Annotated in this window: 52 protein-coding genes and 1 pseudogene (2 of these 53 only partly in view); 37 read left to right on the forward strand and 16 right to left on the reverse strand. The window is 57.3% G+C overall.

Annotated features, from left to right (window positions below):
- The 4 genes in view from ACIQYF_RS09375 to ACIQYF_RS09390 are tightly spaced (at most 56 nt apart) and all read left to right on the forward strand, a layout consistent with a single transcriptional unit that may run on beyond the window.
- Window positions 1-1,233, forward strand: the 3' portion of a protein-coding gene (locus tag ACIQYF_RS09375; protein ID WP_402859936.1) for a CynX/NimT family MFS transporter. The gene continues 78 nt to the left of window position 1, outside the view; only the last 1,233 of its 1,311 coding nucleotides appear in the window; its start codon lies beyond the left edge, outside the window; the stop codon is at window positions 1,231-1,233.
- Window positions 1,234-1,289: 56 nt separating this feature from the next.
- Window positions 1,290-1,760: a nuclear transport factor 2 family protein gene (locus ACIQYF_RS09380; protein WP_402859939.1), complete on the forward strand. Its 471-nt coding sequence runs from the start codon at window positions 1,290-1,292 to the stop codon at window positions 1,758-1,760.
- A gap of 9 nt (window positions 1,761-1,769) precedes the next feature.
- Window positions 1,770-2,084, forward strand: a complete 315-nt coding sequence (locus ACIQYF_RS09385; RefSeq protein ID WP_402859942.1) for a GIY-YIG nuclease family protein — start codon at window positions 1,770-1,772, stop codon at window positions 2,082-2,084.
- A 55-nt stretch (window positions 2,085-2,139) separates the two neighbouring features.
- The gene (locus ACIQYF_RS09390) at window positions 2,140-3,075 is read left to right on the forward strand and encodes a glutathione S-transferase family protein (protein ID WP_402859945.1); all 936 of its coding nucleotides are present in this window, start codon (window positions 2,140-2,142) and stop codon (window positions 3,073-3,075) included.
- A gap of 26 nt (window positions 3,076-3,101) precedes the next feature.
- Here the strand turns inward: ACIQYF_RS09390 and ACIQYF_RS09395 are convergent, their stop codons facing one another.
- Together ACIQYF_RS09395 and yejK are read right to left on the reverse strand one after the other, a co-directional pair.
- Window positions 3,102-3,452: a glutaredoxin family protein gene (locus ACIQYF_RS09395; protein WP_402859948.1), complete on the reverse strand. Its 351-nt coding sequence runs from the start codon at window positions 3,450-3,452 to the stop codon at window positions 3,102-3,104.
- Entirely contained in the window at window positions 3,452-4,456 is a 1,005-nt protein-coding gene (yejK, locus tag ACIQYF_RS09400) for a nucleoid-associated protein YejK (protein ID WP_402859951.1), read from the reverse strand. The genes ACIQYF_RS09395 and yejK overlap by 1 nt, the downstream gene beginning before the upstream one ends.
- A 396-nt stretch (window positions 4,457-4,852) precedes the next feature.
- Between yejK and ACIQYF_RS09405 the strand changes: the two genes are divergently transcribed.
- The gene (locus tag ACIQYF_RS09405; RefSeq protein WP_019412143.1) at window positions 4,853-5,134 is read left to right on the forward strand and encodes an HU family DNA-binding protein; all 282 of its coding nucleotides are present in this window, start codon (window positions 4,853-4,855) and stop codon (window positions 5,132-5,134) included.
- A gap of 133 nt (window positions 5,135-5,267) precedes the next feature.
- Here the strand turns inward: ACIQYF_RS09405 and rlmF are convergent, their stop codons facing one another.
- The 5 genes from rlmF to ACIQYF_RS09430 all read right to left on the reverse strand — a co-directional run bounded on the left by rlmF (window position 5,268) and on the right by ACIQYF_RS09430 (window position 11,820).
- Entirely contained in the window at window positions 5,268-6,284 is a 1,017-nt protein-coding gene (gene rlmF, locus ACIQYF_RS09410; protein ID WP_402859954.1) for a 23S rRNA (adenine(1618)-N(6))-methyltransferase RlmF, read from the reverse strand.
- 98 nt (window positions 6,285-6,382) lie between these two features.
- Window positions 6,383-9,229, reverse strand: a complete 2,847-nt coding sequence (locus ACIQYF_RS09415; protein ID WP_402859957.1) for a valine--tRNA ligase — start codon at window positions 9,227-9,229, stop codon at window positions 6,383-6,385.
- Window positions 9,230-9,426: 197 nt separating this feature from the next.
- On the reverse strand, window positions 9,427-9,810 hold the full coding sequence (locus ACIQYF_RS09420) for a DNA polymerase III subunit chi (RefSeq protein WP_402859960.1): 384 nt from the start codon (window positions 9,808-9,810) through the stop codon (window positions 9,427-9,429).
- A 7-nt stretch (window positions 9,811-9,817) separates the two neighbouring features.
- The gene (locus ACIQYF_RS09425) at window positions 9,818-10,246 is read right to left on the reverse strand and encodes a DNA polymerase III subunit chi (RefSeq protein WP_402860138.1); all 429 of its coding nucleotides are present in this window, start codon (window positions 10,244-10,246) and stop codon (window positions 9,818-9,820) included.
- Between the two features lie 83 nt (window positions 10,247-10,329).
- On the reverse strand, window positions 10,330-11,820 hold the full coding sequence (locus ACIQYF_RS09430; protein WP_402859963.1) for a leucyl aminopeptidase: 1,491 nt from the start codon (window positions 11,818-11,820) through the stop codon (window positions 10,330-10,332).
- Window positions 11,821-12,129: 309 nt separating this feature from the next.
- On the opposite strand from ACIQYF_RS09430, the gene lptF reads away from it, so the two are divergent.
- The 8 genes from lptF to pdxJ all read left to right on the forward strand — a co-directional run bounded on the left by lptF (window position 12,130) and on the right by pdxJ (window position 20,581).
- Window positions 12,130-13,248 carry an LPS export ABC transporter permease LptF gene (gene lptF / locus ACIQYF_RS09435; protein ID WP_402860141.1) on the forward strand — a complete coding sequence of 373 codons (1,119 nt, stop codon included), beginning with the start codon at window positions 12,130-12,132 and terminating at the stop codon, window positions 13,246-13,248.
- Window positions 13,241-14,302 carry an LPS export ABC transporter permease LptG gene (gene lptG, locus ACIQYF_RS09440; RefSeq protein WP_402859966.1) on the forward strand — a complete coding sequence of 354 codons (1,062 nt, stop codon included), beginning with the start codon at window positions 13,241-13,243 and terminating at the stop codon, window positions 14,300-14,302. The genes lptF and lptG overlap by 8 nt, the downstream gene beginning before the upstream one ends.
- Window positions 14,303-14,464: 162 nt before the next feature.
- Complete coding sequence (lepA, locus tag ACIQYF_RS09445) at window positions 14,465-16,264, forward strand: translation elongation factor 4 (RefSeq protein ID WP_402859969.1); 1,800 nt, start codon at window positions 14,465-14,467, stop codon at window positions 16,262-16,264.
- A 5-nt stretch (window positions 16,265-16,269) separates the two neighbouring features.
- The gene (gene lepB / locus ACIQYF_RS09450; RefSeq protein WP_402859972.1) at window positions 16,270-17,124 is read left to right on the forward strand and encodes a signal peptidase I; all 855 of its coding nucleotides are present in this window, start codon (window positions 16,270-16,272) and stop codon (window positions 17,122-17,124) included.
- A 260-nt stretch (window positions 17,125-17,384) separates the two neighbouring features.
- Window positions 17,385-18,074 (forward strand): ribonuclease III, encoded by a 690-nt coding sequence (gene rnc, locus ACIQYF_RS09455; protein WP_402859975.1) that lies wholly within the window; start codon window positions 17,385-17,387, stop codon window positions 18,072-18,074.
- Window positions 18,067-18,969 (forward strand): GTPase Era, encoded by a 903-nt coding sequence (era, locus tag ACIQYF_RS09460; RefSeq protein ID WP_402859977.1) that lies wholly within the window; start codon window positions 18,067-18,069, stop codon window positions 18,967-18,969. The genes rnc and era overlap by 8 nt, the downstream gene beginning before the upstream one ends.
- Before the next feature lie 128 nt (window positions 18,970-19,097).
- Window positions 19,098-19,787: a DNA repair protein RecO gene (recO, locus tag ACIQYF_RS09465; RefSeq protein ID WP_402859980.1), complete on the forward strand. Its 690-nt coding sequence runs from the start codon at window positions 19,098-19,100 to the stop codon at window positions 19,785-19,787.
- A 50-nt stretch (window positions 19,788-19,837) separates the two neighbouring features.
- Entirely contained in the window at window positions 19,838-20,581 is a 744-nt protein-coding gene (gene pdxJ, locus ACIQYF_RS09470; RefSeq protein WP_402859983.1) for a pyridoxine 5'-phosphate synthase, read from the forward strand.
- Window positions 20,582-20,713: 132 nt separating this feature from the next.
- On the opposite strand, the gene mltF is transcribed toward pdxJ, so the two are convergent.
- Complete coding sequence (gene mltF / locus ACIQYF_RS09475) at window positions 20,714-22,171, reverse strand: membrane-bound lytic murein transglycosylase MltF (RefSeq protein WP_402859986.1); 1,458 nt, start codon at window positions 22,169-22,171, stop codon at window positions 20,714-20,716.
- A gap of 285 nt (window positions 22,172-22,456) precedes the next feature.
- Between mltF and purL the strand changes: the two genes are divergently transcribed.
- Both purL and ACIQYF_RS09485 read left to right on the forward strand, forming a co-directional pair.
- Window positions 22,457-26,353, forward strand: coding sequence for a phosphoribosylformylglycinamidine synthase (gene purL, locus ACIQYF_RS09480; protein ID WP_402859989.1), 3,897 nt, complete (start codon window positions 22,457-22,459; stop codon window positions 26,351-26,353).
- A gap of 6 nt (window positions 26,354-26,359) precedes the next feature.
- The gene (locus ACIQYF_RS09485; RefSeq protein ID WP_402859992.1) at window positions 26,360-26,671 is read left to right on the forward strand and encodes an NGG1p interacting factor NIF3; all 312 of its coding nucleotides are present in this window, start codon (window positions 26,360-26,362) and stop codon (window positions 26,669-26,671) included.
- A 73-nt stretch (window positions 26,672-26,744) separates the two neighbouring features.
- Here the strand turns inward: ACIQYF_RS09485 and ACIQYF_RS09490 are convergent, their stop codons facing one another.
- Together ACIQYF_RS09490 and ACIQYF_RS09495 are read right to left on the reverse strand one after the other, a co-directional pair.
- Entirely contained in the window at window positions 26,745-27,311 is a 567-nt protein-coding gene (locus tag ACIQYF_RS09490) for a murein L,D-transpeptidase family protein (protein ID WP_402859995.1), read from the reverse strand.
- A gap of 35 nt (window positions 27,312-27,346) precedes the next feature.
- Window positions 27,347-27,904, reverse strand: a complete 558-nt coding sequence (locus ACIQYF_RS09495) for an NUDIX hydrolase (protein WP_402859998.1) — start codon at window positions 27,902-27,904, stop codon at window positions 27,347-27,349.
- A gap of 145 nt (window positions 27,905-28,049) precedes the next feature.
- Between ACIQYF_RS09495 and ACIQYF_RS09500 the strand changes: the two genes are divergently transcribed.
- The 5 genes from ACIQYF_RS09500 to purT all read left to right on the forward strand — a co-directional run bounded on the left by ACIQYF_RS09500 (window position 28,050) and on the right by purT (window position 31,263).
- Window positions 28,050-28,652, forward strand: coding sequence for a CoA pyrophosphatase (locus tag ACIQYF_RS09500; protein WP_402860001.1), 603 nt, complete (start codon window positions 28,050-28,052; stop codon window positions 28,650-28,652).
- 41 nt (window positions 28,653-28,693) lie between these two features.
- Window positions 28,694-29,221, forward strand: coding sequence for a gamma carbonic anhydrase family protein (locus ACIQYF_RS09505; RefSeq protein WP_402860004.1), 528 nt, complete (start codon window positions 28,694-28,696; stop codon window positions 29,219-29,221).
- Window positions 29,214-29,420 carry a DUF1289 domain-containing protein gene (locus ACIQYF_RS09510; RefSeq protein WP_402860007.1) on the forward strand — a complete coding sequence of 69 codons (207 nt, stop codon included), beginning with the start codon at window positions 29,214-29,216 and terminating at the stop codon, window positions 29,418-29,420. The genes ACIQYF_RS09505 and ACIQYF_RS09510 overlap by 8 nt, the downstream gene beginning before the upstream one ends.
- A gap of 118 nt (window positions 29,421-29,538) precedes the next feature.
- Window positions 29,539-30,000 (forward strand): VUT family protein, encoded by a 462-nt coding sequence (locus tag ACIQYF_RS09515; RefSeq protein WP_402860010.1) that lies wholly within the window; start codon window positions 29,539-29,541, stop codon window positions 29,998-30,000.
- Window positions 30,001-30,081: 81 nt separating this feature from the next.
- On the forward strand, window positions 30,082-31,263 hold the full coding sequence (purT, locus tag ACIQYF_RS09520; protein ID WP_402860013.1) for a formate-dependent phosphoribosylglycinamide formyltransferase: 1,182 nt from the start codon (window positions 30,082-30,084) through the stop codon (window positions 31,261-31,263).
- Window positions 31,264-31,317: 54 nt separating this feature from the next.
- Here purT and ACIQYF_RS09525 read toward each other — a convergent pair whose 3' ends face one another.
- From ACIQYF_RS09525 to ACIQYF_RS09535, 3 genes and pseudogenes are all read right to left on the reverse strand, one after another.
- Window positions 31,318-32,634: an MFS transporter gene (locus tag ACIQYF_RS09525; protein WP_402860016.1), complete on the reverse strand. Its 1,317-nt coding sequence runs from the start codon at window positions 32,632-32,634 to the stop codon at window positions 31,318-31,320.
- 260 nt (window positions 32,635-32,894) lie between these two features.
- Window positions 32,895-33,665, reverse strand: a pseudogene (locus tag ACIQYF_RS09530) (transporter associated domain-containing protein); the annotation flags it as partial.
- Between the two features lie 120 nt (window positions 33,666-33,785).
- Complete coding sequence (locus ACIQYF_RS09535) at window positions 33,786-34,598, reverse strand: inner membrane protein YpjD (protein ID WP_402860019.1); 813 nt, start codon at window positions 34,596-34,598, stop codon at window positions 33,786-33,788.
- A gap of 207 nt (window positions 34,599-34,805) precedes the next feature.
- Here ACIQYF_RS09535 and ffh point away from each other — a divergent pair, with 207 nt between their 5' ends.
- The 6 genes from ffh to ACIQYF_RS09565 all read left to right on the forward strand — a co-directional run bounded on the left by ffh (window position 34,806) and on the right by ACIQYF_RS09565 (window position 38,889).
- Window positions 34,806-36,182 carry a signal recognition particle protein gene (gene ffh / locus ACIQYF_RS09540; protein ID WP_402860022.1) on the forward strand — a complete coding sequence of 459 codons (1,377 nt, stop codon included), beginning with the start codon at window positions 34,806-34,808 and terminating at the stop codon, window positions 36,180-36,182.
- A 249-nt stretch (window positions 36,183-36,431) separates the two neighbouring features.
- On the forward strand, window positions 36,432-36,683 hold the full coding sequence (gene rpsP / locus ACIQYF_RS09545; protein ID WP_019411651.1) for a 30S ribosomal protein S16: 252 nt from the start codon (window positions 36,432-36,434) through the stop codon (window positions 36,681-36,683).
- Window positions 36,684-36,688: 5 nt separating this feature from the next.
- On the forward strand, window positions 36,689-37,228 hold the full coding sequence (rimM, locus tag ACIQYF_RS09550; protein WP_094992478.1) for a ribosome maturation factor RimM: 540 nt from the start codon (window positions 36,689-36,691) through the stop codon (window positions 37,226-37,228).
- A gap of 2 nt (window positions 37,229-37,230) precedes the next feature.
- Window positions 37,231-37,983: a tRNA (guanosine(37)-N1)-methyltransferase TrmD gene (gene trmD, locus ACIQYF_RS09555; protein WP_402860027.1), complete on the forward strand. Its 753-nt coding sequence runs from the start codon at window positions 37,231-37,233 to the stop codon at window positions 37,981-37,983.
- 45 nt (window positions 37,984-38,028) lie between these two features.
- Complete coding sequence (gene rplS / locus ACIQYF_RS09560; protein ID WP_003440273.1) at window positions 38,029-38,379, forward strand: 50S ribosomal protein L19; 351 nt, start codon at window positions 38,029-38,031, stop codon at window positions 38,377-38,379.
- 96 nt (window positions 38,380-38,475) lie between these two features.
- Complete coding sequence (locus ACIQYF_RS09565) at window positions 38,476-38,889, forward strand: acyl-CoA thioesterase (protein WP_402860031.1); 414 nt, start codon at window positions 38,476-38,478, stop codon at window positions 38,887-38,889.
- Between the two features lie 231 nt (window positions 38,890-39,120).
- On the opposite strand, the gene ACIQYF_RS09570 is transcribed toward ACIQYF_RS09565, so the two are convergent.
- Window positions 39,121-40,929, reverse strand: coding sequence for a cation:proton antiporter (locus ACIQYF_RS09570; RefSeq protein ID WP_402860035.1), 1,809 nt, complete (start codon window positions 40,927-40,929; stop codon window positions 39,121-39,123).
- A 120-nt stretch (window positions 40,930-41,049) separates the two neighbouring features.
- On the opposite strand from ACIQYF_RS09570, the gene xerD reads away from it, so the two are divergent.
- The 6 genes from xerD to ACIQYF_RS09600 all read left to right on the forward strand — a co-directional run bounded on the left by xerD (window position 41,050) and on the right by ACIQYF_RS09600 (window position 48,520).
- Window positions 41,050-41,946: a site-specific tyrosine recombinase XerD gene (xerD, locus tag ACIQYF_RS09575; RefSeq protein ID WP_402860038.1), complete on the forward strand. Its 897-nt coding sequence runs from the start codon at window positions 41,050-41,052 to the stop codon at window positions 41,944-41,946.
- Between the two features lie 135 nt (window positions 41,947-42,081).
- A complete protein-coding gene (locus ACIQYF_RS09580) occupies window positions 42,082-42,813 on the forward strand; it encodes a thioredoxin fold domain-containing protein (RefSeq protein ID WP_402860041.1) in 732 nt (243 codons plus the stop codon).
- Between the two features lie 136 nt (window positions 42,814-42,949).
- On the forward strand, window positions 42,950-44,254 hold the full coding sequence (locus tag ACIQYF_RS09585) for a homoserine dehydrogenase (protein WP_019411644.1): 1,305 nt from the start codon (window positions 42,950-42,952) through the stop codon (window positions 44,252-44,254).
- Window positions 44,255-44,361: 107 nt separating this feature from the next.
- Window positions 44,362-45,771 carry a threonine synthase gene (gene thrC / locus ACIQYF_RS09590; protein ID WP_402860044.1) on the forward strand — a complete coding sequence of 470 codons (1,410 nt, stop codon included), beginning with the start codon at window positions 44,362-44,364 and terminating at the stop codon, window positions 45,769-45,771.
- Window positions 45,772-45,890: 119 nt separating this feature from the next.
- A complete protein-coding gene (locus ACIQYF_RS09595; protein WP_402860047.1) occupies window positions 45,891-47,993 on the forward strand; it encodes a transporter substrate-binding domain-containing protein in 2,103 nt (700 codons plus the stop codon).
- Between the two features lie 128 nt (window positions 47,994-48,121).
- A complete protein-coding gene (locus ACIQYF_RS09600) occupies window positions 48,122-48,520 on the forward strand; it encodes a response regulator (RefSeq protein ID WP_402860050.1) in 399 nt (132 codons plus the stop codon).
- A gap of 165 nt (window positions 48,521-48,685) precedes the next feature.
- On the opposite strand, the gene ACIQYF_RS09605 is transcribed toward ACIQYF_RS09600, so the two are convergent.
- On the reverse strand, window positions 48,686-49,552 hold the full coding sequence (locus ACIQYF_RS09605; RefSeq protein WP_402860053.1) for a TIGR02285 family protein: 867 nt from the start codon (window positions 49,550-49,552) through the stop codon (window positions 48,686-48,688).
- Between the two features lie 42 nt (window positions 49,553-49,594).
- Window positions 49,595-50,794, reverse strand: a complete 1,200-nt coding sequence (locus ACIQYF_RS09610) for a CaiB/BaiF CoA transferase family protein (protein ID WP_402860056.1) — start codon at window positions 50,792-50,794, stop codon at window positions 49,595-49,597.
- A 206-nt stretch (window positions 50,795-51,000) separates the two neighbouring features.
- Between ACIQYF_RS09610 and ACIQYF_RS09615 the strand changes: the two genes are divergently transcribed.
- The 5 genes from ACIQYF_RS09615 to ACIQYF_RS09635 all read left to right on the forward strand — a co-directional run.
- Entirely contained in the window at window positions 51,001-51,543 is a 543-nt protein-coding gene (locus tag ACIQYF_RS09615) for a YaeQ family protein (protein ID WP_402860059.1), read from the forward strand.
- Window positions 51,544-51,584: 41 nt separating this feature from the next.
- On the forward strand, window positions 51,585-53,294 hold the full coding sequence (recJ, locus tag ACIQYF_RS09620) for a single-stranded-DNA-specific exonuclease RecJ (protein ID WP_402860062.1): 1,710 nt from the start codon (window positions 51,585-51,587) through the stop codon (window positions 53,292-53,294).
- A gap of 160 nt (window positions 53,295-53,454) precedes the next feature.
- Window positions 53,455-54,561, forward strand: coding sequence for an NADH:flavin oxidoreductase/NADH oxidase (locus ACIQYF_RS09625; RefSeq protein ID WP_402860065.1), 1,107 nt, complete (start codon window positions 53,455-53,457; stop codon window positions 54,559-54,561).
- Between the two features lie 44 nt (window positions 54,562-54,605).
- Window positions 54,606-55,334 carry a tellurite resistance TerB family protein gene (locus ACIQYF_RS09630; protein WP_402860068.1) on the forward strand — a complete coding sequence of 243 codons (729 nt, stop codon included), beginning with the start codon at window positions 54,606-54,608 and terminating at the stop codon, window positions 55,332-55,334.
- A gap of 309 nt (window positions 55,335-55,643) precedes the next feature.
- On the forward strand, window positions 55,644-56,507 hold the 5' portion of the coding sequence (locus tag ACIQYF_RS09635) for a methyl-accepting chemotaxis protein (RefSeq protein WP_402860071.1). 759 nt of this gene lie beyond the right edge of the window; 864 of the gene's 1,623 nt are visible here — the first part of the coding sequence; it begins with the start codon at window positions 55,644-55,646; its stop codon lies beyond the right edge, outside the window.

The following is a 56,507-nucleotide window of genomic DNA, read 5'->3' on the forward strand; positions in this document are numbered from 1 at the left end:
CTGATCGACGCTGAAGTTGATGACGAGCAGGTGCAACAGACGCCACCGGTGGTGCTGCGTCCCTGGTTGCTGCTGTTGGGGCTGGTGCTGGTGGCTCTGAACCTGCGCCCGGCATTGTCGAGCGTGGCGCCGTTACTCGGCGAGGTATCGGACAGCTTGGGATTGTCAGCCGCGCAAGCCGGTTTGCTGACCACTTTGCCCGTGCTGTGTCTGGGGGTGTTTGCACCTTTGGCACCGATTTTGGCCCGACGCTTTGGGACTGAGCGGGTGGTACTCGGGATTCTTCTGACGCTGGGCGGCGGCATTGTGTTGCGCAGTTGCCTGGGTGAAGTCGGACTGTTTGCCGGTAGCATTTTGGCTGGTGCCAGTATTGGGGTGATCGGCGTATTGGTGCCGGGCATTATCAAGCGTGATTTTGCCGGGCATGCCGGCACCATGACTGGCGTCTATACCATGGCGTTGTGCCTGGGGGCGGCACTGGCGGCGGGCGCAACGGTGCCGTTGAGCCATTACCTGGGGGACAGCTGGGCATCAGGTCTGGGGTTCTGGGCGCTACCTGCCGTGCTGGCGGCCATTTTCTGGCTGCCGCAGGTGGGCAAGCGACAAGGCGCGCACAACGTGGCCTACCGGGTGCGTGGCCTGCTGCGTGATCCCCTGGCCTGGCAAGTGACCTTCTACATGGGGCTGCAATCGTCGTTGTCCTACATCGTTTTCGGTTGGTTGCCTTCAATCCTGATTGGCCGAGGCCTGACCCCGACCCAAGCCGGGCTGGTGATGTCGGGTTCGGTGATCGTTCAGTTGATCACGGCGCTGAGTGCGCCCTGGCTGGCGACGCGCGGCAAAGATCAACGACTGGCGATTGTGCTGGTCATGGGCATGACGTTGGCAGGCCTGTTTGGTTGTCTGTATGCCCCGCTGGACGGCTTGTGGGGCTGGGCGATTGTGTTGGGACTCGGGCAGGGCGGGACGTTCAGTCTGGCGTTAACCTTGATTGTGCTGCGTTCGCGTGATGCCCATGTGGCGGCCAACCTGTCGGGCATGGCTCAAGGCATTGGCTACACCGTGGCCTCGCTGGGGCCGCTGGCCGTGGGCGTGGTGCATGAAGTCACGGGAGGTTGGAATGCGCTGGGCTGGATTTTTGCGGTGATTGGCCTGTGTGCCATCGTTGCGGGGCTTGGGGCTGGGCGGGCGCTGTATGTGAACGTGCAGAGCGAGAAGATTCAAAGCGCATAGTGTTTCGGCTCATTGCGGATTATCGTGCAGGGATCAATCACTGTACGGAACTCGCCATGAGCCAAGACCATCAAGCGTTGATTACTCGCTTCTACCAGGCTTTTCAGCAGTTGGATGCGCACGCCATGGGCGAGTGTTACACCGACGACGTACTGTTCAGCGATCCGGTATTTGGCGAACTGCGTGGGCATGACGTCACCGATATGTGGCGCATGCTGACGTCACGGGCCAAGGACTTCAGCCTGACGTTTGATCAGGTTCAGGCCGACACGCAGCGCGGCAGTGCGCACTGGGTTGCGACCTATTTGTTCAGCCAGACCGGTCATGTCGTGATCAACGATATTCAGGCCCGCTTTGTATTTCGCGACGGCAAGATATGCGAGCATCACGACCACTTCGACCTGTGGCGCTGGTCGCGTCAGGCATTGGGCACCAAGGGCCTATTGCTGGGGTGGACGCCGCTGGTGCAAAACGCCATTCGGGCCCAGGCGAAAAAAGGCCTCAAAGCCTTTCAGGCAGGGCGTTAAGGATTAAGTGTGACAAGCGTTAGCGAATCTTCCGAGGCCACGGCTCAAGTGGCTAAACCCTGGTTTGTGTATTTGGTGCGTGCGGCCAATGGCTCGCTGTATTGCGGGATCAGCGCTGACCCGGTGCGACGTTTTGCCCAGCATCAAACCGGAAAGGGCGCGCGTTTCTTCGCTTCAAGCCCAGCCGTGGCCTTGGTGTATATCGAGTCCTGGCCGGATAAAGGCGAAGCGCTGCGTCAGGAACGGCTGATTAAAAAGCTCAAAAAAAGCGCAAAAGAGTGCCTGGTGCAAAGCCAGATGGCGCAGTGCTTAGAAGTGAGCTGACCGGGCTTTCAATTGCGCTATGCTGCCCGCTCACATACGTCTGGCGGATTACTGAATGTCTGAGTTGATTCTTCATCATTACGCAACGTCCCCTTTCGCCCACAAAGCTCGCCTGTTGCTGGGCTTCAAAGGGCTTTCATGGCACTCAGTACACATCCCGGCGATGATGCCAAAACCTGATTTGCTGGCCTTGACCGGTGGTTATCGTAAAACCCCGGTGCTGCAAGTGGGGGCGGACATTTATTGCGATACAGCGTTGATTGCCCAGCGTCTGGAGCAAGAAAAATCGGCGCCGGTGTTGTTGCCTCTCGGCAAAGAACTGGTGGTCAGTGCGTTTGCGGCATGGGCTGACTCGGTGGTGTTTCAGCATGCCGTGAGTTTGGTGTTTCAGCCTGAATCGGTGGCGGTGCGTTTTGCCAGATTACCGCCAGAAGGGGTCAAGGCGTTCATGGCGGATCGCGCGGGCTTGTTCAGTGGTGGCAGTGCGACCCGTTTGCCGCTGGAGCAGGCTAAATTGCAGTGGCCAGTGATCATGGCGCGACTTGAGCGGCAATTGCAGCACGAGCAGGGTGACTACCTGTTTGGTGAACCTTCGATTGCCGACTTTGCGTTGGCCCACCCGCTGTGGTTCCTGAAGGCCACACCGGTAACGGCGCCGCTGGTCGATGCGTATCCGGCGGTGGCTGCCTGGTTGGCACGGGTGCTGGATTTTGGTCAGGGCACACCGATCGACATGACCTGCGAGCAGGCGCTGGACGTGGCCAAAAATGCTGAGCCCGTTGAGTTACCTGAATTCGATAAGCAGTGCGGGTTAGCCCAAGGTCAGCGCGTGATCGTGGCTGCGACCGACTACGGTGTCGATCCGGTGGAAGGTGAATTGGTGCACGTGGGCGCAGAAGAAATAGTCGTGCGCCGGAAAGACCCGCGAGTCGCCGCTGTGCATGTGCACTTTCCACGTATCGGGTTTCGAATGGATGCGGTGGGTCAGTAACACGGTGCTGAATACTCCCGTTGGAGCTATTTCAACGCTGCCAAGATCGCATCCGGGTTGAAATCCCTGAGCAATGTACCGTTCACGTCCAGTATCGGAATCCCGCGGCCACCCAGCGCCTCATAGGCCTGGCGGGCCGCGGGATCCTTCTCGATATCAAATTCCTTGAAGGCAATGCCTTTCTGATCCAGAAAGCGCCGCGTGGCCTTGCAGTAGCCGCACCATGGGGTGGAATACAGCACCACCCGGGCGCTGGCCCGGGTTTGCTCGGACACCACGCCTGAGGGGTTAAGCACCCGCTCGATCTTGCCCCAGTTCTGAAAAACGACCACAACCACCAGAACAAACAAGACTTTCTTCAGGATGCCGTTCAGCATTATTTGTTGCGCTTGAGCTGGTCGAGCAATTGGGTCGGCAGGCCTTTGATGACAAGCGTACCGGCCTCTTCGTCGAACTCTACCTTGGAGCCCAGCAAGTGCGCTTCAAAGCTGATAGACAAGCCCTCAGCGCGCCCTGTGAAGCGGCGGAACTGGTTCAGGGTGCGTTTATCAGCCGGGATCTCAGGTGACAGGCCATAGTCCTTGTTGCGAATGTGGTCGTAAAACGCTTTAGGGCGTTCTTCGTCGATCAGCTCGGACAACGCTTCCAGACCCATCGGTTCACCGATCTTGGCCTGACTGCTGGCGTAATCGACCAAGGTCTTGGTTTTTTCGCGGGCTGATTCTTCGGGCAGGTCTTCGCTTTCAACAAAGTCACTGAAGGCCTTGAGCAGCGTGCGGGTTTCGCCGGGGCCGTCGACGCCTTCCTGGCAGCCGATAAAGTCGCGGAAGTACTCCGAGACCTTTTTGCCGTTCTTGCCTTTGATAAACGAAATGTACTGCTTGGATTGCTTGTTGTTCTGCCACTCGGAGAGGTTGATCCGTGCGGCCAGGTGCAATTGACCCAAATCCAGGTGGCGCGAAGGCGTTACGTCCAGTTCCGAGGTGACCGCTACGCCGTCGCTGTGATGCAGCAGCGCAATGGCCAGGTAGTCGGTCATGCCTTGCTGGTAATGCGCGAATAACACGTGACCGCCCACCGACAGGTTGGATTCTTCCATCAGCTTTTGCAGGTGCTCAACGGCTACACGACTGAAGGCGGTGAAATCAGTGCCGCCGTCCAGGTATTCCTTGAGCCAGCCGCTCAAAGGATGTGCACCGGACTCTGCATGGAAAAAGCCCCAGGCTTTCCCTTGTTTGGCGTTATAGCTTTCGTTCAGGTCTGCGAGCATGTTCTCGATGGCTTGAGACTCGGCCAACTCGGAGTCGCGTGCGTGGAGAACAGCGGGCGTACCGTCGGGTTTTTTATCAATCAAGTGGACGATGCAATGACGGATCGGCATGGGCTTCTCGGCGAATAATGAGCGGGGAGGGCGCGCGCCCGGAAAAGCGCCAAGTGTACCGCACCTGAGCTTCAGAGCAGTCTTCGTACCGTGTTTAGGGCGGTGATGGACGGGGTAGAGGGTTTTTTTACGCTTTTAAGGCGATAAAGCTGACCAAATGGCTAGGTAGAGGCGGATATTTAGCCGTCGCTGTGCTAGTTTTGCCCGGTCTTGCGCTGGCTAACGGCGCGAAGCATGCATTCAGCCTGTGTCAGGTCGAACCAAACTCCGTTTTAGCACTCTACATCCGCGATTCGTCGTGAAAGCAAACGGGCGTGCCAGACCCTCGATTTCTGGCTCGATAGCTGACCTTGCACTTTGCAAACCAAATGAATTTGATAGGGAAGGAACATCTTAATGGCTATTACTAAAGACCAACTGATCGCTGATCTGGCTGAAGCTGTAGACGCACCGAAAACTACCGTTCGTGCTCTGCTGGATCAACTGGGTCAAATCGTTGCTGATCAGCTGGAAAATGGCGGCGAAATCACTCTGCCAGGTATTGGCAAACTGAAAGTGACCGAGCGTCCTGCCCGCACTGGCCGTAACCCTTCGACTGGCGCTGCCATCGAAATCGCTGCCAAAAAAGTTATCAAGCTCGTTGTGGCTAAAGGCCTGACTGACGCTGTTAACAAGTAAGAATGCATTAAAAAAAACCGCGCTTGGGAGTGATCCTGAGCGCGGTTTTTTTATGGGCGAAAATCCTCTGTAGGAGCGAGCTTGCTCGCGATCTTTTGATCTTTAAACGCTCGCTCCTACACTGGGGGTTGGCTTACTTCCAGTTTTTCTCGCGCCACATCTGCTGCTGGTCTTTGTCATGGAAGGTCCAGGCCACAAAGCGGCTTTGCTTGTTGCCCTGGGACATTTCGACGACCTGGCTCTCACGTGCACCGGCTTTTTTCAGTGCTGTTTGAATGGCCGGCAAGTTGGAGGCCTTGGACACCAGCACGCTGAACCACAGCACCTGACGACCTACCTGCACGCTTTCACGTATCAGTTGGGTCACAAAGCGTTGCTCGCCGCCTTCGCACCACAATTCGGCCGCCTGGCCACCAAAATTCAGAACCGGCAGTTTGCGCTTGGGATCGGCCTTGCCCAATGCGCGCCATTTGCGCTCGCTGCCGCGTGTGGCTTCATCCAGCGAGGCGTGGAACGGCGGATTGCACAGGGTCAGATCGAAACGCTCGCTGCTTTCCAGGATGTCCAGCAGGATCTTCTGTGGATTAGGTTGCAGGCGCAGGCTGATGGCTTTGTTCAAGCTGTTGGACTGCACAATCGCCTTGGCGGCTTTAACCGCTGTCGGATCGACTTCAGTGCCGAGGAACTGCCAGCGGTATTCGCTGTGGCCGATCAGCGGGTAGACGCAGTTGGCGCCCATGCCGATGTCCAGCACGCGTACGTTGGAGCCGCGCGGAATCTCGCCATCGTTCATGTTGGCCAGCAAGTCAGCGAGGAAGTGCACGTAATCGGCGCGGCCCGGCACCGGGGGGCACAGGTAATCAGCCGGAATGTCCCAGTGTGCAATCCCGTAGAACGTCTTGAGCAGGGCGCGGTTGAAGACGCGCACGGCACTTGGGTTGGCGAAGTCGATGCTCTCTTTGCCGTACGGGTTGATGATCACGAACTCAGCCAGTTCAGGGCAGACCGAGATCAATTGTGGAAAGTCGTAACGGCCCTGATGGCGGTTGCGCGGGTGCAGGCTGGGCTTGACGCGCGGCTCGACCGGTGTGCTCTCGCCGGCAGTCTTGGGCTTGTGGCGTGTGGCTTTGGAAGTACGTGGGGTTGTCATGTTCAATTCATTCCACAAAAGCAATCGCGGGCAAGTCCGCCCCAGCAGGGGTAAACCCTGCGGGAGCGTCCTTGCCCGCGATCAGGTGCGCAGCGTTTTTACAGGCTGGAAATCCGCGCGTGCTGGTCAGCCAATTTGCTCAAGGCCTGTTCGGCCTCGGCCAATTTGGCGCGTTCCTTTTCGATGACTTCAGCCGGAGCCTTGTCAACGAAGGCGGCGTTCGACAGTTTTCCGCCAACGCGGGCCACTTCGCCGTGCAAACGCTGGATTTCCTTGTCCAGGCGCGCCAACTCTGCATCTTTGTCGATCAGGCCAGCCATTGGCACCAACACTTCCATCTCGCCAACCAGAGCGGTAGCAGACAGAGGCGCTTGGGCGCCGTCTTGCAGCACGGTGATCGACTCGAGTTTAGCCAGCTTTTTGAGCAAGGCATCGTTCTCGGTCAAACGGCGCTGGTCTTCGCTGCTGACGTTTTTCAGGTACAGCTGCAACGGCTTGCCCGGGCCAATGTTCATTTCGCCACGGATGTTGCGCGTGCCGAGCATCAAGCCCTTGAGCCATTCGATGTCGTCTTCGGCGGCCTGGTCGATGCGCGCTTCGTTCGCCACCGGCCACGGTTGCAGCATGATGGTCTTGCCTTCAACCCCGGCCAGCGGCGCGATGCGCTGCCAGATTTCTTCGGTGATGAACGGCATGAACGGGTGCGCCAGACGCAAGGCAACTTCCAGAACGCGAACCAGCGTGCGGCGAGTGCCGCGCTGACGATCAACCGGTGCGTTTTCGTCCCACAGCACGGGCTTGGACAGTTCCAGGTACCAATCGCAATACTGGTTCCAGATGAACTCGTACAAGGCTTGTGCGGCCAGGTCGAAGCGGAACTGCTCGAGGTGACGGGTCACTTCGGCTTCGGTGCGTTGCAACTGCGAGATGATCCAGCGATCAGCCAGCGACAGTTCGTAGGCTTCGCCGTTCTGGCCGCAGTCTTCGCCCTTGTCCAGCACGTATCGTGCAGCGTTCCAGATCTTGTTGCAGAAGTTACGATAGCCTTCAACGCGGCCCATATCGAACTTGATGTCGCGGCCGGTGGAGGCCAGCGAGCAGAACGTAAAGCGCAGGGCGTCGGTGCCGTAGCTGGCGATGCCGTCTGCGAACTCGTCACGGGTCTGCTTCTCGATCTTCTTCAGCAGTTTTGGCTGCATCAGGCCGCTGGTGCGCTTGGCCACCAGGTCTTCGAGTTCGATACCGTCGATGATGTCCAGCGGGTCCAGGACGTTGCCTTTGGACTTGGACATCTTCTGGCCTTGACCGTCACGTACCAGGCCGTGGACATACACGGTCTTGAACGGCACTTGCGGGGTGCCGTCTTCGTTCTTCACCAAGTGCATGGTGAGCATGATCATCCGGGCAACCCAGAAGAAAATGATGTCGAAGCCGGTAACCAGCACGTCAGTGGAGTGGAAGGTCTTCAGCGCATCGGTCTTTTCTGGCCAGCCCAGGGTGGAGAATGTCCACAGACCCGAACTGAACCAAGTGTCGAGCACGTCGTTGTCTTGCTGCAACGCAACGTCCGGGCCCAAATTGTGCTTGGCGCGTACTTCGGCCTCGTCGCGGCCTACGTAGACCTTGCCCGACTCGTCGTACCAGGCCGGAATGCGGTGGCCCCACCACAGTTGGCGGCTGATGCACCAGTCCTGGATGTCGCGCATCCACGAGAAGTACATGTTTTCGTACTGCTTGGGCACGAACGCGATGCGGCCGTCTTCGACAGCGGCGATGGCAGGTTCTGCCAGCGGCTTGGTCGAAACGTACCACTGGTCGGTCAGCCACGGTTCAATGACGGTGCCCGAGCGATCGCCCTTCGGTACTTTCAGGGCGTGGTCGTCGACGCTGACCAGCAGCCCGGCTTCTTCAAAGTCGGCAACGATTTGCTTGCGCGCCTCGAAGCGGTCCAGGCCAGCGTATTTGGCTGGCAGGGTCCCGTCGACGGATTCATTGAGCGTGCCATCGAGGTTGAACACCTGTGCGGCAGGCAAAACGGCGGCGTTTTTGTCGAAGATGTTCAGCAGCGGCAGGTTGTGGCGCTTGCCGACTTCGTAGTCGTTGAAATCGTGAGCCGGGGTGATTTTCACACAGCCGGTGCCAAATTCCGGGTCGCAGTAGTCGTCCGCGATGATCGGAATGCGGCGGCCAATCAAGGGCAGCTCAACGAATTTGCCGATCAGGGCTTTATAGCGTTCGTCTTCCGGGTTTACCGCGACAGCAGCGTCACCGAGCATGGTCTCTGGGCGGGTCGTGGCAACGACCAGGTAGTCCAGACCTTCAGCGGTCTTGGCGCCGTCAGCCAGCGGGTAGCGCAGGTTCCACAGGAAACCCTTCTCGTCGTGGTTTTCAACTTCAAGATCGGAAATAGCGGTGTGCAGCTTGGTGTCCCAGTTAACCAGGCGCTTGCCGCGATAGATCAGGCCGTCTTCGTGCAGGCGCACAAAGGCTTCTTTCACCGCGTCCGACAGGCCGTCGTCCATGGTGAAGCGCTCGCGGCTCCAGTCTACGGACGAACCCAGGCGACGGATCTGACGGCTGATGTTGCCGCCCGATTGCTCTTTCCATTCCCAGATTTTGTCGAGGAATTTTTCGCGACCCAAGTCGTGGCGGTTCAGACCCTGTGCTTCGATCTGACGCTCAACCAGCATTTGGGTGGCGATACCGGCGTGGTCGGTGCCCGGCTGCCACAGGGTATTGCGACCCTGCATGCGGCGGAAACGGATCAAGGCGTCCATGATCGCGTTGTTAAAACCGTGACCCATGTGCAGGCTGCCGGTGACGTTCGGCGGCGGGATCATGATGGTGTACGGGTCGCCCGCGCCTTGCGGGGCAAAATAATTCTCTTCTTCCCAGGTTTTGTACCAGGAAGTTTCAATGGCGTGCGGCTGGTAGGTCTTATCCATGCGCGGCGGGACCCTATTGGCATTAATTCAGGAAAGCCGGCAAGTATAGCGGGGCGGGACGCTGAGGGCGAGGTGTGCGCTGCTTTATGTAGCCGCTGCCGCAGGCGGCGATGGCGCGCGTAGGAGGGGCGGTGTTTTGATGACCTTGCGGGCCTTATCCCTGCCTGCGGCAGGGGTGACGGGATTTGCGTCCGCTGTCAGTTCTGATGCTGGGCGAGCAGGCGCTCCATGTGTGCATCAAGACGGCGCTTGATCTCGGTTTCGATGTGCGGGGCGAAGTCGTTGATTACGTCTTGCATGATCGCTTGCGCTGCCGTGCGCAGTTCTTTGTCCAGATGCACCAGCAACGCGTCCGGGGCTTTTTCGGCATTGGGCGCCGGGGTAATGCCGAGCAACGGTATTTGCGCCGGATCGGGGGCGTCGTCGATGACTTCGGACAACAACGGAATCTGCGTGCCATTGTCGCCAACCATCTCAGTCAGCAGCGGCGGTTGCAGGTCATCATCGCCGAGCAATTGGCGAATGGACTCGAGGTCGTCAAGCAGGTGTGCGGCTTTTTGCGGCGAGTTGGAGGTATCCATCGTGTGCTCAGAGTCGTTGTAACTTGTGGTCTTGCAGAGGATAGCCGTGTTCACGGTAGAAGCGGAAACTCTCCCGTGCGGCCAGTCGAACGGCGGGGTCTTCGACCACAACTTCGGCCACGCGGGCGAAGCGTTTGAAGAATTCAGGGACTTTAAGGTCCAGGTTGATCAGTAAATCCTGGTGGCTGGCCGGGGCCTCAGTGAGGCCTATGACAATCACGCCATCGGGTTGGTCTTCGGTGTTGCTGTGGGGCACGAAGCTTTCGCCTTTGAAACGCCACAGGCGTTCGTCCAGGTCTTGGCGTTGAGCTGCGTCGCTGCAATGCAGGTACACACGATGCCCAAGGCGCCAGGCTTTTTCGGTGAGTTTGCAGGCGAAGTCCAGCCGCGCCGAGGGTTCAGCGCTGGGCAGGATATAAAAGTCGACCTTGGTCAGCTCTTCATTTAATTCTGAGGTCATTGCGGTTCCTGGATCGGGGCTGCGCTGGCGTTTAGCCGCGCAGCCATCGATTGTCAGCTTCAAGCGTTGGCGCGGTCCAGCAGGTACTGCGTCAGCAGAGGCACTGGGCGGCCACTGGCGCCTTTGTCCTTACCGCCGCTGACCCATGCGGTGCCAGCGATGTCCAGGTGCGCCCAGTGGTAGGCCTTGGCAAAACGTGACAGGAAGCAACCTGCGGTAATCGCGCCGCCTTTAGGGCCGCCAATGTTGGCCATGTCGGCAAACGGGCTGTCCAGTTGCTCTTGGTATTCGTCGAACAACGGCAATTGCCAGGCGCGGTCGTCGGCTTGTTTGCCGGCTTCCAGCAGTTGCGCGATCAGTTCGTCGTTGTTGCCCATCAGGCCCGAGGTGTGAGCGCCCAGGGCGACCATGCACGCGCCGGTCAGGGTGGCAATGTCGATCACCGCCTGTGGTTTGAAGCGCTCGGCGTAGGTCAGGGCATCGCACAGCACCAGACGGCCTTCGGCGTCGGTGTTGAGGATTTCAACGGTTTGGCCGCTCATGGTGGTCACGATGTCGCCCGGACGGGCTGCGCCGCCGCTTGGCATGTTCTCGGCGCATGCCAGGATGCACACCAGGTTGATCGGCAGTTTGAGTTCAAGGACCGCACGCAGGGTGCCGAACACGCTGGCTGCACCGCCCATGTCGTACTTCATTTCGTCCATGCCGGCGCCGGGCTTGAGGCTGATGCCGCCGGTGTCGAAGGTGATGCCTTTGCCGACCAGTACAAACGGTTTCTCGGATTTCTTGCCGCCTGCGTAGTTCATCACGATCAGGCGGGGCGGCTGGTCGCTGCCCTGGCCGACCGCGTAGAACGCGCCCATGCCCAGATCCTTGATTTTCTTCTCGTCAAGGATCTCGACTTTCAGGCCTTTGAATTCCTTGCCCAGTTCCTTGGCTTGTTCGGCCAGGAACACCGGGTGGCAGATGTTTGGCGGCAGGTTGCCCAGATCGCGGGTCAACGACATGCCGTTGGCAATGGCGTGGGCGTGGGTCACGGCACGCTGAACTTCAGCCTGTGCAGCCTTGATGGTCAGCAGGGTGATTTTCTTCAGGGCGCGAGGTTCAGCTTTCTGGCTTTTGAAGCGGTCGAAGGTGTATTCGCCGTCGATCAGGGTTTCGGCCAGCAGGCGGGTTTTGCTGTAGCTGTCGCGACCCTTGACCACCAGTTCGTCGAGTGCGAACACCGCGTCGCTGCCGCCCAGGCCTTTAAGAATATTCAGCGCGCCGCTGACGATTTTGCGGTACGGGCGGTCGGCCAATTCTTCGTCTTTGCCCGTGCCTAGCAGCAATACGCGCTCGGCCTTGAGGTTTGGCAAGCTGTGAAGCAGCAGGCTTTGGCCGGTTTTGCCAGCGATATCGCCACGCTTGAGCACGGCGCTGATGGCGCCACCAGTGAGCTCGTCGATGGCTTTAGCAGTGGGGCCGAGCTTGCGGCCTTCGCTGATGGCAACCACCAGAGTGGCCGTTTTCAACGTTTCTGGGCTGACGCTTTTTACAACCAGTTCCATGTCCGGGTCCCTGAATCAAATGGTCAACGTGCGCACAAACGGTGCTGTTTGCTTGCCTGTAAAGATGAAGCGCTTCACCTGTGATTCAGGCGGGCGTCAAGGCGGGCAGTTTGAACCTCGTCGGCCGAACCTGACAACCCTCGATCAGCGCTTTAAAGTCTTGGCTTTGCATGCGCAGTGACAGGCGCGGTCATTCACAGGATAATGCGCCATCTTTTTAAACGGCTAGGCTCATTTGCATGAGCGTGTGCCGACTCGTTATGCCGTTTGTTTGGCCGCCTTAGCCTGACGACCCCTGGAGTGTCTGGTTTGATCGTCTTCCGTTATCTATCCCGCGAAGTCCTGCTTACATTGAGCGCTGTCAGCGCTGTGCTGCTGGTCATCATCATGAGCGGTCGTTTCATCAAGTATCTGGCTCAGGCTGCCTCTGGCGCTCTGGATCCAAGTTCGTTGTTCATCATCATGGGTTTTCGTCTGCCAGGCTTTATGCAGTTGATCCTGCCTTTGGGGTTGTTTCTGGGCATTCTTCTGTCCTACGGGCGTATGTACCTCGAGAGCGAGATGACGGTGTTGTCGGCGACCGGCATGAGTCAGCAGCGCTTGCTGGGCATTACCCTGTTTCCGGCCACTATTGTGGCGCTGATCGTTGCCTGGTTGAGCCTGAGCCTTGCGCCACAGGGCGCAACCCAGTTTCAACTACTGCTTAACAAGCAAGATGCCCTGACCGAGTTCGATACCCTGGAACCGGGTCGTTTTCAGACCTTGAACGATGGTTCTCGAGTGACCTATACCGAAGAACTGACGAATGACCGCTCTCATTTGGGGGGGGTGTTTATCAGTCAAAAGAACCTTGGCCAGGACGCCAAGGACCGCAGTATTTCGATTCTGGTCGCCGCAAAAGGGCGTCAGGAAGTGCGTCCGGACGGCAGCCGCTGGTTGATTCTGGACGACGGCTACCGCTATGACGGTAACCCTGGGTTGGCGGACTATCGCGCCATCAAGTACGACACCTATGGCGTACTGCTGCCTAAGCCTGAAGTCAGTAATGAAGTGACAGATCGCGATGCGATGCCCACCAGCAGCCTTGTGGGCAGCACCGACGTGCGCGCGATTGCTGAGTTGCAGTGGCGTATTTCCATGCCGCTGCTGGTCTTCATCGTCACATTGATTGCCGTCCCGCTGTCTCGCGTCAATCCGCGTCAGGGGCGCTTCCTCAAGCTGTTGCCCGCCATCCTTCTTTATCTGGGCTATGTGACCGCCTTGATCCTGGTACGTGGTGCCCTTGAAAAAGGCAATATTTCACCAACGCTGGGTCTGTGGTGGGTCCATGGCCTGTTCTTGATCATTGGCCTGCTGTTGTTTTACTGGGAGCCGTTGCGCTTGAAATTGGCGAGTCGGCGCAGCGTGAAGGAGCTGGCTCATGGTTAAGCTCGATCGCTATATCGGTAAAAGTGTGTTTTTAGCGATCCTGGCCGTTTCCGGGATCATTTTAGGGCTGGCCTCGCTGTTCGCCTTCATCGATGAGATGAAGAGCATCTCCAGCACCTACACCATGATGGATGTGCTTAGTTTTGTTGTGCTGACAGCCCCGCGTCGGCTCTATGAGATGTTGCCGGTGGCGGCACTGATTGGCTGTCTGATTGGCTTGGGCAGTCTGGCGAGCAATAGCGAACTGACCATCATGCGTGCGGCGGGTGTATCCACCAGTCGTATTGTTTGGGCGGTCATGAAGCCAATGCTGGTCTTGATGCTGGCCGGTATTCTGATTGGTGAGTACCTGGCGCCCGCCACCGAGTCTGTGGCTCAAGCTAACCGTGCCTTGGCGCAGGGCGGCGGTGATGCACAAAGCTCCAAGCATGGTATGTGGCACCGCGAGGGTGAGGAGTTCATCCACATTAACGCGGTACAGCCTGATGGCAAATTGCTGGGTGTGACACGTTATCGCTTCGACAAGGAGCGTCACCTGCTGTCTGCAAGTTTTGCCAAGAAGGCCAGCTTCGAGCAAGACCACTGGCAATTGGGTGAAGTGGCGACCACGGTTTTCCATGACCGCAGCACTGAAGTCATCAATACGCCCGACGAGCGCTGGGACGTTTCCCTGAGTCCGGAATTGCTCAGTACCGTGGTCATGGCGCCAGATGCGCTGTCGATCTCGGGGCTTTGGGGCTACATCCACTACTTGAAAGACCAGGGGCTGAGTAACGGCCGTTACTGGCTCGCATTTTGGGTCAAGGTGTTGCAGCCACTGGTCACAGCAGCGCTGGTATTGATGGCGATTTCTTTCATCTTCGGCCCGTTGCGTTCTGTTACTTTGGGGCAGCGAGTGTTTACCGGTGTGCTGGTGGGGTTTGCGTTCAAAATCGCCCAGGACCTGCTGGGGCCTGCCAGTCTGGTGTTTGGCTTCTCGCCGTTGTTTGCGGTACTGCTGCCAGCCGGTATCTGTGCCTTGGCCGGAGCATGGCTGTTGCGTCGAGCCGGTTGATCAACTGCCGTTGAGCTGATCAAAGGCCTCTATCTCAGGATAGGGGCTTTTTTGTGGCAGGCCATTGGCCTGTGAACGTGACGCTTGGCTCAGGGATCAGGTACAATTCCCGGCTATTTTTCGGCGGGCAGTCTGCCTGCGACTTTTTTTGAGTGTTGACCCGTGAGTGATTTGAGTCATATCCGCAATTTCTCCATCATCGCCCACATTGACCATGGCAAGTCGACGCTGGCCGATCGTTTCATTCAGATGTGCGGTGGTTTGACTGCCCGCGAAATGGAAGCCCAAGTACTGGATTCCATGGACCTGGAGCGTGAGCGTGGGATTACCATCAAGGCCCACAGCGTAACCTTGTACTACACGGCCAAAGACGGCATTACCTACCAGCTGAACTTCATTGATACCCCAGGCCACGTCGACTTCACTTATGAAGTCAGCCGTTCTCTGGCGGCTTGTGAAGGTGCACTGCTGGTGGTCGATGCGGGGCAGGGCGTAGAAGCCCAGTCCGTAGCCAACTGCTACACCGCCATTGAGCAAGGCCTTGAAGTGATGCCGGTCTTGAACAAGATCGACCTGCCACAGGCCGATCCGGATCGCGTTAAAGAAGAAATCGAGAAGATCATTGGCATCGATGCCACTGATGCCGTGACCTGCAGCGCCAAGACTGGCCTGGGTGTGGACGAGGTGCTTGAGCGCCTGGTTCAGACCATTCCTGCACCCACCGGCAACATCGAAGATCCGCTGCAAGCGTTGATCATCGACTCCTGGTTCGACAACTACCTGGGCGTTGTGTCCCTGGTTCGCGTGCGCCACGGCCGCGTGAAAAAGGGCGACAAGATTCTGGTTAAATCCACCGGTAAGGTCCACCTGGTGGACAGCGTCGGCGTATTCAACCCCAAGCACACCGCGACTGCCGACCTTAAAGCCGGTGAAGTCGGCTTCATCATTGCGGGTATCAAGGACATTCACGGCGCGCCAGTGGGCGACACCTTGACCTTGAGTTCCACCCCTGATGTCGACGTGCTGCCAGGTTTCAAACGCATTCAGCCACAGGTCTACGCGGGTCTGTTCCCGGTCAGCTCCGATGATTTCGAAGATTTCCGTGACGCGCTGCAAAAGCTGACGCTCAACGATTCGTCGCTGCAATACACCCCGGAAAGCTCTGACGCACTGGGCTTCGGCTTCCGTTGCGGCTTCCTGGGCATGCTGCACATGGAAATCATCCAGGAGCGCCTGGAGCGCGAGTACGACCTGGACCTGATTACCACGGCGCCGACGGTAATTTTTGAGCTGGTGCTCAAGAATGGTGAAACCATCTATGTCGACAACCCGTCCAAGCTGCCGGACCTGTCGGCGATCGAGGATATGCGCGAGCCGATCGTGCGTGCCAATATCCTTGTGCCTCAAGAGCACTTGGGCAACGTCATAACCCTGTGTATTGAAAAGCGTGGCGTACAGCACGACATGTTGTTCCTGGGTAGCCAGGTGCAAGTGACTTACGATTTGCCGATGAACGAAGTGGTTCTGGACTTCTTCGACCGTCTCAAATCCACCAGTCGCGGCTATGCTTCGCTCGATTACCACTTCGATCGTTATCAGTCGGCTAATCTGGTGAAGCTGGATGTGCTGATCAACGGTGACAAGGTCGATGCGCTGGCCCTTATCGTGCACAAGGAAAACGCGCACTACAAAGGTCGGCAGTTGACCGAAAAGATGAAAGAACTGATTCCGCGCCAGATGTTCGACGTCGCGATCCAGGCCGCCATTGGCGGGCAGATCATTGCGCGGACCTCTGTCAAGGCACTCAGAAAGAACGTACTGGCCAAATGCTACGGTGGTGACGTTAGCCGTAAGCGCAAGCTGTTGGAAAAGCAAAAGGCCGGTAAAAAACGCATGAAGCAAGTAGGCAACGTGGAAATTCCACAAGAAGCCTTCCTTGCGGTGCTCAGGTTGGATAGCTAGGTCCTATGTCACTAAATTTCCCGCTGTTGCTGGTCATTGCTGTTGCCGTCTGCGGTTTGCTGGCGCTGCTCGATTTGGTCTTCCTGGCACCACGCCGGCGCAAGGCCATTGCCAACTATCAAGCCACTGTTCAGACGGCTGATATGCAGGTCATCGAAAAGCTCAACAAAGAGCCGTTGCTGGTTGAATACGGCAAGTCGTTCTTCCCGGTGTTGTTCATCGTGCTGGTGCTGCGTTCGTTTCTGGTTGAGCCGTTCCAGATTCCGTCCGGCTCGATGAAGCCAACGCTGGATGTGGGCGATTTCATTTTGGTGAACAAGTTTTCGTACGGGATCCGCTTGCCGGTGGTCGACACGAAAATCATCGAAGTGGGTGATCCGAAGCGCGGGGATGTGATGGTCTTTCGCTACCCAAGCGACCCGACAGTCAACTACATCAAGCGTGTAGTGGGCCTGCCGGGCGACAAGATTCGCTACACCAGCGACAAGCATTTGTACGTCAATGGTCAACTGGTTGCCGAGCAACTGGTGGGCGCCGAGCCCGGCACATTGGGCAGTGCCGAGCTGTACAAAGAGAAGCTGGGCGAAGTCGAACACATGATCCGCAAGGAAATGAGCCGCTACCGCGCGCCGCCTGATACCGAGTGGACGGTTCCGGCCGGTCACTACTTCATGATGGGCGACAACCGCGACAATTCGAACGACAGCCGTTACTGGGATGATCCGAACATTCCCAAAGACGAGCTGGGCATGGTTCCCGACAAGAACATTGTGGGTAAGGCCTTCGCTGTTTGGATGAGCTGGCCAGAACCCAAGATGAGCCACCTGCCGAACTTCTCGCGGGTGGGTCTGATCAAGTAGCCAAGACGGCGCTGTTAATAACAGCGCCGCATGCTTTTCAGGCGTCCACATAAATTGGGCGCTTGACGGTTCTTACGACCGTCTGCCGTCTCAGGCAGGTCGGTCAACAGTATTCAGGATGTGGATTTGAACAAAGCGTTAAGTGTGACGGCGGCGAACAGCCTGTTCCCTGTCCATTTGCTATGCGATAAACGAGCATCACTGATCCCTAATATCGGTCCGGTGGTGACATTCGGCCACGAACTCAGCGTGGGTAAATCGTGAGTTTTTCTTTAAATCGTTTGGAGCGTCAGCTCGGCTATACCTTTAAGGACCAGGAACTGATGGTTCTGGCCCTGACACACCGTAGTTTCGCGGGGCGCAATAACGAGCGCCTTGAGTTCCTGGGTGACGCTATTCTTAACTTTGTTGCCGGTGAAGCGTTGTTTGATCGCTTCCCGTTGGCCCGTGAAGGCCAGTTGTCGCGCTTGCGCGCGCGTTTGGTGAAGGGTGAAACCCTGGCCGTACTGGCCCGTGGTTTTGAGCTGGGCGAATATTTGCGCCTGGGTTCGGGCGAGTTGAAGAGCGGCGGTTTTCGTCGCGAGTCGATCCTGGCCGATGCGCTTGAAGCGCTGATTGGCGCCATTTACCTGGACGCGGGCATGGAAACTGCTCGTGACCGCGTATTGGCCTGGCTGGCCAGCGAGTTCGAGACCCTGACTCTGGTCGACACCAATAAAGATCCAAAAACCCGGTTGCAAGAGTTCTTGCAGTCGCGCGCCTGTGATCTGCCACGTTACGAAGTGGTGGATATTCAAGGTGAACCGCATTGCCGCACATTCTTCGTTGAGTGCGAGATTGCCCTATTGAATGAAAAAAGCCGGGGCCAGGGTGTGAGCCGTCGTATTGCCGAACAGGTAGCGGCCGCCGCAGCACTGATTGCCCTTGGCGTGGAGAATGGCCATGACTGATTCAACTGAAACTCGCTGTGGCTATGTCGCCATTGTTGGTCGACCAAACGTGGGTAAATCCACACTGCTGAACCACATCCTGGGTCAAAAGCTGGCGATCACCTCGCGCAAGCCGCAGACCACCCGCCACAACATGCTGGGCATCAAGACTGAAGGCAATGTACAAGCCGTCTACGTTGATACCCCCGGCATGCACAAGGGCGGCGAAAAGGCGCTGAACCGCTACATGAACAAAACCGCCTCGGCCGCGTTGAAAGACGTCGACGTGGTGATCTTTGTAGTGGACCGTACCAAGTGGACCGACGAAGACCAGATGGTGCTTGAGCGCGTTCAGTACGTGACCGGCCCGTTGATCGTGGCGCTCAACAAGACTGACCGTATCGAAGACAAGGCTGAGCTGATGCCGCACCTGAGCTGGCTTCAGGAGCAACTGCCGAACGCCCAGATCATCCCGATCTCTGCGCAGCATGGCCACAACCTCGACGCCCTTGAGCGCGTGATTGCCGAGCACCTGCCGGAGAATGAGCACTTCTTCCCGGAAGACCAGATCACCGACCGCAGCAGCCGCTTCCTGGCCGCTGAGCTGGTACGTGAAAAGATCATGCGTCAAATGGGTGCAGAGCTGCCGTACCAGATCACGGTAGAGATCGAAGAGTTCAAGCAGCAGGGCAAGACCTTGCACATTCATGCGTTGATTCTGGTTGAGCGTGATGGCCAGAAAAAAATCATCATTGGCGACAAAGGTGAGCGTATCAAACGCATTGGTACCGAAGCGCGCAAGGACATGGAGCTGCTGTTCGACTCCAAAGTCATGCTCAACCTGTGGGTCAAGGTTAAAGGCGGCTGGTCCGATGACGAGCGCGCCCTGCGTTCGTTGGGCTATGGCGACCTGTAACGCGTTTATCTCAGTATTGAGTGACTAAACCTGTGGGAGCGGCCGTGAGCAGCGATCTTTTAAATCAGATCGCCGCCACGGCAGCTCCCTCAGGGATTGTGTTTTGGCCTCAGAGATCCTCGGCAGGCATGTCCAGCAAAACCATCGTCCCCCAACTCGCTTACGTCCTGCACAGTCGTCCTTATCGTGAAACCAGCGCCCTGGTGGATTTCATCACGCCTCAAGGTCGGCTGCGTGCCGTGCTGCGAAGTGCGCGGGGCAAGGCGGGGAGTCTGGCTCGACCTTTCGTTCCTCTGGAAATCGAATTCCACGGCCGTGGTGAGTTGAAAAACGTCGGCCGTATGGAAAGTGCAGGTATCTCAACCTGGCTCAATGGCGAGGCCCTGTTCAGCGGGCTTTATCTCAACGAGTTGCTGGTTCGCCTGCTACCCGCCGAAGACCCGCACCCCGCAGTGTTCGATCACTATGCTGCCACGCTATTGGCGCTGGCCGAAGGGCGACCGCTAGAGCCTTTGTTGCGCGCGTTCGAATGGCGCCTGCTGGACGATCTGGGCTACAGCTTCTCGCTGACCCAAGACATTCACGGTGAACCGGTGCAAGCCGATGGCTTGTATCGCTTGCAGGTGGATGCGGGGCTTGAGCGCGTCTGGCTGTTGCAGCCGGGGTTGTTCAAGGGTGCCGAGTTGCAGGCGATGTCTGAGGCTGACTGGACCGCTGTCGGCGCTTTATCAGCTGCCAAGCGCCTGATGCGCCAGGCGTTGGCGGTTCATTTGGCCGGTAAGCCATTGGCCAGTCGCGAGTTGTTTCGCAAGCCCTGAATAGATCGGTATGCTGTGCGCCGCATCTTCAACTCTTCAGGAGAGTCCACGTGACCACAAGCAATCGCATTCTTCTCGGCGTGAATATCGACCACGTAGCCACGCTGCGTCAGGCGCGCGGTACGCGTTACCCGGATCCGGTCAAGGCGGCTCTGGACGCGGAAGAGGCGGGCGCCGACGGCATCACCGTGCACCTGCGCGAAGACCGTCGTCACATTCAAGAGCGCGATGTATTGCTGCTTAAAGATGTGCTGCAAACGCGCATGAACTTTGAAATGGGCGTGACCGAAGAGATGATGGTGTTTGCCGAGCGCATTCGCCCGGCGCATATCTGTCTGGTGCCGGAAACCCGCCAAGAGTTGACCACTGAGGGGGGGCTGGATGTCGCGGGGCAAGAAGCGCGGATCAAGGCTGCGGTTGAACGCCTGGCCAAAATCGGTTGTGAAGTCTCGCTGTTTATCGACGCCGATGAGCGTCAGATCGAAGCCTCGCGCCGTGTCGGTGCCCCTGCAATTGAGCTGCACACCGGGCGTTATGCTGACGCGCACACACCCACCGAAGTGGCTCAAGAGCTTAAACGTGTGGCAGATGGCGTGGCATTTGGCTTGGCGCAAGGCCTGATTGTTAACGCCGGCCATGGTTTGCACTACCACAACGTCGAAGCAGTGGCGGCGATCAAGGGCATCAATGAACTGAACATTGGCCATGCCTTGGTGGCGCATGCGTTGTTCGTCGGGTTCAAGTCGGCGGTATCCGAGATGAAAGCGCTGATCCAGGCGGCGGCAAAGGCTTAGGTGCGGTCGCGGTTCTTGTAGCCGCTGACGAGGAACGAGGCTGTGATGGGGTGTGAAGCGGCGCCTGCGTATTGAACGCCCTGCGGTCCTTTTCGCTGCCTCGGTCCTCGACAGCGGCTATATCGTTTGAAGTTACAGCTGCGGCTCTTCTTTGGGCTTGGTTTTGTCGATGCCGGGAATGTGCAGTTGGCCATCAGCCACCTGGTCGCCTTCAAGCTGCGGTTGTGTGGCCCATGTGAGGATGTCGTAGTAGCGACGGATGTTGGCCACAAAGTGCACAGGCTCGCCGCCTCGGGCGTAGCCGTAACGGGTTTTGCTGTACCACTGCTTCTGCGCAAGGCGAGGCAGCATCTTCTTCACGTCCAGCCACTTGTTCGGGTTAAGGCCTTCTTTCACCGCTAGTTTGCGTGCGTCATCCAGGTGCCCGGTGCCGACGTTATAGGCGGCCAGCGCAAACCAGGTGCGGTCAGGCTCTTGAATATCATCGTCCAGCTGGTCCTTGATGTAGGCCAGGTATTTGGCACCCCCGAGGATGCTTTGCTTGGGGTCCAGACGGTTAGACACCCCCATTGCCTGCGCCGTGTTCTGGGTCAGCATCATCAGCCCGCGAACCCCGGTTTTGGAGGTGACGGCAGGTTGCCACAACGACTCTTGATAGCCCATGGCGGCCAGCAAACGCCAATCAACCTGCTCCTTTTTGGCGGCTTCCTTGAAGAATTTTTCGTACTTGGGCAGGCGCTGTTGCAGGTGCTGGGCAAAGGTGTAGGCGCCGACGTAGCCAAGTACATCAACGTGCCCGTAATAGCGATCTTTCAAGCGCTGCAGGGTGCCGTTTTTCTCGACCTTGTCGAGGTAGGCGTTGATCTCGTTGAGCAGGCTGTTGTCTTCACCGGCCACTACGGCCCAGCGCTGGCTGCGGGCGTCGCCCAAATCAAAGGCCACGCGCACGTTAGGGAAGTACACCTGGTTCATGGCCACTTCGTTGGAGTCGACCAGGGTCAGATCGATTTGCCCTTCATCGACCATGCGCAACAAGTCGACGACCTCTACAGCATCGGATTCTTCGTACTCGATGCCAGGGTAGGTCTTCTTGAGTTCGGCGAGCTGTTCGGCATGGGAACTGCCTTTTAGGACGGTGATGCGCTTGCCGACCAGATCAGCCGCTGTGGTTGGGCGCGATTGCCCATTGCGATAAATGATCTGGGGCGTAACTTCGAGATATGGATGAGAGAACTTGGCTTGTTTGAGGCGGTTATCGCTGCTGACCAGACCGGCAGCAGCTAGCACCGGGCCGTCAGGTTGGCCCAGCTTGTTAAACAGGTCGTCCAGGTTGTCAGCGGTTTCGATTTCGAGTTTTACACCCAAGTCGTCGGCAAAGCGCTTGACCAGCTCATATTCAAAGCCGGTCTCGCCGTTGCGGTCTTCGAAATAGGTGGCGGGGCTGTTACGGGTGATCACCCGCAGTACCCCGTCCTCCTTTACGCGCTCAAGGGTGCTGGGTTTTTCAACGCAGGCACCGAGCATCAGGAAGAGTCCGGTTGCGAGTAGCCATTTGGCCCCACGCTGGCGGAATGCAGTTAGAGAAAACATCCGCGCAGTATACGCAAAGCAGCACGGGTGCCATATCTCGACAATTTGTGGGCATTCTGATAACGGTCGCGAAAATCGCTGAAACCCTTATGGAATGGGGGTTGAAGGGGTGGCTAAAGAACATAACCGACCATCCGTTGAGAGGCTGATAGCCATAAAGAATAAGGCTTTGGTCGATTAACGACGTTTGGCGTGCGTCTAGTGTGCCGTTTCGGGTGCCGTGACCGATGGTTTAGGCTAGAATGCCGGGCCTCAAAGCACACCCCTCCCGAGGCTGTCCCGAAGATGTTGATCCTGCGCGGCGCTCCTGCCCTTTCTGCCTTTCGCCACAGCAAACTCCTTGCACAACTGAGCCTCAAGGTTCCAGGTGTCAGTGGTTTGTATGCTGAATTCGCCCACTTTGCCGATGTAAACGGCGATCTGACCAGCGATGAACAGCAGGTACTGGCTCGTCTCCTGAAGTACGGCCCAAGCGTGCCGGTCCAAGAGCCAAGTGGCCGACTGTTTTTGGTGTTGCCGCGGTTTGGCACCATTTCCCCTTGGTCGAGCAAGGCCAGCGATATTGCCCGTAACTGTGGCCTGGCTAAAATCCAGCGCCTGGAACGCGGCATTGCCTTCTATGTTGGCGGTGAGTTCAGCGATGCTGATGCTCAATTGATTGCGTCGGTCTTGCATGACCGTATGACGCAAGTCGTACTGGGCAACCTTGAGCAGGCCGCCGGTCTGTTCAGCCATGCCGAGCCGAAGCCGTTGACGGCCATCGATGTATTGGGTGGCGGTCGCGCTGCGCTGGAAAAAGCCAACGTTGAGTTGGGCCTGGCACTGGCCGAAGACGAAATCGATTACCTGGTCAATGCCTTCAATGGTCTGGGTCGCAACCCGCATGACATCGAACTGATGATGTTTGCCCAGGCGAACTCCGAGCATTGCCGCCACAAGATCTTCAACGCCAGCTGGGACATCGACGGCCAAAGCCAGGAAAAAAGCCTGTTTGGCATGATCAAAAACACCTACGTGATGCACAGCGAAGGTGTTCTGTCGGCTTACAAAGACAACGCTTCGGTGATCGTCGGTAGCGTGGCCGGGCGTTTCTTTCCGAACCCTGAAACCCGCCAGTACGGCGCGGTGCAGGAGCCGGTACACATCCTGATGAAGGTTGAGACGCACAACCACCCAACCGCTATTGCACCGTTCCCGGGCGCGGCGACCGGTTCCGGTGGCGAAATTCGTGACGAAGGCGCGACCGGCCGTGGCGCCAAGCCAAAGGCGGGGTTGACCGGTTTCACAGTGTCCAACCTGCAAATCCCGGGCTTTGAACAGCCGTGGGAAGTGCCGTACGGCAAGCCCGAGCGCATCGTGACAGCGCTGGACATCATGATTGAAGGCCCGCTGGGTGGCGCGGCGTTCAACAACGAGTTCGGCCGTCCAGCCCTGACAGGCTACTTCCGTACTTTCGAGCAGTCCATCACCACCCCGCGCGGCGATGAAGTACGCGGTTACCACAAGCCCATCATGTTGGCGGGCGGCATGGGCAACATCCGCGCCGAGCACGTGCAAAAAGGCGAAATCACCGTAGGCTCCAAGCTGATCGTGCTCGGGGGACCCGCGATGTTGATCGGCCTGGGCGGCGGTGCCGCTTCTTCCATGGCCACGGGCGCGAGCTCGGCAGACCTGGACTTCGCTTCGGTACAACGCGAAAACCCGGAAATGGAACGCCGTTGCCAGGAAGTCATCGACCGTTGCTGGCAATTGGGTGACAAAAACCCGATCAGCTTCATTCATGACGTAGGCGCGGGCGGTCTGTCCAACGCATTCCCTGAGCTGGTTAACGACGGCGACCGTGGTGGCCGTTTCGAACTGCGTAACATTCCAAACGACGAGCCGGGCATGGCCCCGCACGAAATCTGGAGTAACGAATCCCAGGAACGTTATGTTCTGGCTGTAGGCGTCGAAGACTTTGATCGCTTCCAGGCGATCTGCGAGCGTGAGCGTTGCCCGTTTGCCGTTGTAGGTGAAGCCACTGCCGAGCCACAACTGACCGTTACCGACAGCCACTTCGGCAACAACCCGGTGGATATGCCACTTGAAGTGTTGCTGGGCAAGGCACCGCGCATGCACCGTTCTGCAGTACGTGAAGCAGAACTGGGCGATGACTTCGATCCGTCGACCCTCAACGTCGGCGAGAGCATTGAGCGCGTTTTGCACCACCCGGCAGTGGCCAGCAAAAGCTTCCTGATCACTATTGGCGACCGCACCATCACCGGTCTGGTTGCCCGTGATCAAATGGTTGGCCCGTGGCAGGTTCCGGTTGCTGACGTTGCTGTGACCGCCACCAGCTTCGACGTGTACACCGGTGAAGCCATGGCCATGGGCGAGCGTACTCCGCTGGCACTGCTGGATGCTCCAGCATCGGGCCGTATGGCGATCGGTGAAACCCTGACCAACATTGCGGCTTCGCGCATTGGCAAAATCTCCGACATAAAACTGTCGGCCAACTGGATGTCGGCTGCTGGCCACCCAGGTGAAGACGCCCGTCTGTACGACACCGTCAAAGCCGTTGGTATGGAGCTGTGCCCTGAGTTGGGTATCACCATCCCGGTGGGCAAGGACTCGATGTCGATGCAAACCCGCTGGAGCGATGAAGGCACAGACAAGAGCGTGACGTCGCCGCTGTCCCTGATCGTGACCGGCTTTGCTCCAGTGCTTGATATTCGCCAGACCCTGACCCCAGAACTGCGCATGGACAAGGGCCTGACCGATCTGATCCTGATCGACCTGGGCCGTGGCCAAAACCGCATGGGCGCTTCGATTCTGGCTCAGACCCACGGCAAGCTTGGCAAACACGCGCCGGACGTTGATGACGCAGAAGACCTCAAAGCCTTCTTCGCAGTCATCCAGGGCCTGAATGCTGACGGCCACCTGTTGGCCTACCATGACCGTTCCGATGGCGGTTTGCTGACCAGCGTGATGGAAATGGCCTTCGCCGGTCACTGCGGTCTGAACCTGAACCTTGATTGCCTGACCGAAAACGCCAGCGAAATCCCGGCCATCCTGTTCAACGAAGAACTGGGTGCGGTGATTCAGGTGCGTCAAGATGCAACGGCAGAAGTACTGGCTCAGTTCAGCGTTGCTGGCTTGGGCGAGTGTGTTGCGGTCATCGGTCAGCCGTTGAATAACGGCCAAGTGACCATCAGCCTCCAGGGCGAGACGGTCTTTGAAGGCCAGCGCCGTCTGCTGCAACGTCAGTGGGCAGAGACCAGCTATCAGATCCAGCGTCTGCGTGATAACGCCGACTGCGCCGATCAAGAGTTCGACCTGCTGTTGGAAGAAGATAATCCGGGCTTGAGTGTCAAGCTGGGCTTTGATGTCAACGACAACATCAGCGCGCCGTACATCAAAACAGGTATTCGCCCTCAGGTTGCCGTACTGCGTGAGCAGGGCGTCAACGGGCAGGTTGAAATGGCCGCGGCGTTTGACCGTGCCGGTTTCAACGCGATCGATGTGCACATGAGCGACATTCTGGCCGGCCGTGTCGACCTGAATGAGTTCAAGGGCCTGGTTGCGTGTGGCGGCTTCTCCTACGGCGACGTGCTGGGTGCCGGTGAAGGCTGGGCCAAGTCGGCCTTGTTCAACACCCGTGCACGTGATGCGTTCCAGAGCTTCTTCGAACGTAGCGACAGCTTCAGCCTGGGTGTGTGCAACGGTTGCCAGATGATGTCCAACCTCAGCGAACTGATCCCGGGTAGCGAGCTGTGGCCACACTTCGTGCGTAACCGTTCCGAGCAGTTCGAAGCCCGTGTGGCCATGGTTCAGGTACAAGAGTCGAACTCGATCTTCCTGCAAGGCATGGCGGGTTCGCGTATGCCAATCGCTATCGCTCACGGCGAAGGTCATGCCGAGTTCGCCAATGAAGAAGCACTGCTGCAAGCCGACCTGTCGGGTACTGTAGCGCTGCGTTTTGTCGACAATCACGGCAAAGTGACTGAAAGCTACCCAGCCAACCCGAACGGTTCGCCGCGCGGGATTACCGGTCTGACCAGTCGCGATGGCCGTGTGACGATCATGATGCCGCACCCGGAGCGTGTATTCCGTGCTGTGCAGAACTCGTGGCGTCCTGAAGAGTGGAGCGAAGATGCGCCGTGGTTGCGCATGTTCCGTAACGCTCGTGCCTGGGTGAACTAAGGGGCTATGTACAAGCTCAGCTTTTTCGTTCCGCCGAGTCATGTCGACGCGGTCAAAAGTGCTGTATTTGCCGCCGGTGGCGGTCGAATCGGCACCTATGACCACTGCGCGTGGCAGACCATGGGGCAGGGCCAGTTTCGCGCACTGGACGGCAGCCAGCCGTTCATTGGGCAAACCGGTCAGGTCGAGTACGTGGGGGAATGGAAAGTTGAACTGGTCGTCGCTGACGAGTTGATTCACGCCGTGGTGGCTGCGCTCAAGCTCAGCCACCCCTATGAAACACCCGCCTATGAAGCGTGGCGGTTGGCTGACATTTAGCCTGGCGCTGCATAAAAAAGCCCGCTGCCCTTAATGGGGCAGCGGGCTTTTTAGTGCGCGGTATTCTTGCGGGTTATGGTCGTATCTCGACCATCGTGCCGTCTTTGACCATGTTCCAGACTTCGCGCATTTCGTAGTTTTTCATCGCGATACAACCATCGGTCCAATCCAGGGTGTGGAAAAGTTCTTCAGGGTTGTCTTCGGAATCCGGTGTGCCGTGAATCATGATCATTGAACCCGGGTTTACACCTTCGCGCCGTGCAGTCGCTGCGTCGCTGATGTTGGGGTAGTTGATATGCAGGGCCAGATTGAACTTGTCGCTCTTCTTGCGCCAGTCAACCCAGTAAAGCCCTTCGGGAGTGCGCTTGTCGCCTTCGCGCATTTTTGGCCCTTTAGGTTGTTTGCCCAATGAGATGCGGTAGCTGCGGATGGTTTTGCCATCGCTGATCAACTCCAGCTTGCGGGCTGATTTGAGCACCAGAATTTTGTCGATGCTTTTGCTGTCACCGGCTTTCGGTGACGCTGCGGGGGATTTAAGCACCTGATCTTTATCGACGGGTTTACCGTTGATGGTCATGACTACAGCGGCTTGGCAAGTAACAGCAAACGACAGGCAAAGAGCAGCAAGCAACCAACGCATTAGAGGGATATTCCTGAGGTACAAGGCAAACGACATTATTGTGGGTGTTTAATCAACTCTGCCAGTGGCGGCACAGCTTCGCTGCGCACAGGGTAGATCTGTGTCTGGCGGTCAGAAAAAAAGCATTCTAGGGTACGGCTGACAGTGCGAAAAGCCAACTCGGACCAAGGGATGTCAGCCTCATCAAACAAGCGCACCTCAAGGCTTTCTTCACCCGCTGCAAAGTCAAGGCTTTGCAGTTCTGCGCGGTAGAAGATGTGCACCTGATTGATGTGCGGAACATCGATCAGGGTATAGATAGCCAGTTGCTCAACCTGAGCGCAGGCTTCTTCGAGCGTTTCGCGACGAGCCGCTTGCTCGACGGTTTCGCCGTTTTCCATAAACCCTGCAGGCAGCGTCCAATAGCCTTTGCGCGGTTCGATGGCGCGTCGGCATAACAGCACTTGCCTGCCCCAGGTAGGCAGGCAGCCAGCGACGATATTCGGGTTTTGATAATGAATGGTGTGGCAGTGGTCGCAGACATAACGCAGGCGAGAATCGCCTTGCGGGATATGTTGGCTGACAGCGTTGCCGCACTGGCTGCAAAATTTCATGCTGGGCTCTCTGGTTCTGGCGCCTATCTTGGGGCTGGGGCCGGATTACGGCAAGCACCACTTTACCCCCTGCGACAGCGTGGGGCTTGGGTGAGTCGGGCAATTTGGTGCATGATGCCGGATAAGTGACGGATCGAGATGACCTATGCTGGACGAGCTACTTAGCCGTGTGAGTCGCTACACCCCACGGACGCTGGAAACAGACCGGCGCTTTCCCGAGGCCGCAGTACTCCTGCCGGTGACGCGCAGTGCTGAGCCAGAACTGATTTTGACCCTGCGCGCCAGCGGGTTATCGACTCATGGCGGCGAAGTGGCCTTCCCCGGTGGGCGCCGCGACCCTGAAGACCCGGATCTGGTGTTTACCGCACTGCGCGAAGCCGAAGAAGAAATCGGCTTGCCGCCGGGCCTGGTCGAAGTCATCGGCCCGCTCAGCCCTTTGATCTCATTGCATGGTATTCGTGTAACGCCTTATGTCGGGCTGGTACCGGACTATGTTGAGTATTTGGCCAACGATGCCGAGATCGCTGCGGTGTTCAGCGTACCGCTGGATTTTTTTCGTCAGGACCCGCGTGAGCACACGCACCGCATCGACTACCAGGGGCGCAGTTGGTATGTGCCCAGCTACCGCTTTGACGTATACAAAATCTGGGGCCTGACGGCGATCATGATCGTTGAGCTAATGAACCTGCTGTACGACGACGTCAACATCAACCTGCATACACCACCTGAACGTTTCATCAATATATAGAGCTGTCATCAGACAGCCACGCCAGCCTTGAGGACATCAGCATGAAATATCGCCTGGGCGACTCGCACGTCGAAACCCATCCCGACAGTTGGGTGGCCCCTAACGCCACCCTGATCGGCAAGGTGCGTCTGCAAGCGGGTGCCAGTGTCTGGTTTAACGCTGTATTGCGCGGTGATAACGAACTGATCCTGATCGGCAAAGACAGCAACGTTCAGGACGGCGCGGTGATGCACACCGATATGGGCTACCCCTTGACGCTGGGCACCGGCGTAACCATTGGTCATAACGCCATGCTGCATGGCTGTACGGTCGGTGATTACAGCCTGGTCGGCATTAACGCGGTGATTCTCAATGGCGCGAAAATTGGCAAGCATTGCATCATCGGCGCCAATTCGCTGATTGGTGAAGGCAAGGACATTCCCGATGGTTCGCTGGTCATGGGGTCGCCGGGCAAAGTGGTCCGGGAGCTGACCGATGAGCAGAAAAAAATGCTCGAAGCCAGTGCTGCGAATTACGTGAAAAACGGCCAGCGCTATGCGCGTGACCTCGCGGTGCAAGACAATGAGTGAGGTGGAACGTCCAGTCGCCTCTCCGTGCGTGAACATCTGTGCCTTGGACGACGATGATGTCTGCACCGGCTGCCAGCGCACCGTTGCTGAAATCACCCGTTGGAGCCGCATGACCAATCCTGAGCGTCGCAAAGTGCTGGCGCTGTGCCATGAGCGCGCCACGTCCAGCGGAGTGATATGGGGGCTGGGTCAGGCCTAAGGCTGCCGCGGGCTGCGATCGTTTGATCGTTTAAAAGAACGCGAGCAAGCTCGCGCCTACAAATAAAGGCATGACTCAAGTACCCTGTGCGCCTTATTTAGAGGTGTCGCCCGCTGCCATGCTGTTTCTAATCGCTTATATCGCCAGCGTTGTGCTGATTAACTACGCGTTTTCCACGGCACCGCACCTGGACATCATCTGGTCAGCCTGGGGCGGGCTGGTCTTTGTGCTGCGCGACATGGTGCAAACCCGCTTCGGGCACGGTGCCATTTTGGCCATGCTGGCTGCGCTGGTGCTGTCGTATGTCACCTCCGACCCCTCCATCGCCCTGGCCAGTGCCACGGCCTTTGCGGTGTCCGAGTGCATTGACTGGCTGGTGTTCAGTATCACCAAGCGCCCGTTGCATGACCGGTTGTGGATCAGCTCGGCGCTGAGCATCCCGATTGATACCTTTATCTTCTTCGGCATGATCGACGCCTTTACTCCGGGCGTGATCATCACGGCGATGGCTTCCAAATTCGCCGGTGTCACGTGTGTCTGGCTGGCGATGGCCTGGCGTTTGCGCAAAGCCGCTGCCTAGTCATGTAAAATGCCGCCTTTCTACCCAGCAGGCGTGAGCGTTGCGAGCGCCTTCGATGATTTGCTTCCTTGAGGACCTGAAATGACCCGTATCGGAACTCCACTGTCGCCGACCGCGACCCGCGTATTGCTGTGTGGCTGCGGCGAGCTGGGTAAAGAAGTCGTCATCGAATTACAGCGCCTGGGCGTTGAAGTGATTGCCGTTGATCGCTATGCCAACGCGCCAGCCATGCAGGTTGCCCACCGCAGCCACGTGATCAACATGCTCGATGGTGCGGCACTGCGCGCGGTGATCGAACTGGAAAAACCGCACTACATCGTTCCGGAAATCGAAGCCATCGCCACCGCGACCCTGGTCGAGCTGGAAGCTGAAGGCTTCACCGTCATCCCGACTGCCCGTGCAACGTCGCTGACCATGAACCGCGAAGGTATTCGTCGCCTGGCGGCAGAAGAGCTGGACCTGCCTACCTCGCCGTACCACTTTGCTGACACCTTCGAGGACTACAGCAAGGCCGTGCAGGATTTGGGTTTTCCGTGTGTGGTCAAGCCTGTGATGAGTTCCTCGGGCAAAGGTCAGAGCTTGCTGCGCAGCACTGACGACGTACAAAAAGCCTGGGATTACGCGCAAGAAGGCGGCCGTGCGGGCAAAGGTCGGGTCATCATCGAAGGGTTTATCGACTTCGACTACGAAATCACCTTGCTCACCGTGCGGCATATTGGCGGCACCACGTTCTGCGCGCCAGTCGGCCATCGTCAAGAGAAGGGCGATTATCAGGAATCCTGGCAGCCACAAGCCATGAGCCCGATTGCGCTGGCTGAGTCCGAGCGCGTGGCCAAGGCTGTCACCGAAGCGTTGGGTGGGCGTGGCCTGTTTGGCGTTGAGTTGTTTATCAAGGGTGATCAAGTGTGGTTCAGCGAAGTCTCGCCACGCCCGCATGACACCGGTCTGGTGACGCTGATCTCGCAAGACTTGTCGCAGTTTGCGCTGCATGCTCGCGCCATTCTGGGCTTGCCTATCCCACTGATCCGTCAGTTTGGTCCATCGGCTTCGGCTGTGATTCTGGTAGAGGGCCAGTCGACCCAGACCGCATTCTCCAACCTCGGCGCTGCCTTGAGCGAGCCGGACACCGCATTGCGCTTGTTTGGCAAGCCGCAGGTCAATGGTCAGCGCCGCATGGGCGTTGCCCTGGCCCGTGACGAGTCGATTGAAGCGGCGCGCGCCAAAGCGACCCGCGCTGCCCAAGCCGTTGTCGTAGAGCTGTAATCCCGCAATCCGTGTAGGAGCGAGCAAGCTCGCTCCTACAGGTTCATATGTGTTTTACGCGACCTTGTTCAGGTCCGCTTCTCTGGTTTCCTTCAAGCACAGCACAGCGATCAAGCTGAGCACGGCTGCGCCTGACACATACCCGCCCACCCAGCTCAAACCGCCCATCGCTACCAGTTTTTGGGCGAAGAACGGAGCGGCCGAGGCGCCCACAATGCCGCCCAGGTTGTAAGCGGCTGACGCGCCGGTGTAGCGCACGCGCGTCGGGAACAGTTCGGGGAGCAGGGCGCCCATTGGGGCGAATGTCACTCCCATCAAAAACAGTTCAATGCACAGGAACAGCGCCACTCCCCAGGTCGAACCCTGGGTGAGTAAGGGCTCCATCAGAAAGCCCGACAAAATTGCCAGGACACCGCCGACAATCAGCACCGGCTTGCGTCCGTAGCGGTCACTGGCCCAGGCGGACAAGGGGGTGGCTGCCGCCATGAACAGCACGGCAAAGCACAGCAGGCCGAGGAATGTCTCGCGGGTATAGCCCAGTGTTGAAACACCGTAGCTCAGCGAAAACACCGTCGAGATATAGAACAGCGCATAGCACACCACCATCGAGGCGGCGCCCAGCAGCATCGGTGCCCAATATTGAGCAAAGAGTTCAAAGATGGGCATTTTTACCCGCTCATGCTGCGCCACAGCCTTGGCGAACACCGGGGTTTCTTCCAGCTTCAAGCGTACGTACAGGCCCACCATTACCAGGGCCGCGCTCAGCAGGAACGGAATCCGCCAGCCCCATGAGCGGAACTGTTCGTCGCTGAGGGTCATGGCCAGTATCAGAAATAAACCGTTGGCGGCCAGAAAGCCAATCGATGGTCCCAACTGCGGAAACATGCCGAACCAGGCGCGTTTGCCTTTCGGTGCGTTTTCGGTGGCCAGCAATGCCGCGCCGCCCCACTCACCACCTAAGCCCAGGCCTTGGCCGAAGCGCAGCACGCACAGCAGAATCGGAGCCCAGGCACCCATCGTGGCGTAGCCCGGCAGCACGCCGATCAAGGTGGTGCACACGCCCATCAATAGCAAGGAGGCGACCAGGGTGGATTTGCGTCCGACCCGGTCACCGAAATGGCCGAATAGAAATGAGCCCAGGGGGCGTGCGAGAAAGGCGATGCCAAAGGTCAGGAAGGCCGACAGCATTTGCGCTGTGCCGGAGGTTTGCGGAAAAAAAACCGGGCCAATGACCAGTGCAGCCGCAGTGGCATATACATAGAAGTCGTAGAACTCGATGGCAGTGCCAATAAAACTGGCCGTCGCGACGCGTGCTGTCGAATTGACCGGTTTGTCGGACGAGGCTTCGCTGTAAGTGGTGCTGGTGGTCATGCGCATATCCCTGACAATTATGAGCTCGTGGGTCGAATCAGCCTGTGCGGCCACCTGTACCCGAGCAATTTTTATGGTCGTTGAGCCCTGTAGATTAAGGGCGGGTGCAAACGCAGTTCGGGATGTGAGCATGCGCTGATGATGCATAAAGCAACCCGTCAACAGCGCTAAGTGCGGGTAGCACGCGTGTCGACGAGGCTTGGATGAGCGCAGCGATTATAGGGAGGCCTGTTCGAATGTAACAAGACCATGCGCGGTGATTAAGCCGCGGGCTTGACGCTGTCGTGCCAGATCAGTACGCGGCTCACGCGGTTTTCTTCAGTCGCGAGGATTTCCAGGCGGTAGCGGCCGATCTTCAGGCAAACGGTGCTTTCTGGAATGGTCTCCAGTGCTTCTGTGACCAGTCCGTTAAGGGTTTTCGGGCCATCGCTGGGCAGGTGCCAGCCCAGGCTTTTATTCAGCTCGCGGATAGACGCAGCGCCGTCCACCACAAAGCGACCGTCTGGGAGCGGCTCAATATGAGGGTTGTCGAGATTTTGCTCGTTTTCGAATTCGCCGACGATTTCTTCAAGAATGTCTTCGAGGGTCACGATGCCGAGCACTTCGCCGTATTCGTCAACCACGACGCCCATTCGACGTTGTTGTTTGTGAAAGTTGAGCAGTTGCAGTTGCAGCGGGGTGCTTTCCGGGACGAAGTATGGTTCGTGGCACACCGCCAGCAACGCTTCTTTGGTCAGGCTGGCATCGGGCAGCATGTGCTGGATATGTCGGGTGTTGAGGATGGCCTCGACCTGATTGATGTCGTTATGAAAGACCGGCAGGCGTGTGCGCTTGGTGAGGCGCAATTGCTCGATCAACTCGTAAATTGAGTCGTCTAGGTTGAGCCCTTCAACCTCACTGCGTGGAATCAGGATGTCGTTGACGGTGATGTTGTCCAGCGCGTGAATGCCTGAGATCAACGTAGGGCGGCTATTGGTCTGCTCAGTGTCGCCCTCAGGGGCTTCGCTGTGAGTCTGCAGGGGTTCGTCGCGATGCACCCTGATGGCCTTGTTGCGCGACGTCTTGCCTATAAAAAAACCCAGTCCCAGAAACAGCAGAGCCATAACTGCAAGCATTGGCCCGTGGGGCAAGCTATCCATTTTTATCGCCCGTCAGATATGCAGAATGTATTCGCGAACCAGTTTGCTGCCAAAGTACGCCAGCATTAACAGGCAGAAACCGGCCAGCGTCCAGCGAATGGCTTTGTGTCCGCGCCAGCCCAGGTGATTGCGTCCCCACAGCAGTACACTAAAGACCACCCAGGCGAGGCAGGCTAGCAAGGTTTTGTGAACCAAATGCTGCGCAAACAGGTTGCCGAGAAATACCCAGCCGGAAATCAACGACAGAGACAGCAGCGACCAACCGGCCCAGAGGAAGCCAAACAGCAGGCTTTCCATGGTTTGCAGCGGCGGAAAGTTTTTGATCAGGCCTTTTGGATGCTTGTGCTTGAGCTGGTAGTTCTGCAACGACAGAAGCAAGGCCTGGAATACGGCAATGGTGAACATGCCATAGGCCAGAATCGACAGCAGGATGTGCAGCAGGATCCCCGGCTCTTCATTGACGATCTGCACAGTCCCGGCTGGCGCGAACTCGGATAACAGCACCGTGAGCATTCCCAGCGGATATAAAAGCAGCAGCAGGTTCTCGACCGGTATTCGTGCGCAGGCAATGAGCGTCACGATAATCACCGCAACGGCAATCAGGCTGGCCGCGCTGAAAAAGTCCAGCTCAAGACCGGCGGGGGTCAGCAAGTGCGTGTACAGGCTCGCGGCGTGGACGATCACGGCGAGGATGCCGAGCGTTACCAGCAGGCGTTTGTTTGCCTTGCTGCCCTGACGCAGGCAAGAGCCTTGATAGAAGGTCGCAGCGGCATATAAGCAGGCGGCGGCGAGGCTAGGTAGCAAACTGGGTGACAAGGGGAGCATAAATCCTGTTAGGCAAGCCCGAAAGGGCTGAGTTTGGCATACAACCGCCTTAACACGAAAGACCACTTAAGCGACGGCAAGGTGTCCGCCGCGCGCAGTCTTCGCTATAATCCGCGACCTGCCCACGCCGCAGGCTCGCCGAGCGTCAGTTTTACACGGGCTGGGCCGCAATAACCCCGGTCTACTTTGGGCCTGAAAGGATCGCGCATGTTTGAAAATTTAACCGATCGTCTCTCGCAGACGCTGCGCCATGTCACCGGCAAGGCCAAGCTGACCGAGGACAACATCAAAGACACCCTGCGTGAAGTGCGCATGGCGTTGCTGGAAGCCGACGTGGCTTTGCCAGTGGTCAAAGACTTCGTCAACTCGGTCAAAGAGCGCGCAGTCGGCACAGAAGTGTCGCGCAGCCTGACGCCGGGTCAGGCATTTGTGAAAATTGTCCAGGCTGAGCTCGAAAGCCTGATGGGCGCCGCCAACGAGGACCTGGTCCTCAATGTGACGCCGCCTGCTGTAGTTTTGATGGCCGGTTTGCAGGGTGCGGGTAAAACCACCACGGCTGGCAAGCTGGCGCGCTTCCTTAAAGAGCGCAAAAAGAAAACCGTAATGGTGGTCTCGGTCGACGTGTATCGTCCTGCCGCGATCAAGCAGCTGGAAACCCTGGCGGGCGAAGTGGGCGTTACGTTCTTCCCGTCCGATATCAGCCAGAAGCCAGTGGCCATCGCGCAAGCGGCCATTAATGAAGCCAAGCTCAAATTTATTGATGTCGTAATCGTCGACACCGCCGGTCGTTTGCACGTCGACGCCGAGATGATGGCCGAGATCCAGGAACTGCACGCGGCGGTCAAACCTGCAGAAACCCTGTTCGTGGTCGATGCCATGACCGGTCAGGACGCCGCCAATACGGCCAAGGCCTTTGGTGATGCGCTGCCATTGACGGGTGTGATCCTGACCAAGGTCGACGGTGATGCCCGTGGCGGTGCGGCACTGTCTGTGCGCTCGATCACTGGCAAGCCGATCAAGTTCATCGGTATGGGCGAGAAGAGCGACGCGCTCGAGCCGTTCCACCCGGATCGTATTGCTTCGCGCATCCTGGGCATGGGCGACGTGCTCAGCCTTATCGAGCAGGCAGAACAGACGCTCGATAAAGACAAAGCCGACAAACTGGCTAAAAAGCTCAAGAAAGGCAAAGGCTTCGACCTCGAAGACTTCCGCGATCAACTGCAACAGATGAAGAACATGGGCGGCCTTGGTGGTCTCATGGACAAACTGCCGAACATGGGCGGTGTGAATCTGGCGCAAATGGGCAATGCCCAAGGCGCAGCAGAAAAGCAGTTCAAGCAAATGGAAGCCATTATCAACTCCATGACGCCGGCCGAGCGCCGTGACCCTGATCTGATCAGCGGTTCGCGCAAGCGTCGTATAGCCATGGGTTCCGGCACGCAGGTGCAGGACATCGGCCGCTTGATCAAGCAGCACAAGCAGATGCAAAAAATGATGAAAAAATTCTCTGCCAAAGGCGGAATGGCGAAAATGATGCGCGGCATGGGCTCAATGATGCCTGGCGGCGGCATGCCAAAAATGTAATTTACCTGCCCGAGCGCTTGCGTTCGGGTACCTCGCAGCAATGCGGGACACCCGGCAAACCCGCACGTGCGGGAGCCGACTTGTCGTCATTCGTGACGGCTTTACAGCAGATCTTTATTGCGCGTCGAGCAGGCGCCAGAAAAAGACATTTGCAAAAGTCCGGATATTCCTTAGAATATGCGGCCTTTCGGGCACCTATGCCCGCTGTGCATTTAGATTTGCAGCACCGACTACAGGAACGATGTTCACATGCTAACAATCCGTCTTGCCCTTGGCGGCTCCAAAAAGCGCCCGTTTTACCACTTGACCGTTACCGACAGCCGTAACCCACGTGACGGTTCCCACAAGGAACAAATTGGCTTCTTCAACCCGGTTGCTCGTGGTCAAGAAGTTCGTTTCTCCGTTAAAGAAGACCGCCTCGCCTACTGGCTGAGCGTTGGTGCTCAACTGTCTGAGCGTGTTGCTCAGCTGGTTAAAGAAAACGCTAAGGCTGCGGCCTGAGCAATATGAGCGTGACGCCTGAAACTGCTGATGATTTGATCGTTATCGGCAAAATCTACTCAATTCACGGCGTGCGCGGCGAAGTGAAGGTTTATTCCTTTACGGATCCAATTGATAACCTGTTGGACTACAAAAAGCTGACGCTTCGGCGCGGCAATGATGTACGACAGGCAGAGCTGGTCAGTGGCCGTTCTCATAACGGCAAGTTTCTGGTCGTGAAGCTCAAGGGTCTTGATGATCGTGATGAAGCAGGTCTTCTTCGCGAATTTGAGATCTGCGTGCCGCGCAACCTGTTTCCTGAGCTGACCGAAGGCGAGTACTACTGGTACCAGCTGCAGGGTCTTAAAGTGACCAACCTCGAAGGGCAATTGCTCGGCAAGGTTGTTGATCTGATGGAAACTGGCTCGAACGATGTCATGGAAGTCAAACCTTGCCCAGGTAGCCTGGACGATCGTGATCGCTTGTTGCCCTATACAGAGCAATGCGTGTTGAGCATCGACCTGGAAGCGGGCGAGATGAAGGTGGATTGGGATGCGGACTTCTAAGCGTGGCTAAATTGCGCGTAGAAGTGATCAGTTTGTTTCCCGAAATGTTTTCCGCCATCAGCGACTACGGCATCACTAGTCGTGCGGTGAAACAAGGGCTCTTGCAGCTCACTTGTTGGAATCCGCGAGACTACACAACGGACCGACATCACACTGTGGACGATCGCCCATTTGGCGGTGGTCCGGGCATGGTGATGAAGATCAAGCCTCTGGAAGATGCACTGGTCCAGGCCAGAGAAGCAGCCGGAGAGGCGGCGAAGGTTATTTACCTGTCGCCCCAAGGCCGTCAACTGAATCAGTCGGCGGTACGCGAGCTGGCGAATGAGGAAGCATTAATCCTCATTGCAGGTCGCTATGAAGGCATCGACGAGCGTTTTATAAACACTTATGTCGATGAAGAGTGGTCGATTGGTGACTATGTACTTTCCGGTGGCGAGCTACCGGCGATGGTTCTGATTGATGCGGTTACACGACTGCTGCCTGGAGCTTTAGGGCATGCGGACTCCGCCGAGGAAGATTCCTTTACGGATGGTCTGCTGGATTGCCCGCACTACACCCGACCGGAGGTGTATGCGGATCAGCGTGTTCCCGACGTATTGCTAAGTGGCACTCATGCACACATCCGGCGTTGGCGTTTACAGCAGTCCCGTGGGCGGACCTTTGAACGACGCGCCGATCTTCTGGAAAGCCGCTCGCTTTCTGGAGAAGAGAAGAAGCTGCTCGAGGAATATATCCTCGCGCGGGACGATAGTTAACAACGTATCGATGGTAGATCAGACGATCTACCTTAGGAGCACAGCATGACTAACAAAATCATCCTTGCACTCGAAGCAGAGCAGATGACCAAAGAGATCCCTCCTTTTGCCCCGGGCGACACCATTGTCGTTCAGGTGAAAGTGAAGGAAGGCGATCGTTCGCGTCTGCAAGCTTTCGAAGGTGTAGTGATTGCCAAGCGTAACCGTGGCGTGAACAGTGCTTTCACTGTTCGTAAAATCTCCAACGGTGTTGGCGTAGAGCGTACTTTCCAGACCTACAGCCCGCAAATCGACAGCATGGCTGTGAAGCGTCGCGGTGACGTTCGTAAAGCCAAGCTGTACTACCTGCGTGACCTGTCCGGTAAAGCAGCTCGCATCAAGGAAAAACTGGCTTAAGTCCAGCTTCCCGATGCAGAAAAAAGCAGCCTTCGGGCTGCTTTTTTGTTGCCTGAAATTTGTCAGACCTTTGTCCAGTTGTAGGTAGTAAAAAGCATGACTTCGCGTGAGCAAGAGATTCAACGCCGTACCGAACTGTCCGTCACCCGCATCACTAAAGCGGTATTCCCCTCGACCACCAACCACCACAACACCCTATTTGGCGGCACTGCGTTGGCCTGGATGGACGAAGTTTCGTTCATCGCTGCGACACGTTTTTGCCGTTTGCCGCTGGTCACCGTCTCGACTGACCGTATCGACTTCAACCACCCGATTGCTGCGGGCTCGATTGTCGAGTTGATTGGTCGTGTGGTTAAAGTAGGCAACACCAGCCTTAAGGTAGAAGTTGAGGTCTTTGTCGAAAGCATGAGCAGTGATGGTCGTGAACTGGCAATTCAGGGGTTGTTCAGTTTTGTTGCCATTGACGACGACAAGCGCCCGGTGCCGGTATTGCCAGGATTTACGCAGTAACGTTTTTTTTTGTGGGAGCCTGGCTTGCCAGCGATGCAGCCGATTTGATCTTTCTGTTACGCCTCGCGCCCCCCCCCCGTAGCCGCTGCCGAGCCTGCGTAGCAGTCTTAAAACAAACACTGTGGTATGTCAGTTCAACCTTGCACTTAGTGTTTACGATCGCTTCGCAATCGGACATAGCCTCGCAGGCTCGACAACTGCTGCGGCTCGGTGGGGGCTTCCGCGGCCTTGTCAGTCAGGTTTAGTGTCTTGTCGGATCAACGCCAGCAGCGTCCACCCCGTCCCCGGTTTCAGCTCACTCTCAGGTGTTAGCACATGCACCCAGCCATTACTGTCACGGGCAAACAGCAGGGTGGCACGCTTGCCGTGCAGCCTCTGGTAATCCTCCCAGGTAAAGTTGTCGGTCAAGTTGGTGCTGTACAACTCGGCCCCCTGGCTCATCTCGCTGGCTAACTGCCCATAGGTCAACGCCGGATTGCCCAGCGCCAGTCCGCGGTACTCATGGCTGGCACGGTGTTTATCGGAGCGACGGTTGTCCTGAACGTTGGCCAAGGCAAACACTCGCCGGGGCCCGAATTCATGAAGAAAGCGCACGGCGGCCAGCGTGTTCAGCTCACCTGACGCTGACAAGGCCAGCAAATGCCCCAGTCCCACCAAATCAAGGTGCGTCTCGGCATGTTGTGAAGCCGGATTGCCAAAGTAAGTGGGTAAATTGTCCATGCGCGCTGCACGAATGTTTTCCCAGTTGGAGTCGGTCAGCACCACGCGGCTGCCCAGTTGTTGCAGTGCTTTGCCGATGACACGGGCCGGGCCGTTGGCGCCCACAATCAAAAAACCGCTGGGTGCAGGCTCTGCCACTTTGAGCAGGCGGGCCAGCGGGCGGGCCGTGGCGCTTTGCAGCACCACGGTACCAATGATCACTGCAAAGGTGAGGGGCACCAGCAGCAGCGCACCTTCATGGCCCGCTTCGTTCAGTCGAATTGCAAAAATCGCTGACACGGCCGCCGCAACGATCCCGCGCGGGGCAATCCAGGCCAGTAATGCACGTTCTCGCCAGCTCAGTTTTGAGCCTAACGTAGAGAGCAGCACGTTCAGCGGGCGGGCGATCAGTTGAATAATCAGCAGCAACACCAGCACCGCAGGCCCGAGGCCGATCATGGCGTTTAAGTCCAGGCGCGCCGCGAGCAGAATGAACAGGCCGGAAATCAAAAAAACGCTCAGGTTTTCTTTGAAGTGCAGGATGTTTCGCACATCCACGCCTTTCATGTTGGCCATCCACATGCCCATCAGCGTCACCGCCAGCAGGCCGGACTCGTGCATCACCTCATTGGCCGCAATAAAAATCCCCAGCACGCCTGCCAGCGTCCCCAGGCTTTGCAGGTATTCCGGCAGCCAGTGCTTGCGCACGATATGCCCCATGATCCAGCCGCCAATGATGCCGAACAGGCTGCCGCACACAATGACGCCGGCAAAGGTCAGCAGGCTTTGGCTCAGACCGTTATCGGAGCCCCGGGCGATGATAAAACTGTAAACGACCACTGCAAGCAGGGCGCCGATCGGGTCGATGACGATGCCTTCCCAGCGCAGGATGTTGGCTATCGACGCTTTGGGCCGCACCACGCGCAGCATCGGCACGATCACTGTGGGGCCGGTGACCAGGGTCAGGGTGCCAAACAGCAAGGCCAGCAGCCAGTCAAAGCCCAGCAGCCAGTGCGTGGCCAGGGTAATCACTGCCCAGGTCGAGAGCGCGCCGATGGTCACCAGTCTATGCACGACGCTGCCGATTTCACGCCACTCTGACACGCGCAGGGTCAGGCTGCCTTCAAACAAAATCAACGCCACGGCCAGAGAAACCAGCGGCATCAACATGGGGCCGAACAGCGCTTGAGGGTCCAGCCAGCCTAAAACCGGCCCGACCACTATCCCAGTCAGCAGCAAAAACAGAATAGCTGGCAACTTGAGGCGCCAGGCCAGCCATTGAGAGCCGAGGGCTGCAATGCCGATACCGCCGAAGGACAGCAGAATCTGTTGTTCGGTCATAGTGCGATCCTGTAAGAACATGGGGTTTATGGCGTCAGCTGGCTATGAAAGACTAGCGGTCGATTTTTCAGTTCACATTTTATTTATGCGCGGCTTGCGGGCCGTGCTGTACGAGTGCCAATGCCTGCTATCGACAACCCCCTCATCGACCGTTTTCTGGATACCTTGTGGCTGGAAAAAGGCCTGTCGGATAATACCCGCGATGCCTACCGCAGTGATTTGGCCCTGTTCAATGGCTGGTTGCAGGAGCGTGGGATTGAGCTGATTGATGCCGGACGCGAGCTGATCCTCGATCATCTGGCCTGGCGTCTTGATCAGGCCTATAAACCGCGTTCGACCGCGCGCTTTTTGTCCGGGGCGCGTGGTTTCTATCGCTATTTATTGCGTGAAAAGCTGATTGCCGTCGACCCGACCTTGCAGGTTGATATGCCGCAGTTGGGAAGGCCGTTGCCCAAGTCATTGTCAGAGGCTGATGTAGAGGCATTACTCGCCGCCCCGGACCTGAGCGATGCCATCGGTCAACGAGACCGCGCCATGCTTGAGGTGCTGTATGCCTGTGGCCTGCGAGTGACCGAGTTGATTAGCTTGACGCTGGAGCAAGTCAATCTGCGCCAGGGTGTCTTGCGGGTGATGGGCAAAGGCAGCAAGGAGCGGCTGGTACCGATGGGGGAGGAGGCGATTGTCTGGGTCGAGCGCTACATGCGCGATGCGCGTCATGAATTACTGAGCGGGCGCCCCAGCGATGTGTTGTTCCCCAGTCAGCGTGGCGAGCAAATGACCCGCCAGACCTTCTGGCATCGGATCAAGCATCAGGCCAGGGTGGCCGGTATCGACAAGTCGCTGTCCCCGCACACCTTGCGCCATGCCTTCGCCACCCACTTGCTCAACCACGGTGCCGATTTGCGCGTGGTGCAGATGTTGCTGGGGCACAGCGACCTGTCCACGACACAGATTTATACCCACGTCGCGCGTGCGCGCCTGCAAGATCTGCACGCCCTTCATCACCCGCGGGGTTAAGACAGATGACACACCGCCAGAGTCGGTCTTGCGGGTCATCTGTGGTAGGCTTTGCCGGTTTCGAAAGCGAGCCGCCAAAACCCTTTTAGATCCGGGTATTCAGGTTTGGCCGTTTGTCCGCCTTCAGGAGTTCACATGCGCTTGATCCACATGTTTGCCGCCGCAGCCATTGCGTTGGTCAGTACCTTTTCTTTCGCCGACACCGGTGCCGAACAAGCCATTCGCAAAAGCCTTGAAACGCTGCAACTGGATGTTCCGGTCGAGAGCATCAGCGCCAGCCCGCTGTCCGGCCTGTACGAAGTCAAGCTCCAGGGCAGCCGCGTCCTGTACGCCAGTGCCGATGGTCAATTCATCGTTCAGGGCTACATGTTCCAGCTCAAGGACGGCAAGCCGGTCAACCTGACCGAAAAGGCTGAGCGTTCCGGCGTCGCCAAGTTGATCAACGGCATTCCGGTGGCTGAAACCGTGGTTTACCCGGCGATTGGCGAAACCAAATCACACATCACCGTCTTTACCGACACCACGTGCCCGTATTGCCACAAATTGCACGGCGAAATCCCGGCATTGAACAAAATGGGCATCGAAGTGCGCTATGTTGCGTTCCCGCGTCAGGGCCTGGGCTCTGCGGGCGACCAGCAACTGCAAGCGGTCTGGTGTTCCGCGGACAAGAAAGGCGCCATGGACAAGATGACTGACGGCAAAACGGTTGACGCCCCAAAATGCGCCAACCCGGTGGCCAAGCAGTTCGCCTTGGGGCAGTCGATTGGTGTGAACGGCACGCCGGCCATCGTTTTGGCCGATGGGCAGGTGATTCCGGGCTATCAGCCAGCTGCGCAGGTTGGCAAGCTGGCACTCAGTGTTAAATAATCCTGCGTCGTTACGCTAAGCCTGTAACGATCATGGCCGGGCAGTTCAACTTCCCGGCTATCAATAGAGAACCGTGGCAATCCACGGTTGTTTTCCACGGCCGACCTTGAGTCGGCCGTTTTATGGGGAGTTCAGCGTGAATCCGGTCAAAGTAGGTATCTGTGGGCTCGGGACCGTCGGTGGCGGCACCTTCAACGTACTAAAGCGTAACGCCGAGGAGATTGCCCGCCGTGCCGGGCGTGGTATCCAGGTTGCGCAAATTGCCATGCGTACGCCAAACCCTCAGTGCGACATTACCGGTACCCCCATTACCAACGATGTATTCGCTGTTGCAACCAACCCTGAAATTGACATCGTTATCGAGCTGATTGGTGGCTACACCATCGCCCGCGAGCTGGTGCTCAAAGCCATCGAAAACGGCAAGCACGTGGTCACGGCCAACAAGGCGCTGATTGCTGTTCACGGCAACGAAATCTTCGCCAAGGCGCAAGAGAAAGGCGTGATCGTGGCGTTCGAAGCGGCCGTTGCTGGCGGTATCCCGGTGATCAAGGCCATTCGTGAAGGCCTGTCGGCGAACCGTATCAACTGGGTGGCGGGCATCATCAACGGCACCGGTAACTTCATCCTCACTGAAATGCGCGAAAAGGGCCGTACGTTTGAAGACGTGCTGGCTGAAGCGCAAGCGCTGGGCTATGCCGAAGCCGACCCAACGTTCGATGTTGAAGGTATCGATGCTGCGCACAAACTGACGATCCTGGCATCGATTGCCTTTGGCATTCCGCTGCAATTCGACAAGGCTTACACCGAAGGCATCACCAAACTGACCACAGCTGACGTGAACTACGCCGAAGCGCTGGGCTATCGCATCAAGCACCTGGGCGTTGCGCGCAGCACGGCCAGCGGCATCGAATTGCGGGTTCACCCGACCTTGATTCCGGCTGATCGCCTGATTGCCAACGTCAACGGTGTGATGAACGCCGTGATGGTCAATGGCGATGCAGCAGGCTCGACACTGTTCTACGGCGCTGGCGCTGGCATGGAGCCTACGGCGTCCTCGGTCGTTGCTGACCTGGTGGACGTGGTACGTGCCATGACCTCCGACCCTGAGAACCGCGTACCGCACCTGGCTTTCCAGTCGGACTCGCTGTCTGACCATCCGATTCTGCCGATCGAGGCGTGCGAAAGCGCTTACTACCTGCGCATCCAGGCCAAGGACCATCCGGGCGTATTGGCCCAAGTGGCCAGCATCTTGTCGGAGCGCGGTATCAACATCGAATCGATCATGCAGAAGGAAGTTGAAGAACATGACGGTCTGGTGCCGATGATTCTGCTGACCCATCGTGTGCTGGAACAGCACATGAACGATGCCATTACCGCGCTGGAGGCCTTGCAAGGCGTGGTTGGCCCGGTCGTTCGCATCCGCGTTGAAAGTCTTAATTAATTGATAGCGGCAAGCTCCAAGCTCCAAGCTGCAAGCTAGAAGCCTTTGTGCTTTTACTTGCGGCTTGCCGCTAAACCGCTTGCCGCTCAAACCGAAGGTTTGAATAAATGCGTTATATCAGCACCCGTGGCCAGGCACCGGCCCTGAATTTTGAAGATGTCCTGTTGGCCGGTCTGGCCAGCGATGGCGGTCTGTACGTTCCTGAAAATCTGCCGCGCTTTACGCAAGAAGAAATTGCTTCCTGGGCGGGTCTGCCGTACCACGAACTGGCATTCCGGGTGATGCGCCCGTTTGTTACCGGCAGCATCCCTGATGCCGATTTCAAGAAAATTCTGGAAGAAACCTACGCAGCTTTTGCACACAGCGCCGTTGCCCCGCTGCGCCAGCTCAATGGCAACGAGTGGGTGCTTGAGCTGTTCCATGGCCCTACGCTGGCGTTTAAGGACTTTGCCCTGCAGTTGCTGGGTCGCCTGCTGGATTACGTACTGGCCAAGCGTGGCGAGCGCGTAGTGATCGTGGGTGCCACCTCGGGCGATACCGGTTCGGCTGCGATTGAAGGCTGCAAGCATTGCGAGAACGTGGATATTTTCATCCTGCACCCGCATAACCGGGTCTCGGAAGTCCAGCGTCGCCAAATGACCACGCTGTTCGGTGACAACATCCATAACATCGCCATCGAAGGCAACTTCGATGACTGCCAGGAAATGGTCAAGGCCAGCTTCGCTGACCAGGGCTTCCTCAAGGGCACGCGACTGGTTGCCGTGAACTCGATCAATTGGGCGCGGATCATGGCCCAGATCGTCTACTACTTCCATGCAGCCCTGCAATTGGGCGGCCCGCACCGTTCAGTATCGTTCTCGGTGCCGACCGGAAACTTCGGCGATATTTTTGCGGGCTACCTGGCACGCAATATGGGCCTGCCGATCAACCAGTTGATCGTTGCTACCAACCGCAACGACATCCTGCACCGCTTCATGAGCGGTAATCAGTACGCCAAAGACACCTTGCACGCGACCTTGTCGCCGTCGATGGACATCATGGTTTCCTCGAACTTCGAGCGCCTGTTGTTCGACCTGCACGGTCGAAATGGCGCGGCGGTTGCCGGCCTGATGACCACGTTCAAGCAAACCGGCAACTTCAGCGTTGAAGAAGACCGCTGGACCGAAGCGCGTCGCTTGTTCGACTCGCTGGCTGTCAACGACGAGCAAACGTGTGAAACCATTGCCCAGGTGTTCGCTGAAACCGGCGAAGTGCTGGATCCGCACACGGCCATTGGTGTCAAGGCAGCGCGCGAGTGCCGTCGCAGCCTGGACACTCCGATGGTGATTCTGGGGACTGCGCATCCGGTCAAGTTCCCGGAGGCCGTGGAAAAAGCAGGCGTAGGAAAAGCGCTAGAGCTACCTGCTCACCTTTCGGACTTGTTTGAAAGAGACGAGCGTTACACCGTGTTGGCCAATGACCTGAAAGCCGTACAGGCCTTTGTGAGTCAGCATGGCAATCGCGGAAAGGCACTTTAAAGGTTTTTTTCTTACGCACTTTGAAGCCCGTCATCTGACGGGCTTTTTTGTGGCTGCATGGCAAACTTGCTCCGTTTTCGCCTCCGTATGCTGGCGAGCGGTCGGTCAAGGAGGCTGTCATGTCACGTTTTCATCGTGTGTTGAAATCATGGATGTTCTTCGCACTGTTAATCGTGCTGGTGAGCGTGAGTGCCGTCTCCCATGCTGCCCAAGGCCTGCCTTTCAAACTCCCCAAAAGCTTTATCGAACTCCCCCCTCTTAAGATTGATCGCGCACAACAGCAATGGCTTGAAAAGCGCGGGCCGTTGCGTGTGGGCATCACCCTGGGCGGTTACGCGCCGATCGACACTGTCACCGATCGCAATCGTTATCAGGGCATCAGTGCCGACTACCTCAGCCTTGTGCGTGACAAGTTGGGGGCAACGGTTGAAGTACTGGGGTTCAGCAAGCGCGACCAGGCGGTGGCGGCACTGCTCTCGGGCAAGATCGACATTCTGGCCAGTGCCAACGGCTATGAGCGCGGCATTGAAGGCATGATCTTTTCCACGGAATACATGGCGGACCATTCAGTCATTGTGGGGCGAGCAGATGACACCGCAGCAGGCAAAGAGTGGGATGGCAAGAGAGTCGGCTTTCTGGAGGGGGAAGTCGACGAGAAGGTCGCCGATGCGTTTTATCCCCAAAGCGAGGTCATTTTGACGCCGACGTTGCACAGTGCACTCGAAGCGCTCTCTGAGGGCGACCTTGATGCGCTGGTGGGTAATGAGGTCATTATTAGGGCATTTAAAACTGCCAGGCCCTACACGGGCTTGCGCATTGTGGGTGACAGCGCATTGCCGGTGTCCGGTTTTACTTTTGCCATCCGGCGCGATGATCCTCAGTTGCTGGCATTGATTGATCGAGCGCTGAGCAGCGTGGATGACACCGTCGCGCGGTTAATCCTTTCACGCTGGACAACCGGGCTTGGCGGCGGCCTCGGGCAGCAGCACATTAAGCTGCTGCCCGAGGAGCAAGCCTGGATCAAGCAAAATCCGGTGGTCATTGTGGCCTCTCAGCAATATCCGCCGTATGTCTTTAAAGGGGCTGGAAAAGGCTGGGATGGGCTGAACGTGGATATTCTGGAGCGTATTTCCCGCATGACCGGTTTGCAGTTTGTGCACCAGGAAAGTTTTTCAACCGTACAAACCCTGGAAATGCTTAAAAGCGGCAAGGCGCAGATGAACACAACGCTGTCCAAAAATGCCGAGCGCCAGACATTTCTGAACTTTACGTATTCCTATGGCGGGGCGCCTTGGGTCTTCGTGGTGGGCAACAATGACGTGCGGCTGAGTTCACTGGCTCATCTCTCAGGCCAGGTTTTGGCGTTGCCGGCCAAGCATGCACTGGAACCCCTGATTCGCCGCGATTATCCCGAGATTAACTTGCGCATGGTCGATAACTACATCCAGGCACGCCACTTGGTTGAGCGCGGTGATGCGATTGCCACCATTCAGAACGAGACACAGGCTTATCTCCATCTGGCAAAACGCCTCAAAGTCGGGCGGAGCGTTGACGGCCAGTGGTCTTCAGATAATTTCTCGGTCTCGACCCAGTCTCCGGAACTGCTCGACATCCTGAACAAAGGTCTGGAGGCGTTGCCGGTGGCTGAAATGCAGGCACTGCGGATCAAGTGGCTGCATAAGGTGGGCAAGGAGACCGCTGATTCAGCAGGGTTCAGCGCGCCGTGGGTGTACGCCATGATGGCCGTGACCAGTGCCTTGGGCGTGATGCTCGTGGTGTGGAACCGGCGTTTGGCAAAAAGGTTGCGACTTGAACAATGGGTCGAAAGCAATTTGCGCAAACACCACGAGTTTCAGCAGCGCTGCTTTGATGCGATCCCCTGTCCGGTTTTTGTGAAGGGGCTTGAAGCGCAAATGATCACCTGTAATCGCACTTACGAGGAGTATTTTTCGACTCGGCTCGAATTGATTAGCGGGCGAGTCATGACTGAGGCGGATTTTTTTCCTGCAGACGTTGCCGAGCAATTTCACACCGAGATTATGTCGGTTCTTCGTAATCGAAAGCCTTTCTATCAAAAGCGCAGCGAGGCCTTCAAAACACTCAATACCGAGGTGTATTGCTGGATAGTTCCTTTCTACTCGGATTGCGGCCAGTTGGAAGGAGTGGTGGGCGGCTGGTTTGATCTATCGGCGCAAAAAAAGTGGGGGAGACGGAAAGAGTGACATTTTTAGTTTTGAAAATCCTTACGTTCTTTTAGGATTTGTCTTATGTCGATTCTTAGGCAATCGCACTAGAGTTGAGCCCCTTGCCGATAGTGTGCGCAATACTCCAAAGGTCCGTGATGCGCTCAATGAAAGTTTTGATTCTTGAAGACAATCCCTTTCAACTGATGGTTTTGCACCAGATGCTCAATGCCTTTCGCATTTTTGATGTTCTGGCTGCAGAAAGTATTGAGTCCGCCCGCAGCTCGTTAGCCAATCGTGGGGGGATCGATGTTGCTATTTGCGATCTGTATCTGGATGGTTTATCTGGGCTGGATATGATTCGAGAGCTGGCCATCAAGCGTGAGGCGCAGGCGCTGATCATTTTGAGTTGCGCGGCGCCGCACATTATAGAAAAAGCGGTGCGTACCGCTCGTCAGGAAGGGCTCGAGGTCTTGGGGTGCTTGCCAAAACCGGTGACGATCAATGGGCTAGGGCGGTTGCTTGACGCATACAACGTACGTGCCAACGCTGAACGTGCAAATTGATTGCAAGGGGTAGGGAACCTTTAGCGGGGTGCCTGTGTCAGATTTTTCATCAACAGGATCAAGTCTATTGCTCCGATGCTTGTAGCCTGTTGAGCAGGTCATCATGACCTTGTTAAACCCCGAGATGACTCCCCACTTCTCGGGGTTTTTTTTGTGCTTTTTTTGTCACGGCGCAGGCGCATCCGGTACTTGCTCTTCGGCTGTCTGGCCAGGCTCTATCCAGTCAGTTTGTGACGGCGCCTGCGGTGTGTGAGCCAGATTACCCAGCACGGTATTAATGCTGGAAATCACTTGTTGCCCTTGCGGTGTCTTTGAGCAGCCAACGTAAATAGGCTGATAAGGCGGGGCGCCCTGAATGGGGTAAAAAACCAGCGCGGTGGACGACACGCCATGTTGTTTGGCCTTTGCCTGAATTTCAGGCCAATAGCCCAACAGCGATTGCAAACGGCCAGCCTGCTGCATTTGTAACAGGCTGCCCAGCGCATCGTTACCGTAATGAATAAAGAATTGGCTCGCAGGGCCATGAGACAGCTGGGCATCGATCCATGTGCCGTAACTGCGCTTGGCAACGAGGCCGAGCTTCACCGACTGCGAATTAAGCATGGCCTGCAAGTCGATGGACTTACCGTGTACGAACGGGGCAATCATCGGTTCATCCTTGCGACGAATCACAAGGCCGTTACTGTGCAAGCCGATGATCGGGTTGGAGTAGGCAATCCGCAGGGCGCGATCGGGGGTCCACACCAGCATCGGGTCGCAACTCAACTGTGAGCCTTCAAGGATTTGCATAGACCTTGCACGATTGACCCGCATGATGACGTGCTGATATTGCGGCATGTTGGCTATCAACACGGGCAGCAATTGGTCAATGATGCCTTGCCCTTTTTGTGGGCCCTCATGCATCGTCAGGGGTGGCAGGTCTCGCACCAGCCAAATGAGCTTCTCTGCTGCCAGAGTGTCTGAGGCCCAGAAAAGTAATGCTGATGTGATCAAGCCTGCCCACATACCTCGTCTGGTCCAGCGACTAGTCATTGTGCTGGTCTCCTTGGGCAGTCAATAAAAAAGGCAAGCGGGTTAAATCGCGCCTGCCAGCTTCAAATTGTTGATGGTCGTGATGTCATAGCCTAGATCACCCAGGACCTCATGGTTATGGGCGCCCAGTTCGGGCCCCACCCAATCGGCTGAGCCAGGGGTGTCGGAAAGCCGGGGCACGATACCTGGCATTTTGAAGTCTTTGCCGTCAGGCAGTTTGGCTTGCAGAAACATTTCACGGGCCAAAAACTGTGGGTCGCTGAACATGTCTTCTGCTGAAAAAATGCGGCTGGCGGGGACTTGCGCCGTGTTCAGGTGTTCGAGAACCGTTTCCAGCGGGAGAGCGGCTACCCAACGGTCTATGACGCCATACAGTTCATCACGACGCAGGTCACGGCCATCGTTACTGGCCAACGCCGGATCGTTTGCCAGGTCTTCGCGGCCAATGATGAGCATGAAGCGTTTGAAAATGGCGTCGCCGTTCGCTCCGATCTGCACGTGCTTGCCGTCCAGGCTGGTGTGAATCGAAGAGGGCGTGATGCCCGGCATGATATTGCCTGTACGTTCGCGAATAAACCCGAACACATCGAACTCGGGCACCATGCTTTCCATCATGGCGAAAATGGCTTCGTACAGCGCTACATCCACCACCTGGCCCTGGCCGCCATTGACTTCGCGATGACGCAGCGCCATCAAGGCACCGATCACGCCCCACAGTGCGGCAATCGAATCGCCAATTGAAATGCCCGTGCGCACCGGTGGTCGGTCTTCGAAACCGGTGATATAGCGCAGCCCGCCCATGGATTCACCGACCGCGCCGAAGCCCGGCTGGTCTTTCATCGGCCCTGTCTGACCAAAGCCGGACAGGCGCACCATCACCAGTTTCGGGTTCAGGGCGTGCAGAACATCCCAGCCCAGGCCGAGCTTTTCCAGCACGCCGGGGCGGAAGTTTTCGATCAGAATGTCGGCTTCAGCCAACAGTTGCTTGAGGATGTGCAGACCATCCGGGTGCTTGAGGTTCAGCGTCAGGGATTTCTTGTTGCGGGCCTGCACGAACCACCACAGCGACGTACCTTCGTACAGTTTTCGCCATTTGCGCAGAGGGTCTCCGCCGTCAGGGGATTCCACCTTGATGACATCGGCGCCAAATTCGGCGCAAATCCGCGATGCAAAAGGACCCGCAATCAGAGTGCCCAGTTCGATGACTTTGAGGCCAGAAAGAGGTTGGGTGGCGAGCGACATGCGGAGTCCTTGTGCAGAGCGAGCGAGTACAGCTTTTTAACACAAAAAAAGCCGTAGTCGCTGCCGCAGGCTGCGAAGGGGGGCGTGGCACCCCGTTTTCTTCAAGCCTGCTCGGCCCCCTTGCCGTCAGCACGCTTTGCATACGGCGCAAGTGACCGGTGGATCGGTTAGACTTGCCGCCTTTCTCCGTATCAAGAAGTCCGTTCATGGCCCAGCCGTCCACGACCTACAAGTTTGAACTCAACCTCACCGATCTCGATCGTGGGGTCTATGAAACCGTCAAGCAGACCATCGCCCGACACCCTTCGGAAACTGAAGAGCGCATGACCGTTCGCCTGCTGGCCTACGCCTTTTGGTACAACGAGCAACTGTCTTTTGGTCGTGGCCTTTCAGATGTAGACGAACCTGCGCTATGGGAAAAAAGCCTGGATGACCGCGTTCTGCACTGGATCGAAGTCGGTCAGCCCGATGCCGACCGCCTGACCTGGTGCTCACGCCGCACCGAACGCACCAGCCTGCTGGCTTATGGCAGCTTGCGCGTGTGGGAAGGCAAAGTGATCCCGGCGATCAAAACCCTGAAAAACGTCAATATTGCTGCCGTTCCACAAGACATTCTGGAAGTCTTGGCTAAAGACATGCCGCGCGTTATCAAGTGGGACGTGATGATCAGCGAAGGCACCATTTTTGTGACCGACGACCGTGGCCAGCACGAAGTGCAGTTGCAGTGGCTGGCCGGCGAACGCGGCTAATTCCTTTTAAATATCCCGTTATAGAGACTCTCCACCTGCTTATGCGCATCGAACCTCGTCCACTGCCCGAAACCCTGCCTTTTTTGGGCGAAATGCCGACATTGCTGACGCGGTTGTATGCAGCACGTGGCGTGCAATCACCCGCTGAGTTGGACAAAAGCCTGGCGCGGTTGATCCCGTACCAGCAGCTAAAGGGCATCGATGCCGCAGTGGATTTGCTGGTGGTGGCGCTTGAACAGCGCCAGCGCATTCTGATCGTCGGTGACTTTGACGCCGATGGCGCCACGGCCAGCACTGTGGGCATGCTTGGCTTGCGCTTGTTGGGTGCGGCCCATGTCGATTACCTGGTGCCCAACCGTTTCGAGTACGGTTACGGCCTGACCCCGGAAATCGTCGAAGTTGCATTGACCCGCCAACCGCAGTTGTTGATCACCGTCGACAACGGCATCTCCAGCGTTGAAGGCGTGGCGGCGGCGAAAAAAGCCGGGCTAAGCGTCTTGGTCACCGACCACCACTTGCCAGGCAATGAACTGCCGGCGGCGGATGCCATCGTTAATCCCAATCAGCCAGGCTGCGAATTTCCGAGCAAGGCGCTGGCCGGGGTTGGGGTTATCTTTTACGTCCTGATCGCCTTGCGCGCCCGTTTGAACAGCCTGGGCTGGTATCAAAACAGCAAAGCCCCAAACATTGCCGAACTGCTTGACCTCGTGGCATTGGGCAGCGTGGCGGACGTGGTGCCGCTGGACGCCAACAACCGGATTCTGGTGCATCAAGGGCTTGAGCGGATTCGTGCCGGGCGTGCGCGGCCGGGACTCAAGGCCATCCTTGAAGTCGCCAAGCGTGATCATTCACGTATTACCTCAACCGACCTGGGGTTTATTCTCGGGCCGCGCTTGAATGCTGCCGGGCGTCTGGACGACATGAGCCTTGGTATCGAATGCCTGCTCACTGATGACGCGAACGCAGCGCGTGACATGGCTGCGCAGCTCGACGAAATGAACCAGGACCGCAAATCCATTGAGCAAGGCATGCAGCGTGAAGCGCTGGCCCAGCTTAAGGACCTGACGATAGACAGCATGCCGTTTGGCCTGTGCCTGTTTGATCCAGATTGGCATCAGGGTGTTATCGGGATTCTGGCTTCTCGCCTCAAAGAGCGTTACTTCCGTCCGACCTTCGCCTTTGCCGATGCGGGCGAGGGCATGCTCAAAGGTTCTGGGCGTTCGGTGCCGGGCTTTCACATCCGCGATGCACTCAGTGTGGTCGCAGCACAACACCCGGACCTGATCAGCAAATACGGCGGTCACGCCATGGCGGCGGGTTTGACTTTGCCCGAGGCCAACTTCACGCTGTTTTCCCAAGCATTTGACGCCGAAGTCCGACGCCAACTGCGTGAAGAAGACCTGACCGGGCGGCTATTGTCTGACGGTAGCTTGGCGGTCGAAGAGTTTCACCTCGAACTCGCGCGTGCTCTGCGAAATGCCGGGCCATGGGGGCAACACTTCCCTGAACCGCTGTTTCATGGCGTGTTTCAGTTGGTTGAGCAGCGCATCGTGGGCGAACGGCACTTGAAAGTGGTGTTAAAAACCGAGTGCGGCAGCGTCAAACTGGACGGCATCGCCTTTGGGATTGACCGGGAAGTGTGGCCCAACCCGACGATTCGGTGGGTTGAACTAGCCTACAAACTCGATCTCAACGAATTTCGCGGCAACGAAACCGTGCAACTGATGATCGCCCACATCGAACCGCGTTAACCGTCGTGGGAGCTGCCGAAGGCTGCGATCGTTTAAACATCAAAAATCGCAAGCCAGTCCGCTCCCGTATGGGTTTGAGTTTGAACCCCGCCTCATCCAGTGTTGTCGACTAGGCTGATACAAGTGCCTGGAGCCTACCCACTGGAATTAGAGGTGACCCATGAGTCTGCTGCTCGAACCTTATACCCTGCGCCAACTGACCCTTCTCAACCGCATCGCGGTCTCGCCGATGTGCCAGTATTCCAGCGTCGACGGGCTGGCCAATGACTGGCATTTAGTTCACTTGGGCAGCCGTGCCATTGGCGGTGCCGGATTGATCTTTACCGAAGCCACTGCGGTGACCCCAGATGGCCGTATCACGGCCCAAGACCTTGGGCTGTGGAATGATGAACAGATAGAACCCCTGCAACGCATCACACGGTTTATTCGCGCTCAGGGCGCCGTGGCCGGTATTCAACTGGCGCATGCCGGGCGCAAGGCCAGCACTTATCGTCCTTGGCTGGGCAAGCACGGCAGCGTCAAAGTGGATGACGGCGGCTGGGTGCCCGTCGGACCTTCGCCGATTGCCTTCGACCCTCAGCACACCGCGCCGACGCAACTGGACGCAGGGCAGATCCAGGCAATTATTCAAGCCTTTGTTGACGCCGCCAAGCGGGCGCTGGAAGCCGGATTCTCCGTGGTTGAGGTGCACGCCGCGCACGGTTACTTGCTGCATCAATTTTTGTCACCGTTGAGTAATCAACGGCTCGACCAATACGGTGGCTCCTTTGAAAATCGCATTCGTCTTGTGCTGCAAGTGACAGAAGCGGTGCGCAACGTGTGGCCACAAGAGCTGCCTCTGTTTGTCCGGGTCTCGGCGACCGATTGGGTAGAAGACGGCTGGAACCCAGACGAAACGGTTGAGCTGGCGCGGCGCCTCAAAGCGCTGGGTGTTGACCTGATTGATGTCTCTTCAGGTGGCACGGCGGCGACGGCTGAGATCCCGGTAGGGCCGGGCTATCAAACCCGCTTTGCCGAGCGCGTGCGTAAAGAGTCGGGCATTGCCACCGGTACGGTCGGAATGATTACCGAGCCTGCGCAAGCCGAGCATATTTTACGCACCGGTCAGGCGGACCTGATTCTGCTGGCCCGCGAACTCTTGCGCGACCCATATTGGGCGTTGCACGCAGACGATGATCTGGGCGGTAAACAAGCCACCTGGCCCGCCCAATACCAACGCGCCACTCATCGTGACCAGCCCATTCATGAATCGGACCTGCGCGACTGAGTGGCCATGCTGACCCACCTGAACCCCAAACGAGGAGGTTGCTTATGAACACCCGTGGATTGCTCGACCAGTTGCTTAAGTCTGGCCAGGAAATGCTGGAGAAAAAAAACGGCGCACAAAGTGGTGCCTCCGGTACGACTCCCCCTAAAGGCGGCTTGGGCGACCTGCTGGGATCTGGCGGGTTGGGCGGCCTTCTCTCGGGAGCCGGTGGCGGCGCTATGGCCGCTAGCGTGTTGGGCATGTTGCTGGGCAGCAAGGGTGGGCGTAAATACGGCGGCAAGGCGTTGACCTATGGCGGCCTGGCAGCCTTGGGCGTCCTGGCTTACAAGGCCTACGGCAATTGGCAGGCGAATCAGGGCAAAGCGCCGCAAAACGAGCCGCAAACCATTGATCGGGTGCCGCCCCTGCAGGTCGAGGAGCATAGCCAGGCCATCCTCAAAGCGCTGGTGGCTGCGGCCAAGGCCGATGGGCATATCGATGAGAAAGAGCGCCAATTGATCGATGGCGAACTGAGCAAGCTCAAACAAGACCCGGCGTTACAACAGTGGCTGCAAGCTGAACTGAACAAACCGCTCGACCCCACCGAAGTCGCCAGCGCGGCTACCACACCGGAAATAGCCGCTGAAATGTACATCGCCAGTCTGATTCTGGTGGATGAAGAAGCCTTCGGTGAGCGGGCGTATCTGGACGAGTTGGCCAAGCAACTGAAGCTCGATCCTGGCCTCAAGGCTGAACTGGAAAAGCAGGTCAATGAGGCCAGGGTTTCAGGTTGAGGTACACGCGAAACGCGTAGCAGCTGCCGAAGGCTGCGTCCGATTGCGAAGCGATCGTAAAGCACAGTGCTCGATATTTCTGGGGCACCGCGCAGCCAGGGTTTACGACGACTACGTCGCCGGACGTAACCTTGGGCAACGGCTACGCGTTTGTTTGGCGATGTATTCAACAATCTCCTACTGATTCAGTGCGTATTTGCATGTAGGTTTTTTTACTGATAGCTGTGAGAACAGTCTCAACGATCAGGCGAATCCTCGCGTACCCTCGGCTATACTCCCCATCATTTGAATGGACCCCGAGGATTGACTGTGAAGAACTGGACGTTACGCCAACGCATTTTGGCGAGCTTTGCGGTGATCATCGCGATCATGTTGTTGATGGTTGTTGCGTCTTACTCACGCTTGCTTTCGATACAAACGAGCGAAGAGACAGTACGGAACGACTCGATTCCTGGGGTTTATTACAGCTCGATGATTCGCAGTGCCTGGGTCGACAGTTATGTCTTGACCCTGCAACTGGTTGGCTCTGCCACCCAGCGTGATCTGACAAGCGAAGACCGTAAGCTGTATGCCAGCTATGAAGATCGACTGAATCGCGAACTGGATAATTACCGCACTACTATCTTCGATGATGAAGACCGTGCAGCCTTTGATCAGTTCGAACGTATCCACGTGCAATACGCCAAGGTTTTGGCAGATGTTCTTGAACGCTATCAAGCCAAGAAAACTGAGCAGGCTGACGCGATGATCACTGAGCACCTCGCACCGTTGTGGGCAGAGGGGCGCAAACAGCTCAACACGATTATTGAAACCAATCGCACCGCCGCCAATCAGGCATCAGAGACCATTGCCCATGCAGTGATGACTGCAAAAGTCAGCATGCTGATTTCGTTGGCGATTGCCGTGCTGGCGGCGGCGCTCTGTGGTTACTTGTTGTTGCAAGCCATCATGTCGCCGATGCAACGCATCGTTTCGATTCTTGAAACCATGCGTTCAGGCGATTTGAGCCTGCGTCTGAATCTTGAACGCAAGGACGAGTTCGGCGCCGTTGAAACCGGCTTCAATGACATGATGACCGAGTTGACCTCGCTGGTGTCCCAAGCCCAGCGCTCCTCGGTGCAGGTCACAACTTCGGTGACCGAGATCGCCGCGACCTCAAAACAGCAACAAGCC

Origin of the sequence: Pseudomonas sp. NPDC096917 (assembly GCF_044762555.1) — a bacterium.
In the GTDB taxonomy this organism is placed as follows: domain Bacteria; phylum Pseudomonadota; class Gammaproteobacteria; order Pseudomonadales; family Pseudomonadaceae; genus Aquipseudomonas.

What these genes read in the sequence shown, in the direction of transcription:
- ACIQYF_RS09380 (WP_402859939.1), top strand. Translation starts at nt 1,290, where the DNA reads ATGAGCCAAGACCATCAAGCGTTGATTACTCGCTTCTACCAGGCTTTT.
- ACIQYF_RS09390 (WP_402859945.1), top strand. Translation starts at nt 2,140, where the DNA reads ATGTCTGAGTTGATTCTTCATCATTACGCAACGTCCCCTTTCGCCCAC.
- ACIQYF_RS09395 (WP_402859948.1), bottom strand. Translation starts at nt 3,452, where the DNA reads ATGCTGAACGGCATCCTGAAGAAAGTCTTGTTTGTTCTGGTGGTTGTG.
- yejK (WP_402859951.1), bottom strand. Translation starts at nt 4,456, where the DNA reads ATGCCGATCCGTCATTGCATCGTCCACTTGATTGATAAAAAACCCGAC.
- ACIQYF_RS09405 (WP_019412143.1), top strand. Translation starts at nt 4,853, where the DNA reads ATGGCTATTACTAAAGACCAACTGATCGCTGATCTGGCTGAAGCTGTA.
- rlmF (WP_402859954.1), bottom strand. Translation starts at nt 6,284, where the DNA reads ATGACAACCCCACGTACTTCCAAAGCCACACGCCACAAGCCCAAGACT.
- ACIQYF_RS09415 (WP_402859957.1), bottom strand. Translation starts at nt 9,229, where the DNA reads ATGGATAAGACCTACCAGCCGCACGCCATTGAAACTTCCTGGTACAAA.
- ACIQYF_RS09420 (WP_402859960.1), bottom strand. Translation starts at nt 9,810, where the DNA reads ATGGATACCTCCAACTCGCCGCAAAAAGCCGCACACCTGCTTGACGAC.
- ACIQYF_RS09430 (WP_402859963.1), bottom strand. Translation starts at nt 11,820, where the DNA reads ATGGAACTGGTTGTAAAAAGCGTCAGCCCAGAAACGTTGAAAACGGCC.
- lptG (WP_402859966.1), top strand. Translation starts at nt 13,241, where the DNA reads ATGGTTAAGCTCGATCGCTATATCGGTAAAAGTGTGTTTTTAGCGATC.
- lepB (WP_402859972.1), top strand. Translation starts at nt 16,270, where the DNA reads ATGTCACTAAATTTCCCGCTGTTGCTGGTCATTGCTGTTGCCGTCTGC.
- era (WP_402859977.1), top strand. Translation starts at nt 18,067, where the DNA reads ATGACTGATTCAACTGAAACTCGCTGTGGCTATGTCGCCATTGTTGGT.
- recO (WP_402859980.1), top strand. Translation starts at nt 19,098, where the DNA reads ATGTCCAGCAAAACCATCGTCCCCCAACTCGCTTACGTCCTGCACAGT.
- mltF (WP_402859986.1), bottom strand. Translation starts at nt 22,171, where the DNA reads ATGTTTTCTCTAACTGCATTCCGCCAGCGTGGGGCCAAATGGCTACTC.
- purL (WP_402859989.1), top strand. Translation starts at nt 22,457, where the DNA reads ATGTTGATCCTGCGCGGCGCTCCTGCCCTTTCTGCCTTTCGCCACAGC.
- ACIQYF_RS09485 (WP_402859992.1), top strand. Translation starts at nt 26,360, where the DNA reads ATGTACAAGCTCAGCTTTTTCGTTCCGCCGAGTCATGTCGACGCGGTC.
- ACIQYF_RS09490 (WP_402859995.1), bottom strand. Translation starts at nt 27,311, where the DNA reads ATGCGTTGGTTGCTTGCTGCTCTTTGCCTGTCGTTTGCTGTTACTTGC.
- ACIQYF_RS09495 (WP_402859998.1), bottom strand. Translation starts at nt 27,904, where the DNA reads ATGAAATTTTGCAGCCAGTGCGGCAACGCTGTCAGCCAACATATCCCG.
- ACIQYF_RS09500 (WP_402860001.1), top strand. Translation starts at nt 28,050, where the DNA reads ATGCTGGACGAGCTACTTAGCCGTGTGAGTCGCTACACCCCACGGACG.
- ACIQYF_RS09505 (WP_402860004.1), top strand. Translation starts at nt 28,694, where the DNA reads ATGAAATATCGCCTGGGCGACTCGCACGTCGAAACCCATCCCGACAGT.
- ACIQYF_RS09510 (WP_402860007.1), top strand. Translation starts at nt 29,214, where the DNA reads ATGAGTGAGGTGGAACGTCCAGTCGCCTCTCCGTGCGTGAACATCTGT.
- ACIQYF_RS09515 (WP_402860010.1), top strand. Translation starts at nt 29,539, where the DNA reads ATGCTGTTTCTAATCGCTTATATCGCCAGCGTTGTGCTGATTAACTAC.
- purT (WP_402860013.1), top strand. Translation starts at nt 30,082, where the DNA reads ATGACCCGTATCGGAACTCCACTGTCGCCGACCGCGACCCGCGTATTG.
- ACIQYF_RS09525 (WP_402860016.1), bottom strand. Translation starts at nt 32,634, where the DNA reads ATGACCACCAGCACCACTTACAGCGAAGCCTCGTCCGACAAACCGGTC.
- ACIQYF_RS09535 (WP_402860019.1), bottom strand. Translation starts at nt 34,598, where the DNA reads ATGCTCCCCTTGTCACCCAGTTTGCTACCTAGCCTCGCCGCCGCCTGC.
- ffh (WP_402860022.1), top strand. Translation starts at nt 34,806, where the DNA reads ATGTTTGAAAATTTAACCGATCGTCTCTCGCAGACGCTGCGCCATGTC.
- rpsP (WP_019411651.1), top strand. Translation starts at nt 36,432, where the DNA reads ATGCTAACAATCCGTCTTGCCCTTGGCGGCTCCAAAAAGCGCCCGTTT.
- rimM (WP_094992478.1), top strand. Translation starts at nt 36,689, where the DNA reads ATGAGCGTGACGCCTGAAACTGCTGATGATTTGATCGTTATCGGCAAA.
- rplS (WP_003440273.1), top strand. Translation starts at nt 38,029, where the DNA reads ATGACTAACAAAATCATCCTTGCACTCGAAGCAGAGCAGATGACCAAA.
- ACIQYF_RS09565 (WP_402860031.1), top strand. Translation starts at nt 38,476, where the DNA reads ATGACTTCGCGTGAGCAAGAGATTCAACGCCGTACCGAACTGTCCGTC.
- ACIQYF_RS09570 (WP_402860035.1), bottom strand. Translation starts at nt 40,929, where the DNA reads ATGACCGAACAACAGATTCTGCTGTCCTTCGGCGGTATCGGCATTGCA.
- xerD (WP_402860038.1), top strand. Translation starts at nt 41,050, where the DNA reads ATGCCTGCTATCGACAACCCCCTCATCGACCGTTTTCTGGATACCTTG.
- ACIQYF_RS09580 (WP_402860041.1), top strand. Translation starts at nt 42,082, where the DNA reads ATGCGCTTGATCCACATGTTTGCCGCCGCAGCCATTGCGTTGGTCAGT.
- thrC (WP_402860044.1), top strand. Translation starts at nt 44,362, where the DNA reads ATGCGTTATATCAGCACCCGTGGCCAGGCACCGGCCCTGAATTTTGAA.
- ACIQYF_RS09595 (WP_402860047.1), top strand. Translation starts at nt 45,891, where the DNA reads ATGTCACGTTTTCATCGTGTGTTGAAATCATGGATGTTCTTCGCACTG.
- ACIQYF_RS09600 (WP_402860050.1), top strand. Translation starts at nt 48,122, where the DNA reads ATGAAAGTTTTGATTCTTGAAGACAATCCCTTTCAACTGATGGTTTTG.
- ACIQYF_RS09605 (WP_402860053.1), bottom strand. Translation starts at nt 49,552, where the DNA reads ATGACTAGTCGCTGGACCAGACGAGGTATGTGGGCAGGCTTGATCACA.
- ACIQYF_RS09610 (WP_402860056.1), bottom strand. Translation starts at nt 50,794, where the DNA reads ATGTCGCTCGCCACCCAACCTCTTTCTGGCCTCAAAGTCATCGAACTG.
- ACIQYF_RS09615 (WP_402860059.1), top strand. Translation starts at nt 51,001, where the DNA reads ATGGCCCAGCCGTCCACGACCTACAAGTTTGAACTCAACCTCACCGAT.
- recJ (WP_402860062.1), top strand. Translation starts at nt 51,585, where the DNA reads ATGCGCATCGAACCTCGTCCACTGCCCGAAACCCTGCCTTTTTTGGGC.
- ACIQYF_RS09625 (WP_402860065.1), top strand. Translation starts at nt 53,455, where the DNA reads ATGAGTCTGCTGCTCGAACCTTATACCCTGCGCCAACTGACCCTTCTC.
- ACIQYF_RS09630 (WP_402860068.1), top strand. Translation starts at nt 54,606, where the DNA reads ATGAACACCCGTGGATTGCTCGACCAGTTGCTTAAGTCTGGCCAGGAA.